Origin of the sequence: Fibrobacter sp. UWS1, assembly GCF_002300445.1 — a bacterium.
GTDB classification, from domain to species: Bacteria; Fibrobacterota; Fibrobacteria; order Fibrobacterales; family Fibrobacteraceae; genus Hallerella; species Hallerella intestinalis.
The window spans coordinates 1,268,772-1,326,442 of sequence record NZ_NSGW01000001.1 but is presented as its reverse complement, the minus strand read 5'-3'; the positions used below and the strand labels follow the sequence as shown (position 1 = coordinate 1,326,442).

The 57,671-nt window shown below is 45.2% G+C and carries 46 protein-coding genes, 2 tRNA genes and 2 pseudogenes (1 of these 50 only partly in view); 44 read left to right on the top strand and 6 right to left on the bottom strand.

What is annotated here, in order from left to right:
- Window positions 1-108, top strand: a pseudogene (locus BGX14_RS16035) (GIY-YIG nuclease family protein); its annotated part reaches 183 nt to the left of the window's first position; the annotation flags it as partial.
- A 117-nt stretch (window positions 109-225) separates the two neighbouring features.
- Window positions 226-858, top strand: a pseudogene (locus BGX14_RS16030) (transposase); the annotation flags it as partial.
- A 138-nt stretch (window positions 859-996) separates the two neighbouring features.
- Here BGX14_RS16030 and BGX14_RS05420 read toward each other — a convergent pair.
- Window positions 997-2,949, bottom strand: a complete 1,953-nt coding sequence (locus BGX14_RS05420; protein WP_095879297.1) for an LTA synthase family protein — start codon at window positions 2,947-2,949, stop codon at window positions 997-999.
- Between the two features lie 143 nt (window positions 2,950-3,092).
- On the opposite strand from BGX14_RS05420, the gene argA reads away from it, so the two are divergent.
- Window positions 3,093-4,469, top strand: coding sequence for an amino-acid N-acetyltransferase (gene argA, locus BGX14_RS05415; RefSeq protein WP_073305036.1), 1,377 nt, complete (start codon window positions 3,093-3,095; stop codon window positions 4,467-4,469).
- 286 nt (window positions 4,470-4,755) lie between these two features.
- Here the strand turns inward: argA and BGX14_RS05410 are convergent, their stop codons facing one another.
- Complete coding sequence (locus tag BGX14_RS05410; protein ID WP_095879296.1) at window positions 4,756-5,877, bottom strand: SAM-dependent methyltransferase; 1,122 nt, start codon at window positions 5,875-5,877, stop codon at window positions 4,756-4,758.
- Between the two features lie 194 nt (window positions 5,878-6,071).
- Between BGX14_RS05410 and BGX14_RS05405 the strand changes: the two genes are divergently transcribed.
- From BGX14_RS05405 to BGX14_RS05270, 28 genes are all read left to right on the top strand, one after another.
- Window positions 6,072-6,347 (top strand): hypothetical protein, encoded by a 276-nt coding sequence (locus BGX14_RS05405; protein ID WP_073305021.1) that lies wholly within the window; start codon window positions 6,072-6,074, stop codon window positions 6,345-6,347.
- A 10-nt stretch (window positions 6,348-6,357) separates the two neighbouring features.
- Window positions 6,358-6,927 (top strand): GTP cyclohydrolase I FolE, encoded by a 570-nt coding sequence (folE, locus tag BGX14_RS05400; RefSeq protein WP_073305020.1) that lies wholly within the window; start codon window positions 6,358-6,360, stop codon window positions 6,925-6,927.
- Window positions 6,928-7,312: 385 nt separating this feature from the next.
- Window positions 7,313-11,782 carry a glutamate synthase large subunit gene (gltB, locus tag BGX14_RS05395; protein WP_233126423.1) on the top strand — a complete coding sequence of 1,490 codons (4,470 nt, stop codon included), beginning with the start codon at window positions 7,313-7,315 and terminating at the stop codon, window positions 11,780-11,782.
- A 13-nt stretch (window positions 11,783-11,795) separates the two neighbouring features.
- Window positions 11,796-13,217, top strand: coding sequence for a glutamate synthase subunit beta (locus tag BGX14_RS05390; protein ID WP_095879784.1), 1,422 nt, complete (start codon window positions 11,796-11,798; stop codon window positions 13,215-13,217).
- Window positions 13,218-13,232: 15 nt separating this feature from the next.
- Window positions 13,233-14,762 (top strand): nif-specific transcriptional activator NifA, encoded by a 1,530-nt coding sequence (nifA, locus tag BGX14_RS05385; protein ID WP_073305017.1) that lies wholly within the window; start codon window positions 13,233-13,235, stop codon window positions 14,760-14,762.
- A 115-nt stretch (window positions 14,763-14,877) separates the two neighbouring features.
- Entirely contained in the window at window positions 14,878-15,990 is a 1,113-nt protein-coding gene (locus BGX14_RS05380; protein ID WP_095879295.1) for an 8-amino-7-oxononanoate synthase, read from the top strand.
- Complete coding sequence (locus BGX14_RS05375; protein ID WP_073305015.1) at window positions 15,962-16,594, top strand: pimeloyl-ACP methyl esterase BioG family protein; 633 nt, start codon at window positions 15,962-15,964, stop codon at window positions 16,592-16,594. Before BGX14_RS05380 ends, BGX14_RS05375 begins: the two co-directional genes overlap by 29 nt.
- Window positions 16,584-17,267, top strand: coding sequence for a methyltransferase domain-containing protein (locus BGX14_RS05370; protein WP_158223238.1), 684 nt, complete (start codon window positions 16,584-16,586; stop codon window positions 17,265-17,267). The genes BGX14_RS05375 and BGX14_RS05370 overlap by 11 nt, the downstream gene beginning before the upstream one ends.
- A 165-nt stretch (window positions 17,268-17,432) precedes the next feature.
- Window positions 17,433-18,650 (top strand): tyrosine--tRNA ligase, encoded by a 1,218-nt coding sequence (gene tyrS / locus BGX14_RS05365; protein WP_095879293.1) that lies wholly within the window; start codon window positions 17,433-17,435, stop codon window positions 18,648-18,650.
- Entirely contained in the window at window positions 18,650-19,609 is a 960-nt protein-coding gene (locus BGX14_RS05360; protein ID WP_078775976.1) for a 1-phosphofructokinase family hexose kinase, read from the top strand. Before tyrS ends, BGX14_RS05360 begins: the two co-directional genes overlap by 1 nt.
- Before the next feature lies 1 nt (window position 19,610).
- Window positions 19,611-20,267, top strand: coding sequence for a hypothetical protein (locus BGX14_RS05355; RefSeq protein WP_095879292.1), 657 nt, complete (start codon window positions 19,611-19,613; stop codon window positions 20,265-20,267).
- Window positions 20,268-20,357: 90 nt separating this feature from the next.
- On the top strand, window positions 20,358-21,158 hold the full coding sequence (locus BGX14_RS05350; protein WP_095879291.1) for a 1,4-dihydroxy-6-naphthoate synthase: 801 nt from the start codon (window positions 20,358-20,360) through the stop codon (window positions 21,156-21,158).
- 126 nt (window positions 21,159-21,284) lie between these two features.
- Entirely contained in the window at window positions 21,285-21,494 is a 210-nt protein-coding gene (locus tag BGX14_RS05345) for a hypothetical protein (RefSeq protein WP_073305009.1), read from the top strand.
- Window positions 21,495-21,689: 195 nt separating this feature from the next.
- Window positions 21,690-23,210 carry an OmpA family protein gene (locus BGX14_RS05340; RefSeq protein ID WP_233126422.1) on the top strand — a complete coding sequence of 507 codons (1,521 nt, stop codon included), beginning with the start codon at window positions 21,690-21,692 and terminating at the stop codon, window positions 23,208-23,210.
- A 15-nt stretch (window positions 23,211-23,225) separates the two neighbouring features.
- Entirely contained in the window at window positions 23,226-25,469 is a 2,244-nt protein-coding gene (locus BGX14_RS05335) for a tetratricopeptide repeat protein (RefSeq protein ID WP_073305006.1), read from the top strand.
- Between the two features lie 75 nt (window positions 25,470-25,544).
- A complete protein-coding gene (locus tag BGX14_RS05330) occupies window positions 25,545-29,294 on the top strand; it encodes a tetratricopeptide repeat protein (protein ID WP_095879289.1) in 3,750 nt (1,249 codons plus the stop codon).
- Between the two features lie 61 nt (window positions 29,295-29,355).
- Window positions 29,356-30,081 carry a MotA/TolQ/ExbB proton channel family protein gene (locus tag BGX14_RS05325; RefSeq protein WP_233126421.1) on the top strand — a complete coding sequence of 242 codons (726 nt, stop codon included), beginning with the start codon at window positions 29,356-29,358 and terminating at the stop codon, window positions 30,079-30,081.
- Between the two features lie 37 nt (window positions 30,082-30,118).
- Window positions 30,119-31,006: a biopolymer transporter ExbD gene (locus BGX14_RS05320; RefSeq protein ID WP_073305003.1), complete on the top strand. Its 888-nt coding sequence runs from the start codon at window positions 30,119-30,121 to the stop codon at window positions 31,004-31,006.
- 2 nt (window positions 31,007-31,008) lie between these two features.
- A complete protein-coding gene (locus BGX14_RS05315) occupies window positions 31,009-31,503 on the top strand; it encodes a biopolymer transporter ExbD (protein ID WP_078775982.1) in 495 nt (164 codons plus the stop codon).
- A 1-nt stretch (window position 31,504) separates the two neighbouring features.
- Window positions 31,505-32,446 carry an AgmX/PglI C-terminal domain-containing protein gene (locus tag BGX14_RS16275; protein WP_233134282.1) on the top strand — a complete coding sequence of 314 codons (942 nt, stop codon included), beginning with the start codon at window positions 31,505-31,507 and terminating at the stop codon, window positions 32,444-32,446.
- Window positions 32,447-32,724: 278 nt separating this feature from the next.
- Complete coding sequence (locus BGX14_RS05305; protein WP_073304999.1) at window positions 32,725-34,011, top strand: hypothetical protein; 1,287 nt, start codon at window positions 32,725-32,727, stop codon at window positions 34,009-34,011.
- A 100-nt stretch (window positions 34,012-34,111) separates the two neighbouring features.
- On the top strand, window positions 34,112-34,480 hold the full coding sequence (locus BGX14_RS05300) for a hypothetical protein (protein ID WP_073304997.1): 369 nt from the start codon (window positions 34,112-34,114) through the stop codon (window positions 34,478-34,480).
- A gap of 56 nt (window positions 34,481-34,536) precedes the next feature.
- On the top strand, window positions 34,537-35,559 hold the full coding sequence (locus tag BGX14_RS05295) for a rod shape-determining protein (protein WP_073304995.1): 1,023 nt from the start codon (window positions 34,537-34,539) through the stop codon (window positions 35,557-35,559).
- Window positions 35,560-35,648: 89 nt separating this feature from the next.
- Window positions 35,649-36,413 carry a rod shape-determining protein MreC gene (gene mreC, locus BGX14_RS05290; RefSeq protein WP_233126419.1) on the top strand — a complete coding sequence of 255 codons (765 nt, stop codon included), beginning with the start codon at window positions 35,649-35,651 and terminating at the stop codon, window positions 36,411-36,413.
- On the top strand, window positions 36,397-36,888 hold the full coding sequence (gene mreD / locus BGX14_RS05285) for a rod shape-determining protein MreD (RefSeq protein WP_095879288.1): 492 nt from the start codon (window positions 36,397-36,399) through the stop codon (window positions 36,886-36,888). Before mreC ends, mreD begins: the two co-directional genes overlap by 17 nt.
- The gene (mrdA, locus tag BGX14_RS05280) at window positions 36,881-38,740 is read left to right on the top strand and encodes a penicillin-binding protein 2 (protein WP_095879287.1); all 1,860 of its coding nucleotides are present in this window, start codon (window positions 36,881-36,883) and stop codon (window positions 38,738-38,740) included. Before mreD ends, mrdA begins: the two co-directional genes overlap by 8 nt.
- A 29-nt stretch (window positions 38,741-38,769) precedes the next feature.
- Entirely contained in the window at window positions 38,770-40,008 is a 1,239-nt protein-coding gene (gene rodA, locus BGX14_RS05275; RefSeq protein WP_233126418.1) for a rod shape-determining protein RodA, read from the top strand.
- A gap of 187 nt (window positions 40,009-40,195) precedes the next feature.
- Window positions 40,196-40,906, top strand: coding sequence for a ComF family protein (locus BGX14_RS05270; protein ID WP_078775985.1), 711 nt, complete (start codon window positions 40,196-40,198; stop codon window positions 40,904-40,906).
- On the opposite strand, the gene BGX14_RS05265 is transcribed toward BGX14_RS05270, so the two are convergent.
- Both BGX14_RS05265 and BGX14_RS05260 read right to left on the bottom strand, forming a co-directional pair.
- A tRNA-Ser gene (locus tag BGX14_RS05265) sits at window positions 40,907-40,987 on the bottom strand.
- 39 nt (window positions 40,988-41,026) lie between these two features.
- A tRNA-Phe gene (locus BGX14_RS05260) sits at window positions 41,027-41,099 on the bottom strand.
- A 134-nt stretch (window positions 41,100-41,233) separates the two neighbouring features.
- Here BGX14_RS05260 and BGX14_RS05255 point away from each other — a divergent pair.
- The 11 genes from BGX14_RS05255 to BGX14_RS05210 all read left to right on the top strand — a co-directional run bounded on the left by BGX14_RS05255 (window position 41,234) and on the right by BGX14_RS05210 (window position 52,468).
- Complete coding sequence (locus BGX14_RS05255; protein ID WP_095879285.1) at window positions 41,234-43,699, top strand: CotH kinase family protein; 2,466 nt, start codon at window positions 41,234-41,236, stop codon at window positions 43,697-43,699.
- Window positions 43,700-43,923: 224 nt separating this feature from the next.
- The gene (locus BGX14_RS05250; RefSeq protein ID WP_095879783.1) at window positions 43,924-44,604 is read left to right on the top strand and encodes a ubiquinone/menaquinone biosynthesis methyltransferase; all 681 of its coding nucleotides are present in this window, start codon (window positions 43,924-43,926) and stop codon (window positions 44,602-44,604) included.
- 2 nt (window positions 44,605-44,606) lie between these two features.
- Window positions 44,607-45,161, top strand: a complete 555-nt coding sequence (locus BGX14_RS05245) for a UbiX family flavin prenyltransferase (RefSeq protein WP_073304981.1) — start codon at window positions 44,607-44,609, stop codon at window positions 45,159-45,161.
- On the top strand, window positions 45,158-46,057 hold the full coding sequence (locus BGX14_RS05240; protein WP_095879284.1) for a 4-hydroxybenzoate octaprenyltransferase: 900 nt from the start codon (window positions 45,158-45,160) through the stop codon (window positions 46,055-46,057). Before BGX14_RS05245 ends, BGX14_RS05240 begins: the two co-directional genes overlap by 4 nt.
- Entirely contained in the window at window positions 46,044-46,238 is a 195-nt protein-coding gene (locus tag BGX14_RS05235; protein WP_095879283.1) for a hypothetical protein, read from the top strand. The genes BGX14_RS05240 and BGX14_RS05235 overlap by 14 nt, the downstream gene beginning before the upstream one ends.
- A 73-nt stretch (window positions 46,239-46,311) precedes the next feature.
- Window positions 46,312-46,854 (top strand): hypothetical protein, encoded by a 543-nt coding sequence (locus tag BGX14_RS05230; RefSeq protein ID WP_095879282.1) that lies wholly within the window; start codon window positions 46,312-46,314, stop codon window positions 46,852-46,854.
- Window positions 46,855-46,969: 115 nt separating this feature from the next.
- Entirely contained in the window at window positions 46,970-47,398 is a 429-nt protein-coding gene (locus tag BGX14_RS15255) for a hypothetical protein (RefSeq protein WP_143394146.1), read from the top strand.
- Window positions 47,399-47,412: 14 nt separating this feature from the next.
- Window positions 47,413-50,658 carry a S8 family serine peptidase gene (locus BGX14_RS05225; RefSeq protein WP_095879281.1) on the top strand — a complete coding sequence of 1,082 codons (3,246 nt, stop codon included), beginning with the start codon at window positions 47,413-47,415 and terminating at the stop codon, window positions 50,656-50,658.
- On the top strand, window positions 50,651-51,424 hold the full coding sequence (locus BGX14_RS05220; RefSeq protein ID WP_095879280.1) for a hypothetical protein: 774 nt from the start codon (window positions 50,651-50,653) through the stop codon (window positions 51,422-51,424). The genes BGX14_RS05225 and BGX14_RS05220 overlap by 8 nt, the downstream gene beginning before the upstream one ends.
- Window position 51,425: 1 nt before the next feature.
- Window positions 51,426-51,863 (top strand): hypothetical protein, encoded by a 438-nt coding sequence (locus BGX14_RS05215; protein WP_143159450.1) that lies wholly within the window; start codon window positions 51,426-51,428, stop codon window positions 51,861-51,863.
- A 170-nt stretch (window positions 51,864-52,033) separates the two neighbouring features.
- The gene (locus BGX14_RS05210; protein WP_095879278.1) at window positions 52,034-52,468 is read left to right on the top strand and encodes a hypothetical protein; all 435 of its coding nucleotides are present in this window, start codon (window positions 52,034-52,036) and stop codon (window positions 52,466-52,468) included.
- Between the two features lie 114 nt (window positions 52,469-52,582).
- Here the strand turns inward: BGX14_RS05210 and BGX14_RS05205 are convergent, their stop codons facing one another.
- Window positions 52,583-53,365 (bottom strand): biotin--[acetyl-CoA-carboxylase] ligase, encoded by a 783-nt coding sequence (locus tag BGX14_RS05205; RefSeq protein ID WP_073305287.1) that lies wholly within the window; start codon window positions 53,363-53,365, stop codon window positions 52,583-52,585.
- Window positions 53,366-53,556: 191 nt separating this feature from the next.
- On the opposite strand from BGX14_RS05205, the gene BGX14_RS05200 reads away from it, so the two are divergent.
- Window positions 53,557-54,825: a M18 family aminopeptidase gene (locus BGX14_RS05200; protein WP_073305285.1), complete on the top strand. Its 1,269-nt coding sequence runs from the start codon at window positions 53,557-53,559 to the stop codon at window positions 54,823-54,825.
- Window positions 54,826-55,035: 210 nt separating this feature from the next.
- Window positions 55,036-56,151, top strand: coding sequence for a hypothetical protein (locus tag BGX14_RS05195; RefSeq protein ID WP_073305303.1), 1,116 nt, complete (start codon window positions 55,036-55,038; stop codon window positions 56,149-56,151).
- 169 nt (window positions 56,152-56,320) lie between these two features.
- Here BGX14_RS05195 and BGX14_RS05190 read toward each other — a convergent pair whose 3' ends face one another.
- Window positions 56,321-57,529 carry an IS4 family transposase gene (locus tag BGX14_RS05190; protein ID WP_095878730.1) on the bottom strand — a complete coding sequence of 403 codons (1,209 nt, stop codon included), beginning with the start codon at window positions 57,527-57,529 and terminating at the stop codon, window positions 56,321-56,323.
- Between the last annotated feature and the right edge of the window lie 142 nt (window positions 57,530-57,671).

Below are 57,671 nucleotides of genomic sequence, written 5' to 3'. Positions count from 1 at the left end.
GCAAAAGATCCTGATAAGTTAGTTCATAATCTCATTCAGTTGCTTAATCCCAGTTTAAGGATTTCTTCAAACAGGGAATTTTTTGAAATAGACCCTTGGGACGCCTATGATATGCTTTCTGCTATAGCCCAAATGCATGGCAGAAGTGATAAACTAAAGTTTTATGGTGTAAATGAACCTGATAAACCTGAACTCATCGATGAAGAATATTCTGTTGAATCTTTGTTTCCGCCAAAAATCGAGCTTTTCAAAAAAGTTTTGGAGCAGAAGAGGTGCGACAAGGATAAGGTCTATTCGCTACACGAACCCGAAGTAAAATGCATCGGCAAGGGCAAGGAACACAAGAAATACGAGTTCGGCAACAAGGTGTCAATCGCCCGGAGCTACAGCGGCATCATTGTCGGCGCGGTCTCGTTCCGGGACGAGTATGACGGCCATATGATAGACGATACGCTTGACCATGTTGAACAAATGCTTGGATTCAGGCCGAGCCGGGCAGCATGCGACCGAGGCTACCGCGGACAAAAGGAATCCGGAACGACAAAGATCGTGATACCCGACGTCCCGAAGAAAAACGCGACTTACTACCAGAAGAAAAAGGCTCACAAGCTTTTTTGCAAGAGGGCTGGCATCGAGCCTATCAACGGCCATCTGAAAAGCGATCACCGTATGGGCAGAAATTTCTACAAGGGAATCTTTGGAGATATGCTCAACGCAAAGCTTGCAGCAGCGGCGTTCAACTTCAAGAGGGCCATGAGGCGCTTTTTTGTCCTGTTGGAATGGCTATACTGTTTTTGCCTTCTGTGGAACGGAATGAACAAAAAATGCGAACGTCCTTATCTTGCGTTCGCAAAGTGACTTTTTAAGGGCTGACTAAATAGTCAAAATGGTTTCGCCGAAATGAAGCGAGAGAGTTTTTTTGGTGCGAATTCCGATTTTCAAAAATGTATTTCGATACAAGGGAAAATGAATGAAAGGAATTTTGACTTCTGGAATTTAAAATCCCGTTTCTAACGTGTAATCTGAAATGCGGATTAGCGTGTCGAGAATGGCTTCAAGTTCTTGGACGATTTCCGTTTTTTGAGAAGCGAGATTTTGTTTTTGGTGCGTGTCGCTTTCGGCAAAAAGACCATCGACATCGCCCGAATTGAGCGGATAGCGGGCAATCAAACGGTATCCTTTGAATCCGATGTCGGCGACTTTAGAGTAAGCTCCGAGGGAAAGCCCGCTGCCATATCCACGCAACAAGTTGTGCCCCATAAAAATGTTGGGGACAGCGATGCCGGCGAGTTCCAAAATCGTGGGGGCGATATCGATTTGCGCTGCGGTGGCCGTGTCTTGGGCAGGAACAATGCCATTTCCATGGATGATGAAGGGAATCCATGTCGCATTGGAAAAAGCGCTGCCGTTCATGGTGGAAACGTCGTTCTCTCCAAGGGGAAATCCATGGTCGGCCAAAATGACGAGGTATGTATTTTTATACCAAGGTTCGTTTTGTATGGATCGAATGAAGCGTGCCAGTTGCCTGTCTGTATAATTCATGGTGATTTGAATTCTTTCGGTCAAGGGCTTTTGTTTATCGGCATCGGACATTCCCGCTGCAAAATTAAACGGGTAATGATTTGAACGGCTCATGATTGTAGCGAGGAAAGGCTTTTCACGATGGGCTAGACTGTCGAGAATAAAGGATGCCGTGTAGTCAAAGAACGTGGAATCGTCTTCGCGGGAACGATCATAATGTTCCGCATTGTACCATTTTGCCATCCATACGCCTAGATTGTCCCAAGCAGGATCTGCTGCGGAAAAATAATGGGTCGCATAACCGGAATCGCTCAAGACAGAGGCGAAACTGGGAAGATTGACGTGGGCAAGGTCTGTTGCTTCGGCGAGTTGGGAATGGTGAGGAAGCCCCAAATGGGATGTGAGAACTCCTCCCGTTGTCGGTAAACCGCTTGTGTGCATCCGAAACCAGGCGCGGGAATAGGCGGCAAGGGAATCGAGAAATGGGGTCGGCGAGGGCTTTCCCGGATTGAGGTATCCCACATTCATGCCGCGGTGAGATTCCAAAAAGAATACGATGAAATTTGGTTTTTGATGGCGCTTTGCTTGTAGCTCTTCGTTGCTTGTAAGTGCTTCGCTTGGAATGCGATAAAGCGGCAATTTTTTTCCTGTTTCATTTTGCGGAAAAATCCACAGCGAATCTCCTTCCACTTGCTGCCATAAATTTTGGTAGGCGGAGCCGAGAATGGCCAGTTCGTTGGAGCTTAAACGGTCGATTCGTTTTGCGTCAAAAAGTTCATTGTAAACCAGAGAAACAACTGGCCGGAGCTTTGTCATGCGGGCGTTTCCCGTCCAAATCACATAGACAAAAAGGTAAGAAGCGACGTAGAAAATCGCCATCGCTATCAGGGGAATTTTCAACGATTTTCCCGCGAGAAATTTTTGAATTAGACGGAAGCATACATAGGTTGCGGGTAAAATCAACGCCAGCACAAAGAACTGCAAAAAGGGAACGGAATAATCGTTGGCAACGTAATCCCAGAACATGACGATGGAAGAAGTGTCCTTGTAAGTATCGACGAGACCAAAAGAAAGATGGCTTCCTAAAAAACGTTGAACTTCATGATCGAGAAGGGTGAACAGCAGGATGACGGAATGAAATAAGGCAAAGAGAATTGCCGAGATGTTGCCGTAAATGGGATAAGTTTTTTTTGAAATTTTCTGTTGGACGAAAGAAATTAAAGCGGTTAAAAGGCTAAAAGCGATAAGGGAATTGAAAATCCACAAAAAGTCTAGGCAAACAGCGTGGAAAATGTACCAGTCCGGTTTACTGACAAAGGCGAATCCGTAAGGATTGCTGCGGAATAGGAGAAGGCTTCGCAAAAAAATATGCGCAATCCAAAAAGCGAGAGCGATAAAAATCAATCGAGAGGGAATAAATTTTTTCATTGCCTAAAAATATAAAAGACGCGCTTTGAATGCAACAAAGGTGCTGTGAAAGAGGATTCACGGAATAGGAAATCATTTCATTCTTTGTCGCATTTCTGAATGCTAGGAATAAAAATTTGTCGGACGAAAGTTATATTATGGACATGAATAACGGTTTTGACCATTTGAATGTGCAAAAGATTGAAGTCGCGGGATTTATTCGTGAAGTCTTCGGATATATAACGCGTTTTAAAGGACAGCTTTTTGTGCTGAAAATAGAGGATAGCCTGATGGAGCATCCTCTGTTTCCCGTTTTAATTCGGGACATTACGCTTTTGCATAAAATCGGCGTCAAAATTTTAATTGTCCCTGGGACGCGGAAAAGTATTGATCGCCAACTCAAGGCGTGGGAAATCAATTCCGAATTTCACGGCGGTGTTCGGCTGACCAGCGAAGAGGCTCTTCCGCTGATAGAACAAGCTTCCCTTGGTGCTGCTCAACGCATTATGAGTCATTTGACTGCTGGCGGCTGCCATGGCATGCAGGGGAATTGGGTCGCCGCTCGTAGCATGGGAATTATCGATGGCATAGATTATATGCGGACAGGACGCATTGAACGGATTGAAAAAAATATTCTGGAACATCTGCTTTCCGAGGATTACATTCCGATCATTCCGCCCATCGGATGGAATAAAATCGGCCATGCGTACAACATTTCCAGTACAGAACTCGCAATGGAACTCTGCAAGTATTTGACAGTCAGCAAGTTGTTCTTTATCGGCAGCGAAAACGGCATCCGGGCAGAAGGATTGAATTCGGGAATGAATACCAAATATCTGGATGTGACGGATAGCGGAGTCATTTCGGCATTGGACATTGAACAGGCTCAAGAAATTCTGGATTTAAATCCTGACAAGTTGAATTTTGCACAAGTGGATTATTTAAAAAATGCCATTAGTGCTTGCAAAGCGGGAGCGAAACGCGTTCACTTGATTAGCGGTGAAACGCAGGGCAGTGTTTTGCAAGAAGTCTTTTCCAGCCGCGGCGATGGAACCATGGTTTATGCGAACCAGTATTCGTGCATCCGTTCGGCAACAACGGACGATATTCCGGATATTTTGCGGATGATGCAGGATTATATTGCGAAAGGCTATTTGATTCCGAGAACGCAGGAATCCATTTCGGAAAAATTGTCGGATTATGTCGTTTATGCAATAGACAATGCGATTCACGGTTGCGGAGCACTTCATGCGTTTGAAGATAATACGGCGGAAATCGCAGCGATTGCGGTAGCGGCGAATTATCGCAAGTCGGGAGTCGGCGCGGCAATTGTGCGCCACTTGATTGCAACCGCTCGGATGCGTGGCTACCGGATGGCATTCTTGCTTACAACGCAAGCGCTCGACTGGTTCTATCAACTGGGATTCCGGGACGGTGCGCTGGAAGATTTGCCTCAATCTAAACGTGAACATTACAATCGCAAAAGAAATTCGCGAATTTTGGTAATGGATTTGCAAAAGCCGTCTTCTAGCAAAGAATAAGTAATTTTGGAAAATCATGCTGAAATTTTGAAATACGCACGACCGGCAACGGATTACGAAATCGCCGAATTTCAGAGGATTCAAAAATGGGACATGAGCTTCCCAGCGTTGTGAACAGAACATTGGGAAAAATGCTTTCGCCTGTTGGTTGGATGGCGTAAAAATTGCCGATTAAAAAAAAGAGTTCCGTTGCTTTGCTCGAATTTTTCCCGTAGGTTGTGTTAAAGGCAAACGCACGGAAAGCGATTTTATTTGTGCATGGAGTAGAACTTCTTTCGTGTCTTTTTCACTGTTCCAACAATTTTTGGATATACTCTTTCATCCGGGTTTCTGCGGTGGTATTTTGCGGGGCTGTGCCGAACACTTCCGGGTGGTAAAACGCGGAAACGGCGACGGCCTCGTTTGCGATCGAAGGGAAGGTTTTGCTATCGAACGGAATGTCGAAATTTCCCAAGTAATAGGGGAGATCGGCAAATCGCTTAAAACAATCGATGTAGCAATAATAGGGCAATTTTTCTGGATTGACATCGACTGCGTTAGCGCATCGCTCTGCAAGGAAAGTCCGGCTCCGTTTTAAGGCGTTGATGTCCCGCAGCGTATAAAAGAGGATTTCTTTTGCGTAGCGTTTTTTGTGCGGGTACTTCTCGATGAAATCAGAGACGTAATCCCAACTGGATAGGGAAAATTCGTCCCCCTCCACGGTGCGGAATTTCATGTCGCAAACATCGTCGTAACGCAGCCCCTCGCCGGGCGTTCTCTTGTATAGCCCGACAAGGACGGGAAAGCCGTTCATTTTGGATGTATTTGCAAATTCCTGACTGTTGAAAACGATATGCTCCAGCAGCTGATAATTTCCGAAGAATTTTTTTGTCGCCGAAAAATTCGATCGCTTGATCAAATACGATAGCGGGTGCAGAATCGCCACATAATCCGCTTGAAGTTTATTATAGGAAAGCAGAAAGGAAATTCCCAAATCGCGGGTTTTGATGTCCGAATCGATTTCGAATTCGCTCTTTTTGATATGCTGGTTGATTTGCGAAGTCACGTCATTGTAGGGCGGATTTCCGACGACGACAAGGCTTTGCTTTTCATCGATATGATATTGGCTTCGGCTGACATGGGACAACGCGTTGACATTGAATGTTTGAACAGATGGAAAAATCTTGGAGACTTCTCGGACGGCAAAAGAATCTACGTCATTTCCGATATATTGATTATTGGGCAGGAATTGCTCCAGTTCAAAAAAAGCGCCGTAGCCACATGAGCTATCTAAAACGATATTTCCGGAGTCGATTTTGTGTTTTATCAGCCAATCCTTGATCAAGAGAACATACCGAAATGGTGTGTAAAAGCTGCCGAGATTCACTCGACCTTTATCGTTTAAGTGCGATTGGATATGTAAATCCATTTTGAATGTCTCCAAAAGAAAAATAATAAAGTTTCTAAATTTTGAAGTTTGAATTCCGAATTTCAAAAGAGCGATACGGAGCTTTATAGCAATTATCCTATCGGGAATTTCATTTTAATGCGACTCTCTCTTCCTTGCTCTTTTCGGTGTTCTGTTCTATATTTGGTGGGCTTGCACAAACAAGGGAGAGGAAAATGGCTCGCAAGAAAAATCAAGAGACTCGATTGAAACATTCGACAGCTCTAAGCAAAGAACCCGAAGTCCTCCGCAATCTGCGCATTCGGGAATCTCAAAATGGAGCGACGCTTCGAACGAGAATCATCGACAATAAAAAACAATACAACAGAAAACAGAAACACAAGAAATCCTTCGCCTCTGCGGAGGATTTCGCTTTTCAAATGCCTTTGGGTCTTACGATTTCAAGAACAAAAGGCCGAGAAACGAGATACGTTTATTTTGGAAAATGCTAAATTTACCGGCATGGATTTGAATAAAATGGAAAACGGATTTCGTATGATTCTTGAAGGAATGGGCGAAGATCCAAGTCGCGAAGGCCTGCTTGACACGCCGAAACGCGTGGCGAAAATGTATGCGGAACTCATGACCAGTCTGCGGAGTGAAAGCAATCCGTCTGAAATTTTGAAAACCCGCTTTCATGAAAAATATGATGAAATGATTGTGGTCCCCAATATCGAGTTTGCCAGTATGTGCGAACATCATTTTTTGCCGTTTACAGGTCGCGCTTTTGTCGCCTATATTCCTGGAGATTGCGTGGTGGGACTGTCAAAAATTCCTCGCGTGGTCGAGTATTTTGCCCGCATGCCGCAAATCCAGGAACGCATGACCCGCCAGATTGCGGAACTGATTCAGAAGGAGCTGAATCCCAGAGGCGTTGCCGTCTTATTGGAAGCGAGCCACATGTGTATGACAATGCGGGGAGTCAAAAAACCTGGGGCAACCATGGTAACGACGCAGCTTTTGGGGCGTTTTAAAACCGATGAAAAGACCCGTGCTGAATTTATGACTTATATCCACCGGGAAGGTTGCTGAAATTGAATTTGCTGGAATCGGGCAAAGAGCAGAATTTTAAGAAAGATTTTTGCCCTCACTCCTCGCCATGACTTTCGCATGGCTTGCTGAGCCTGCCGAACCATGGTTAGTGCACTTCGGCAAGCTCGGTAACCGCTTGTCGAACTAGTCGGAGCACTTTACCGAGGCCATTTTTTTAGAAGTGACCTATTGAGAAAACGACAAAAACGGCAAGATTTTGAATAACAAAAATGTAAAATTCAGCAAAGCGTGTTACATTTTTGTAGGTTGAAAATTTCAAAACCCCTTTACTTCGCTGGCGAGCTCTAGTAATTTTTCATACCGAAAACGGCAAAGAAGATGGATTCTTTGCGATGACGATAGGAGATATATGAAGGCTCAAGGCTTGTACAATCCGCAGAACGAACACGATGCTTGCGGTGTCGGCTTCGTTCTCAACATGAATGGCAATCGGGAACACACTATTGTTGAAAAAGGCGTAAAGGTTCTCTGCAATCTTCTTCACCGGGGGGCGACGGGCGCAGATGTCAATACGGGCGACGGCGCTGGTTTGCTTGTCCAGATTCCGGATAATTTTTTCAAGAAAACGCTGAAAATGAAATTGCCCGCTTTGGGGCATTATGCGGTCGGGATGCTTTTTTTGCCGCAGAATCAAGAGAAACGCGAATCCGTGCTGGATTTGCTGGAAAAAATTGCCGTCGAGGAAAATTTTAAGGTCTTGGCTTGTCGGGATGTTCCTGTTGTCGCTTCGGCGGTAGGGGATTCCGCTCGTGCGGAAATGCCTTTTATTGCACAAGTATTTTTGCAGCCGAATCAAAATTTAACCGGCGAAGATTTGGAACGAGCCTTGCTTGTTTTGCGGAAGCGAGCCGAACACGAATCGGGTCTTTCTGCAGAAGGGAGCGACGGATTTTACATTGCCAGTTTGTCGGCTCGGACGATTGTTTACAAAGGTATGATGACGGCTCCTCAAGTTCCCGTGTTCTATCCGGATTTGAATGACTCGAATTTTGAAAGCGCTGTAGCGGTAGTGCATCAGCGTTATTCCACAAACACGTTTCCCAGTTGGCCTTTGGCTCAGCCTTTTCGTTTTATGGCGCACAATGGAGAAATCAATACGATTCGTGGAAACCGTAATTGGATGGCCGCACGGGAAAAGAATTTGGCGTCGCCGCTTTTTGGCGAAAATATCCAGAAGTTGACTCCTATTTTGGAAACGGGTTCGAGCGATTCGGGAAACTTGGACAATGTGCTGGAACTTTTGACTCTTGGCGGTCGGGAAGTCGGGCATTCCATGATGATGCTCATGCCGCAGGCCTGGGGAAAAAAGCATGCGATGGGTCCGGATCTTCGCGGATTTTTTGAATTTCATGCAGGGATTATGGAACCGTGGGATGGCCCTGCCGCTGTGGCGTTTACCGATGGCGAATGGGTTGGCGCAACTTTGGACAGAAACGGTCTTCGTCCGGCGCGCTATACGATTACAAAAAACGGGTTTATGGTTTTTGCTTCGGAAGCGGGCGTTCTCGATATTCCGGCGGAAGACGTTGCCGAAAAGGGTTCGCTCCGTCCGGGACAAATGCTTCTGGTGAATTTGGAAACGGGACGTTTTTATAAAGATCGCGAAGTGAAGACTCGCTTTGCCCGCAAGGAACCGTATCGCCGCTGGGTCAAGGAAAATCACATTGATATTCACGGCTTTTTTAATGCGGTTGGCGAAGTCGCTGTAGATGAAAGTTCTCTTTTAAAACGCCAAATGCTTTTCGGCTACACGCGAGAAGATTTGGACATTATTTTGAATGCGATGGCCTCTACCGGTGTGGAACCGATTGGTTCGATGGGTTCAGATCAGCCGCTTGCTGTGCTTTCCGAAAAACCAAAACTTCTTTACTGGTATTTCAAACAGCTTTTTGCGCAGGTGACAAATCCGCCGATTGATCCGATTCGCGAAGAATTGGTGATGAGCTTGATGACTTATCTGGGCATTCACGACAACATTCTTGCAGAAGAGCCATCTCAGGCACGTCTGGTAAAATTCCGCTATCCGGTGCTTTCTAATGAAGATTTGGGTCGTTTGCGCACGTTGAATCAAGATGATTTCAAATGCGTGACGGTGCAGATGGGATTTCCGGTTCTTTCCGATACCCTTTCTGCCGGAAAGCTTTTGGAAATGGCCCTGAACGAACTTTGCAAAAAAGTGGAAGCGTTTGTTCGCAGTGGCCATAAGATCATCATCTTGAGCGATAAGGATCTCCCCGATGAACTGTCTCCGATTCCGGCGATTCTTGCTGTGTCCGCAGTAAACCAGCATCTGTCTCGAATTGGGATTCGCACGAGTTGTGGCTTGATTTTGGAAACGGGTGAAGCTCGGGAAGTCATGCACGTGGCAAGCCTTTTGGGATTTGGCGCGACGGCGATCAACCCTTATCTCGCCTTTGAAACGATTGCGGATCTTAGTCGCACGCACCAGTTGGACAAGCAGGTCGGTGTTACTGAGGCTATCGAGCATTACATTGATGCGATGAACAAGGGATTGAAAAAAGTGATGAGTCGCATGGGAATTTCGACTCTCCGGAGTTACCGCAATGCGCAGGTCTTTGAAATTGTAGGCCTTTCCCGCGAAGTCGTCGATAAATTCTTTACGGGAACGGCAAGCCGCGTGGGAGGAATCGGTCTGGAAGAAATTGCCAAGGAAGCTTTGATGCGCTGGCGCTCGGCGATAGAAAGCAAAAGTCCGCTGCTTCCGTCTGGTGGGGAATATCGTTATCGTAAAGACGGGGAACGACATTTGTGGACTCCCGAAGCGATTTCGAATTTACAACGCGCCGTTCGCACGGGAGACCAGAAACGGTATGATACTTATGCGGAACTCATCAACGACCAGACCGTGCACCAGAGCACTTTGCGCGGACTTTTCGCATTCAAAAAGACGAATCCGATTCCTTTGGACGAGGTGGAACCCGCTTCGGAAATCATGAAGCGTTTTGTCACGGGCGCAATGAGTTACGGCGCTATTTCCAACGAAGCGCACGAGGCGATAGCCATTGCGATGAACCGGATTGGCGCAAAGAGCAACTGCGGCGAAGGCGGCGAAGACCCGGAACGCTATATCCCTCTTTCTAACGGGGATTCGCTTTCGAGTGCCATCAAGCAAGTGGCGAGCGGGCGTTTTGGCGTAACGGACGAATATCTGGTGAACGCCAAGGAATTGCAGATTAAAATTGCACAGGGCGCAAAACCGGGAGAAGGTGGTCAGTTGCCCGGACATAAGGTCAGCGAGCAGATTGCGAAAGTGCGCCATTCGACTCCGGGTGTTACCTTAATCAGTCCGCCGCCGCATCACGATATTTATTCGATTGAAGATATCGCGCAATTGATTTTTGATTTGAGAAATGCCAACGACAAGGCTCGTATTTCGGTAAAGCTCGTTTCGGAAGTTGGGGTCGGAACGGTCGCGGCAGGAGTTGCCAAAGCCAGAGCGGATGTGATTCTGATTTCTGGTTATGATGGAGGTACTGGAGCTTCTCCGTTGTCGTCCGTAAAGCACGTTGGTGCGCCTTGGGAATTAGGACTTTCTGAAGCCCAGACGACGCTTGTGCTGAATAAATTACGCAACCGTGTTCGCCTTCAGGTGGACGGTCAGATGAAAACGGGTCGGGATGTGGTTATAGGAGCTCTTCTCGGTGCAGAAGAATTTGGCTTTGCAACTACGATTCTGGTGGTGCTGGGCTGTGTGATGATGCGGCATTGCCATTCGAATACTTGTCCGGTCGGCGTTGCTACGCAGGACCCGGAACTTCGCAAACGGTTCAAGGGAAAGCCCGAACACATTATTCAGTATTTGCATTTTGTCGCCGAAGAAGTTCGTCATTATATGGCTCAACTCGGTTTCCGCACATTTGACGAAATGGTTGGACGCAGCGACTTGCTGGAAATGAACCGGGCTATCGATTTTTGGAAGGCCAAAGGTTTGGACTATTCCGGCATTCTTTATCAGGCATCGACCAAGCCAGAAGAAATTCGCTGCACGCACTCGCAAGAGACGGGACTGGACGGTGCCGCAGACTACGAAATTTTGAAGAAAGCGGAAACCGCCATTGAAACAAAGAAACCGGTTTCGTTGTCGTTCTCCATTCGCAATACCAATCGCACGTTTGGAACCATTGTTTCCAGTCGCATTGCGCAAAAGTATGGTTATGCGGGACTTCCCGATGATACGGTTTCCATTCATTTGCTGGGTTCTGCCGGTCAGAGTTTTGGTGCGTTTGGAGCGCATGGTCTGACTTTGGAATTAGAAGGCGAAGCCAATGATTATGTAGGCAAAGGTCTTTCGGGCGCAAAGATTATTGTGCGTCCGCCAAAGAGAAGCTCTTTTGCTCCAGAAAATAACGTCATTGCGGGCAATGTGATTCTTTACGGGGCCACATCGGGCGAAGTCTATTTGAATGGTTGCGCAGGAGAACGCTTTGGCATTCGCAATAGTGGAGCGCTTGCCGTTGTGGAAGGTGTGGGCGATCATGCTTGCGAATACATGACTGGAGGGCGCATCGTTGTTCTGGGTCCGACGGGAATCAATTTTGGTGCGGGAATGAGCGGAGGCATCGCTTACGTCTATGATGAAGGCGGTCAATTTGACAGTCTTTGCAATACCGATATGATTGATTTGGATCCGTTGAATGCAGCCGACGAAAAGGAACTCAAAACACTGATTGAAAATCATGTGAAGTACACGGGAAGCCCAAAGGCCAAGAGAATTTTGGAAAACTGGGACAGGGAATGCGAATTTTTTGTCAAGGTTTTCCCGATGGAATATCGGCGGGCTTTGGAAATGATGAACCAGCGAGAACACGGCTAAAAGGAGGTTGGACATGAATGCGAATAAACCATTTATGACGATTCCTCGCCGGGAAGCAGAAGAACGTCCCGTACAGGAGAGAGTCCGCGATTACAAGAAAACCGCAAAAGAGATGACTCAGGAACAGATAATGGAGCAAGCTCTGCGCTGTATGAATTGCGGAGTTCCGTTCTGTCATTCTTATGGTTGTCCTTTGCTGAATGCCATTCCGGAAATCAACCGTTCCGTTAGTCGTGGCGAATGGCGCAAGGCTCTGGATTTATTGTTGGATACAAGTCCTTTTCCTGAATTTACCGGAATAGTCTGCCCGGCTCTTTGTGAAGGTTCTTGCGTCAATGGTCAGGATGGAGATGCGGTGACGAATCGGGAAATTGAGCATCGGGTGATTGAAACCGCTTATGAAAATGGCTGGGTTCAAGCGAATATTCCGCAAATCCGAAGTGATAAAAGGGTTGCCGTTATTGGTTCTGGACCTTCGGGACTTTCCTGCGCGGAATTTTTGAATCGCGTCGGCATTCAAGTGACGGTTTACGAAAGTGCAGAACACGCTGGCGGTTTTATGCGTTACGGCATTCCAGATTTTCGCTTGCCTAAATCGGTGATAGAACGCCGCATTGCGTTGATGCGCCAAGAAGGAATCCGCTTTGAAATGAACGTGTGCGTTGGCAAGGACGTGTCTCCGGAATATCTCCTTCGCCATCATAACGCGATTGTGCTTTGCTGCGGTTCGCGCAAGCCTCGGGATTTGAAAGTTCCGGGGCGGGACTTGTCCGGCATCCATTTTGCCGTGGACTATCTTACTCAGCAGAACCGTATTAACGGTGGAGAAATGTTCGAATACGACGAAACAAAAAATGCAAAAGGCAAGCATGTTGTTGTTGTAGGTGGCGGGGATACGGGCGCAAACTGCATTGGAACCGCTATTCGGCAAGGAGCTTTGGACGTAACTCAGATTGAAATTATGCCGAAAGCACCAGATACGCGTGCTTCGAACAATCCTTGGCCTGAATGGCCTCGCATATTCAAAGAAACTCCCGCTCATCAAGAAGGCTGCAAACGGCAGTGGAATGTCAATACGTTAGAAGCCATCGGCGAAAATGGAAAGGTCAAGGCTTTGCGTTGCACGGAAATCGAATGGAAACGCGGCGAAGATGGTCGAATGTTCAATGTGCCTAAACCGGATGGAAATTTTATTCTTCCCGCCGATTTGGTTCTGCTTGCCATGGGATTCGTCGGTCACGATATTCCAGATATTGTAAATGCATTTAAATTAAGAGCGGATGAACGCGGACGCATTTTTCGAGACGAATCGGGAATGACATCGGTAAAAGGTGTTTACATCGCTGGAGATTGCGCTACTGGGCAATCTTTGGTTGTGCGGGCGATTGCAGATGGAAAACGCGTGGCGAAAGGCATTGTTCAAGCTCTTCTATAAAAACGGAACGGATATATGGCGATAAAAGACGATCAAAAGATAAAGGAACTGGAACTGCTTTATCGGGTGGGCCAGATCCTTGATGAAAGCATGGATATGCGAAATGTCTTGCGACCGGTGATGAACACTCTCGGCGAACACATGGGTTTTAAACATGCTACGGTAACTCTTTACAATCGACAGACGGGTGAAATCTCCATTGAGCTTGCGACTGGGCTTTCTCCGCTGCAAACGAAAAAAGGACGTTACAAGGTTGGTGAAGGAATTACAGGAAAAGTCGTAGAATCTGGCAAGCCTATTGTTGTGCCGGATGTGACGAAGGATCCGAATTTTTTGGATCGCACGGGTCGCGGAAAAGTCTCGGGAAAGGCCTTCATCTGCGTGCCAATCGCCATTGAAAAGGAAGTTGTCGGCGCTTTGAGTGTCGATGAATTTAATTCTTCCGCAGACCAGCTAGATGATGATCTGCGTCTGTTGGAAATTATTGCGATGATGATTGCTTCTGCTGTCAAGTTGCGTCGTCAAGCAGAAGAAGAAACGGAAATTCTTCAGGCGGAAAATGAGCGGCTTCGTTCGGAATTGAAAGATCGTTTTCGTCCGTCGAATATTGTGGGCAATTCTCGGGAAATGCAAATTGTCTATGACCAGATCGCTCGAGTTGCCAAAAGCCCTTCGACGGTATTGATTCTCGGTGAAACAGGGACGGGTAAAGAGTTGGTCGCCCAGGCGATTCACTACAACTCCGATCGAGCCAACCGTCCTTTTGTCCGCGTTCATTGCGCAGCACTTCCAGAAAATATCATTGAAAGCGAATTGTTCGGACATGAAAAAGGGGCTTTTACCGGAGCGATTTCCGAGCATAAAGGCCGTTTTGAAATGGCGGATGGCGGAACGATTTTTCTCGATGAAATTGGGGAAATTTCGCCAACGCTTCAGGTGAAACTTCTCCGTGTATTGCAGGAACATGAATTTGAACGCGTCGGCGGAAATAAAACGATTCATGTGAATATCCGCGTGATTGCGGCGACCAACAAGGATTTGCTGCAAATGGTTCGCGATGGAAAATTCCGGGAAGACCTGTATTATCGTCTGCACATTTTCCCGATTTACGTCCCGCCTCTGCGCAAACGGAAAAGCGACATCGTTCTTCTAGCGGATCATTTCTTGGATCGTTATAATAAGATTCTGGGCAAGGAAATCCGTCGCCTTTCGACGGGAACGATTGATATGCTGATGAGCTACCACTGGGCGGGAAATGTTCGTGAATTGGAAAATTGCATTGAGCGAGCCGTTCTTGTTGCCGAAGGGAATGTGATATATCCGCATCATTTGCCTTCGACATTGCAGACAGCGGAATCCACGGGTGCTCCGATTCGTGGCGACTTGAAAAGCATGGTCGAGACGTATGAACGCGATATCATTTGCGACGCTCTCAAAAGTGCCAAAGGCAAGGTCGCACCGGCGGCAAGAGCTCTGGCGACGACGCAGCGTATTTTGGGCTATAAAATCAAAATGTTGGGCATCAACCCGAAAAGATTTGCCTGATTTTTGCTCAGCGGTTTTTGTGAAACTTGCTTTGTGAAAATCTGGGCAAAGCGGTACAATTCATATACGCCGATAATTTGTATATTTGCTCTGGTTTAGCGCAAATAGGAATTGTATGCTGGATTTGAAAAAGGCGAAGTCGGCAGGCTCTTATCGCGAGTTCAAACAGACCGCTTCATTTGAAAAATATATTCGATTTGAATCGCAAACGCTTTTGAATCTTGCGAGTAATGATTATTTGGGAATTGCGACAAGTCGAAATTTACGCGATGAATTTTTGGATACGGTCAAAGCGAAGGATGTTTTTTTTGGTTCGGGCGCAAGTCGTTTGGTTTACAATTCCAGCGAGGCCTTTTATAATCTTGAAAACTGGTTTGAATCTCGTTTCCAGAAAAAAGCTCTGATTTTTAATTCGGGTTATTCGGCAAATTTGGGAATCATTTCGGCATTGGCCGACCCTAAAACGCTTTTTATTGCCGACAAACTCATCCATGCCAGTATGATAGATGCGCTTCAGCTGTCGCGGGCCAATTTTAAACGGTTTGCGCACAATAATATAGAAGCTCTTTCCCGATTGTTGGAATTGCACCATTCGGAATACGAAACGATTATCGTGCTGACCGAAGCGGTTTTTAGCATGGATGGCGATTTTGCGGATTTGCCCGCGATGATTGCTTTGAAAAAGAAATATCCGAATGTTAAATTGTATGTAGATGAAGCGCATTCGTTTTTTGCTTTGCATGAGTTGGGACTTTCTCGCGCATTAAATCTCGATGCAGATGTGGATTTTATTCTTGTTACGCTTTCCAAGGCACTTGGCGGTTCTGGAGCGGTATTTCTTTGCAACGATGAAATTCGGCAGATTCTTATCAATTCGGCGCGAAGCCTCATCTTTTCGACGGCGATTCCCAGCATTGATGTCGCTTGGACACATTTTGTCCTTTCCAAAGATTTTTCTGCACGTCGGCAAATTTTACACGATTCGATTCGTTTTTTGGAATTGAGCGATTCGCAAATCTGTCCTTTCATTGTGGGCGAAAATGAAGATGCGCTCTTGCTTTCTCGAAAGTTGCTGCAACAAGGCTTTTTTGTTCCCGCGATTCGTCCTCCTACGGTTCCCTTGCACACTGCGCGTTTACGAATCAGTTTGCGTGGCGATATCACGCCAGAGGAGCTGGCTTCTTTAAAGGAAATTCTCGATGCGTATAAAGCAGCTCACGCCGGATAGAGAAAATCGTCCACTCGCCTTGATTTTTTTAGGCTACGCTTTTACTCCGGAATGTCTTTCCTCTGTGGATTTTGGAAATTATGATGTCTCTGTCGTTTATGATTATCAAACTTTAGAATTTGAAGATCTGATGGCGTGGGAAAAAATTCAGAATTCAAAAAGAGAAATTTTTTTGATCGCTTGGTCTATGGGTGTTTGGGCGGCAAATCGTTTTGCTTCTGGCTTGGAATTTCAAAAAGCGGTTGCGATCAACGGAACGCCTTTTGGCATTCATGAAAATTTTGGGATTCCGCCGGGGACATTTCAAAATTCCATCGAACATTTTGATTTTGAATTGTTTAAAAAGTGGTGTTTTTTGAATGATAGGGCGCAGGCCCATTTTGCGTTTTCTGATCATCCGAAAATCGAATTGCAAACTTTATTCAAAGCCTCCAAAAATGTGGCGCAAAATCGAATTCGCTGGACAAAAGCGATTGTTTCCAAAAAGGATGTCGTTTTTCCTCCCAAGGCAAGTTCCTGTTTTGAATGTCCTGTGCAGACCATTCTTGCACCGCATTTCCCATTTTTTAAAATGAATTCGCTGGAGGACATTTTTGCGATTTGAATCCGCAAAAAATTATGACGAGTTTGCGGTAGCGCAAAAACAAGCTGCTCGGGATTTGTATCATGCGCTTTTTCAATATGTAAAACGAGCTGACCGCATTTACGAAATTGGCTGTGGCTCGGGAATTTTTACTCATTACCTTCTTCGCCATTTCGCTTTTCGTCAATTGTTCCTGAACGACCTCTACCGCTGCCCTTTGATGGAGCGTTATCCCTCGCAGATCGGAGATGTTTGTGAACAGGAAATTCCCTCAAATTTGGATTTGGTCGTTTCCAGTTCTGTTTTCCAGTGGATTGTTCCTTTGGAAGAACTTTTTAAAAAAATCGCTGCCGCTTTGAAACAGAATGGATTTTTTGCTTTTTCAATGTTTGTCGCCGGGACGCTTTGGGAATTGGAATCGTTTACGCATCAAGGTTTGCCGTATAAAACGCCGCAGCAAATAAAAGAAATTTTGTTCCGCCATTTCGATATTGTTGAATGGAAAGAAAATTTTTGTACGCTCTCTTTTCCGGATTGTTTCGCTCTTCTCCATAGCTTGAAGCAAACCGGAGTGAATAATTTGCAAGGAGATTTTCGACTGACAAAAACTTCTTATCGAAAATTGGATGAATCATTTGATGGCAAATATGAACTGACATATCGCTATGGGGTATTTGTTGCTCGGAAAAAGTAAGGATTTGCGAAATAGACTTTGGCAATCGTTCAAAATGTCTGCACGAGAAATTTAAGGATTTTACTTCAAAAGAACGTTTCTTTTTGGATTGTCTATTTCACCCACTTCTGCCTTTTACTCAGATTTTGTATATTGTAGAGAACCATTTTATAAAAGGATTTTTTTATGCAATTCCGGCCTGTCAAAGAACAATTGGACATTCTACTTCGCGGTGTAGCCGAGATCATTCCGGCAGATGAACTGGAACAGAAACTTCAAAAATCTTATGACACGGGAATTCCTCTGCGTGTAAAACTCGGCGTGGATCCAACGGCTCCCGATGTGCATTTAGGGCATACGGTTGTGATGCGCAAATTGCGTCAATTTCAAGATTTAGGACATACGGTTGTTTTGATTGTCGGCGATTATACGGCGCAAATCGGAGATCCGTCCGGTCGCAATAAAGCACGTCCGCGCCTTTCTCACGAGCAGGTTTTAGAAAATGCCAAAGAATATCAGCAACAGTTTTTCCGCGTTGTGCGGGAAGATCGGGTGGAAATTCGTTATAATGGTGAATGGTTTAGCAAGTTGCCGTTCTCTAAAGTGACGGAATTGATGGGGCAGTTTACTGTTGCTCAAATGCTAGAACGGGAAGACTTTCACAATCGCTATGTCTCCAACAGTCCGATCAGTTTGCACGAGTTTATGTATCCGATGATGCAGGGCTATGATTCCGTCGCCATCCAAAGTGACATTGAACTTGGAGGAACGGACCAGAAGTTCAACGTTTGCCGCGGTCGCGATTTGCAAATGTTCGAGAAAATGCCTCTTCAAATCGGTATGTTCATGCCCATTCTTTTGGGAACGGATGGAAAAGCCAAGATGAGCAAGAGCCTTGGCAATTATGTGGGCGTGAACGAACCAGCCGACGTGATGTATCACAAGATATACAATTTGGCGGATTCCATTGTCGAAAATTGGTTTGAGCTTTTGACCGATGTTCCTCTGGCGGAAATCAAACAGATGATGGCGGAGGTGGCTTCCGGAAAATTGAATCCGAATGTGGCGAAAGATCGCCTGGCCAAGAATATCGTAGCCCAATATTACGGGGCTGAAGCCGCTGAAGCCGCTGCCGTCAAAGAAAAAGAAATTCACAGCGGTAACGCCATTCCGTCCGATGCAAAGGAATGCCGGTTGGATGCGGGCGAGTATAAAATTTTGGATCTTCTTGTGCAAGTGAAAGCGTTTTCGTCTAAAGGCGAAGCTCGCCGCATGGTGCAGAACGGCGGCGTCAAGTTGGCTGGAGAAAAAGTTTCCGATCCGATGATGGAAGTGAAAGTTTCCGGTTCAGACCAGCTTTTGGTTCAAGTTGGCAAACGCAACTTTTTCAAGGTCAATTTCTAATGAACGGCGACACTTTGATCTTGGGATTGAATCCGACCTGGCAGCGTCTGTTTCTGGTGGACGAGTTTCGACCGGGCGAAGTCAATCGTTTGTCCAAGGTAGAGGAATTTGCTTCGGGCAAAGGGATCAACTGTGCACGGATTTTGCGCAAACTGGGCGGTGATTTTATGCTTGCCCATTTTCTGGGCGGCGAACGCAGCGTTTCGATTTGTGATGAAATCGCCGCAGCGGGAATTCGTCAAGTTCCGATTTGGATAGGCGATTCCACTCGGCTTTGCACGACGATTATTTCCAAAGGCGATACGACGGAATTGATTGAGCCGTCCCCTCAAATTACAGAAGCTGAAAATAAGGATTTTTCGCAAACCATTGGCGAAGTCTGGAATGATGTCTTAAATATCGTGCTGTGTGGTTCTTTCCCTTCGGGATTTCAAAAGGAAATTTTGAGCCAACAGAATTTGACGGGCAAACGCCTGTTTATCGATGCTGTGGATGGCATTGATACGTGGCTGGAGCAGGGGGTGGAACTTCTGAAAATCAACTTGGACGAATACTGCAAACTCTTGCAGCGTTATGGAATTCCGCAAATTACTTCGAGTCCGCAGTTTTGGAAAATGACCGCTTCTACGCTTCTCGATCGTTTACCGATTCGTCATTTGGTCGTTACGGACGAGGATGCTCTGGTTCATGCTTTTTACCGTTTAGAAGGCAAGTTCATGGGGCTTGAACTCCAGCCTCCGCAAATCAAAGTGGTTAATGACATTGGTGCCGGTGATGCTTTTCTTGCCGGTTGGCTTTCCGCTGATTTTTTAAATCTGCCGATCAACCATTGCCTCGCCAAGGCCACGGCGGTTTCGGTGGCTCGCTGTGAAGTCGATCGCCCATGGAATCTGGATATTTCTCGGGTGTCCGCTTTGGAAACGGAATTGCTTTCTCGGATTGTCAAAATGACGGATTGATATGCGGACTCTTCAAAAGACTCTGCTAGCGATTCCTTCTTCCGTGGAATGGGATGTCCTCTTTCCAAAAGTTCCGTATGAAAATAGTGTCCAAAAGCCGTTTGTTTTGAGTTCGTCATTGGAGGCGGCTTGTGTCGGGGTCGGGCTGGTCGGTTTTGCTTCGGGATTTACGCAACTACTCGGTTCTCGGCAATACACAAAGGCGATTCTTGTCGGGATTGCTGGTGCTCTTCCGTTCAGCGGGCTTTCATCGGGAACAATCGTTCGGGTAGATGCAGAATGTGTTGGCGATGTCGGCTATTGGAATGACGGTGTCTTTTCTCCATTTTCCAAACGCCCGTATTGTTTTAAAGCGACTTCATCAAAATGGGCTCCTCCGTCCATCGCCCAACTCTCCGGTGTTCGGGGCGTTTCGGTCAATACGATGACTTCCTGCGAGCAAGTTTTGGAATTTCGTGCTCGCTTTTACAAGGCCCAAGTGGAAGCCATGGAAGGCGCTTCGGCATTTGCCATTGCTAAAGCGTTGGGAATTCCTGTTTTTGAAGTCCGAGCCATTAGCAATTTTGCTGGCGACAGAGATGTTTCTGGCTGGAATATCAAACAGTCTCTTCAAAAAGTTCGGAAACAAATTATCGATCCGATGGTGGAGAAATTTTAATGAACTCTCAAAAACTTATTTTCAGAAATTGACACATCGCTCTATCTCATTGGATTTTTCTTTATCAAAATAGTCTTTAGAGGTTGCCTTATGCAAAAATTGCGCTTGGGAATTTCGACTTGCCCAAATGATACTTTTATTTATGAAGCTCTGGTTCAAGGCCTTATTCATTCCGAATTCGCGTGGGAAGTCACTTTTGCGGACGTCCAGACTTTGAATGAAATGGTTCTTGCCGGAAATCTCGACGTGGCGAAAGTCAGCTGCGGGGTTCTTCCGCAGATTCAATCGAATTATCGCTTGCTTTCTTGCGGCGGGGCTATGGGCTATGGTTGCGGTCCGCTTCTTTTGTCGTCTCGGAAAAGCGCTTCTTTTGATCCGGCAAGCAAAACTTTTCTTCCTGGAAAAAATACGACAGCAGCCGCTTTATTTTTCTTTTGGTTCGCGACGACGCAAGGTGGCCGACGGCCTATTGTTTCTTATGCTTTTTTTGATGAAATATATCAAAAGCTTCTTTCTGGCCAATGTTTTCAAGGGGTGGTTATTCACGAAAAACGATTCACTTGGGAACAGGATGGTTTAAAATCGCTGGTGGATTTGGGTGCTTTTTGGGAAGCAGAAACCCGTTCTCCGATTCCGTTGGGTTGTACGGTAGCCAAAAAAAATCTAGAATCGCCTGTGATTCTAGCGGTTGAAAACGAAATTCGCCGGAGCTTGGATTTTGCCTGGAAACGTCCGAATCTTGTTTCGAATTTTATCCGCAAAAAGGCGCAAATTCCGGACGATTCAGTAATAGAAAAGCATATTCGTATGTTTGTTACGGAATTTACCTGCGACATAGGCTCGGATGGAGAAAGATCTCTCGATTACTTAATGAAACATCTTACTGTGTAAAAAGAAATAAACAAACGAAAAGGGAGGGCGTAAAAAAAATCTTTTTTTTGAAAAATTTACATTGAACCGAAATTTTGACCAAAACTTTATTTATTTTCGAGAGAAATCTATTTAAGGGAGTTTCTTATGGATTTGGTTCAGCAACTAGAACAGGAGCTCGTGGCGTTGAAGCACGAGTACGAAAAGTTCATCAAAGGCAATAAATCCGCGGGAACACGCGCCCGTAAGGTTCTGCAGAATATCAAACGTACCTGTCAGGATCTTCGTGTTTCTATTCAAGGAGTGAAGAAGGAATCGGACGGAAAGAAACCGGAAGAAGAAGGAGATGCATCCTAATTTTTGGAAACAAAAGCGTGAAATGCTCTAAAAAAATGTTTTTTTTCAAAGATTTATCATTAAAACTATTTGACTAAAGCCATTTTTGAAGGTATATTCCACGTTGTGATTTGGTACACAGAGAGTGGTTCCCCTTGTATCCGGTCCGAATGGATGTGTAGAAATTATGTTTTATGATTGGAGAAATCTAGCAGTATGACCCTAAAGAAAGTATTCGTAGTTCTTGCCGGGACTATGCTCTTCGCGGGATACGCTTCGGCAAAGGCGATTAACGTGCCGGGCGATTACGCAAAGATCGCGGACGCACTGGGCAACGCAGACGCTGGCGATACCATTTTTGTCAAGCGTGGAACGTATAACGAAAACATCACCCTTATCATGGGCGTTGTTCTTAAAGGGGAAGACCCTTTGACGACGATTATTGATGGTGGGCGTCGCGGACCGACCGTGATGGGTACGTCCGGAGCGGAAATGTCGCACTTTACCATTCGGAATGGTATAGAAGGCATCCTCTGCGAAAATGCGGCTCCCTATATCCATCATTGCTATGTCATGGACAACAAGGCGACTGGCATCGCCGCGTTCATTTCTCTCCCTAATTTGCGCAACAATGTCGTGTACGGCAACCGCTGGTCCGGCATTCTTGCTTGGGGCGCAAAGTCGCTGGACGCTTATGTGGAACAGAACGTTGTTTTGCGGAATGGTTATTCGGGACTTACCCTCAAGGGACCGACAAATCTTGTTGCCCGGAACAACATTTTCATGGAAAACCATTATTATGGTGTCTTTGCCGATCCTGCTGCGGGTCAGACAAAGATTGAATACAATAACATCTATAAGAACTACTACCCGTTCAATCGCTTTATTAAGGTAAACCGGACGAATGTTTCGCTGGATCCGAAATTCGTTAATCCTTCGCTCGGCAAACCGAATTTTTACTGCAATTCCAAATCTCCGATGTTGAAACGTGGCAAGGGCAAACTGGATATCGGTTTGCTTGCTCATGACGTTCTCCCTGAAAAGGAAGAAGAAGTCAATGAAACGCGCAATCCGGATACCGATGGTGACGGAATGTGTGATCCATGGGTTTCGGAAGAAAATGTTTTGGATAAGTATGCGGCGGTTTGTTCCGGCATTGACCAATGCCCGGAAGACGCTGAAGATGTGGATGGCTTCCAAGATGATGACGGCTGCCCCGACCCGGACAATGATCGTGATGGCGTTTGCGATCCGTGGGTAGAAGCTAGTGGCCTGCTGGACAAGTATGCTCACACCTGTAAGGGGGCGGATGCTTGCCCGGATAATGCGGAATCCTTAAATGGTTATAAGGATGATGATGGCTGCCCGGATGAAGTTCCTGTTCCGCCGAAGAAAGTATTCATTCTTGAAGGTGTTAATTTTGAATCTGGCAAGGCTGTTATCACAAAGGACTCCGAAGTTTCTCTCCGTAAGGTTATAGACATTATGGAAGCTTTCCCGGAAATTTCCTTTGAAATCGTGGGCCACACCGATAATGTCGGTAGTGCAGAAAAGAACAAGAAGCTTTCTGCGGAACGTGCTGAAGCGGTGAAGACGTTCTTAGTGGAAAACGGAATTGCCGAAAATCGTATGGTGACCCGTGGTGCCGGCGATACACAGCCGAAAGCTTCCAACAAAACGCCGGAAGGCCGTGCCCAGAATCGTCGCATTGAATTCACTCGCACGGACATTAAGTAAGGAGAAAGTTAGACGATGACACGCTTTAGCTTCATCAAGACAACAGCTATTGGGCTTATCTGCACGAGTGCAGCGTTTGCTTCTCCCTCGTATGCACCCCATAAATATCAGCAGAACGACTGGTTTGGCGAATTTGGTAGCAACAATACTTCGATGTATGTAAACCCTGCTGGAATCGCTGAAACAGATCAAATAGAACTTTCTATCGGCTTTTTCAGCACGATAAGTGGCGAAGCTTCTCAGGAATACGGTTCGATTACGATTCCGTTCGGCTATGATCATACTTTAGGCATTTCGTTCTTTGAAAACGGTGCCGACGTGGATGGTGGCTATTCCTATGTGGAAAACGCCTATATGATTGGTTACGCTTATCGTCTGATGCATTGCTTGGCTTTGGGCGTTGACCTCTCTATCCTTCAGATCAACCAGTTCGATGCGAATAAGCAATTGACTTTGGGCGCTGATGTGGGTATCAGTTGGAATCCGATTTCCAACTCCCGTTTTGGTAGTCTGACTGTTGGTGTTGCTTTCCAGAACGCTGTAGCTCCGGCTATTAGTACGGAAGCGGACAATTCCTCTTATCATTTTGTATTCATGGGAGCCGATGAATCTTACAAGGTTCCGAGCAACTTGAACTTTACCCTGTTCTATCGCGGCTTTAACCGGATGCTGGAAGCCAAAGCGGAATTTTCCGTGATTGACGTCCTGCATGAAAGCTCTGAAGGTGGAGACGGAACAAGTTTGGAAACGAGCTTTACCTTGACGTATTATCTGAGTACTCATTTGGGTGTTCGTCTTCGCTTTACAAAGGAAGGCTATCCGGTTCTTGGTGCTACAGTCAATGTCAAAGACGTCACGATTTTCCGCTATCTGGCTCTGGATTTGGAAATGTCGCACGACGATATTGTTGAAAAGAAAAACCGTGGTTTTATCTGGGCTGTAAAGCTGACCTCTCGTTTTGGCAATACGCGTGAAGAAAACATCGGTGAAGATCGTTATCGTCGTTTGAAAATCGAACCGGAAAACGATTATCGTGCTGCCATGCGTTTATATTTGAACCGTCAATTCCTGGAAGCGGCTTATGCTTTTGGCAAGGTTCAGACGAAGTATCCGGCATTCCATTTGGTGGACCAAGCTGCTTTCTATAAAGGCAAGTCCTTTGAAAATATGCGTATGCACAAAGCTGCCAAAGCGGTTTATGAAGATGCCATCAAGCGTTATCCGCAGAGTGACCAACGCGCCAAGTATCATTTCCAGTTGATGAATATCGATTATAAGGAAGGCAAATTCAACGATGCAATGGTGAAGTACCAGTATATTGTTCAACATTTCAGCGAAAGCGATGTGAAAGCGGATGCGGACTATATCGCTGGCCAGATTAAGTTTGAACAAGGGCTTTATCAAGAATCCATCGACCTTCTTTCTGCGATTCTTCCGGGTAACGCTAACTATTTCTATGCGCGTTATACTATGGGCATTGCCAACAGCCGTATGGGCAAATGGGATGAAGCCGAAAACTGCTTCCGTGACATTATCGATCAGCCGGCTTCCAACCAATCCGAAATGGATTTGCAGGATGCGGCCAAGGTCAAACTGGGACATATCTATTTCTCGGGTGACAATCCCAACATTCCAGAAGCGGCTGGGCTTTATGGTCAGGTAAAACCGGGTTCTCCTGTTTACGATGAAGCGATGTTGGCTCTGGGATGGTCCTTCTTGAAGGTGAATAAACCGGATGAAGCGATTAAATTTGCTCAGTGGATCATCAAGAATATGCCGGATTCCTTCCTCCTGTCCGAAGCGTATCTTGTTGAAGGCTATTGCTACTACATGAAGAAGGATTTTGATCGGGCTGAAAAGTCTTTGAGCAATGCGGAAAAATTGACAGAACAGCCCGTGGTTTCTATGGCTGCTCGCGATAGTGCCCGCAAAGTTTATGAAGATAACGAAGCGCATTTTGACAGTGTACAAGCAAAAGCTTTGGATCTTTCCCGTCAGCTCCCGACTCCTCGTGTTCAGATGAAACGCGATCAGCTCCGTCCAGACTTTGACAAAGCGAATCAGGCGATTGACGATTACGCGAAATTTATGCAGCGTTCTCAACAGAGCGATCGTTTTGAATCGAACCGTAAGCGGGTTTTGGAAGACGCCGGATTCACGTTGGCGACGGTGAAGACCAAGAAAGCCGAAAGCGGGGGATCTGGATCGACAAATTCTCAAGAACTTCAGCAGTTGGAAGAATTGGAAGAATTGGAATAAATCAACTTATGGGATAGGCCTGGTATAATAACTTGGGTCTATCCTTATTTTAAAAGCCTATAGGTAGGATATTCAATGAAAAAACTCTTTTTAATCGCTTTATCCGTGTTTGTTTGCGCTGGCGTATCCTTTGCGGATCCGTGCAAAGACAAAACGAATGAAGCTAAAAATATGCTTGCCAAGTGCAAAGCAATGAAAAAAGGCTCGTCCGAATACAAGCAGTGTGCTAGTTCTTACAACTTGTTGAAGACAAAAGCGCAGCAAGCTTGCCGTTCTGGAGGCATGGACGAAAATGAAATGCAGGCCGCTATTAAACAGTGGCGTACGCAAGTGGATCGCTGCAAAGGAAAGCAAAGCTCTCGTTGTGCGAGTGCCCTTCAGCAATTAGGCAACTACCAGTATCGTCTGGAAGAAAAATACCAGATCGATAAAATGGTTCAGTATGAAGAAGATGTTGCTTGGTGCGAAGACCGCGACAACGAACCGGCTAAGTGTAAAAATTTAGGTTCAGGACCGAAAGTGGATCACTCCAAGTCCTTGGGCTATTTCTTGGAGTATATTGATAAGTATCCGAAAGAGACTAGAACTCCAAACGTGATGTATCAGGCTTCTTTTGTGTATGAAGCAAGCGGCGAAGAAGAAAAGGCTTATAAGCTGCGGATGCGTTTAGTGAAGGAGTTCCCGGATAATGGACTTGTGCCGAAAACGTGGCTACGTATTGCGGAATACCATTTCATGAATAGAAAATTCCGCGATGCTATCGATGCTTATAAGCGTGTGACTGGTTTTGAAAATTTGACGGGTAAAGAAGCCGCGCTGGCCATGTACCATTTGGCTGAATCCTATTACAATATCGCTGAATATGAAATTGCCGCAAAAACGTATTACATATACATTGTTGGTTCCGATGCGGGTAAATACCCGAACGATTTGCGCTTGGAAGCGATGGACTTTATGGCCGCTTCTTTCTCGGATATCGATGATGGTGTTCGTGTCGCCGCAAAATTTTTGAAAGACAAAAATGTGAAATTTAAAGACTCGCTCTATTATCGTATCGGTATGAAGAATAAGGATCATGACCGTAACGAAGAAGCGGTGCAGTCTTTCAAATATTTGTTGGACATCAATCCGGATTATGTTGATGCCCCGCTCGCCGATGTTGCAATGGTTGAAATTCTCATCATTCAGCAAAAATTCGACGAAGCCCAGGAACAGCGTAAACTCGTCGTGAAGCGTTATAGCAAGAATTCTTCTTGGTTTAAAAAGAACAAGCAGTATCCTAAGTCTGTGGAAAATGCGGAAAAAGCTATTCGTGCTGCAATGCTTGATATCCCGCAGTATGATCATTCTCAAGCTGCAAAATTGATGAAAGAAGGCGATACAGAGGCTGCTAAAAAACGTTATGCGGTTGCTATCAAGGGATATAATGATTTCTTGAACCAATACAAGAACGAACCTTCTTGGGATGAATATAAAGTGTATGCGAATTTGGCTCTTGTTTATCAGGAAATGGATCAGTTTGCCAAAGCCGCCGAAATGTTCAATAAAATTGTGGACGCGGATACAAATCGCTATGGTCGTCGGGCTTTGGGTTCTGCTGCTCCCTACAAGAAGGAAGACGCAGGCTATAATGCCGTCTTGATGATGGACAAGGCTCGTGTTACCGCGCAGCAGAGCAAGGTTCAGGACGATCCGGTTAAGGCTTACGAGCTTCCGGAAACCAAAGCGTATTTCGCTCAGGTTGATAAGTATATGGCCAAGTTTGCTTCACAGAAAGAAGCGGTTGAATTGGCCTATAACGCCGCTATTGTTCGCTATCAAGCTAAACAATACAAGCAGGCTGTCGTTGATTTCCGCAATCTAAAAACGAATTATCCGAACAACCAATATATTCTTCTTATCAGTCGTATGCTGGCGCAATCGCTTTTGGAATCGGATCAGCTGGATGAATCCCAAAAGGAATTTGAATGGCTGTTGAAACAGTACACCGAAGTCAAGGCGACTCGCAACGATTCGATGGCAAAGATTATCCGCACTTCGATTGCCGCCGTCCTTTTCCAGAAAGCGGATCGTGCGGTGAAAGCAGGGCAATTTGAACAGGGCGCTGCCGCTTATTTGGATCTGGTTAAGCACTATCCCAAAGAAGCTTTTGCGGACAAGGCTGTGTTTGAAGCGGCTACTGCTTATGAAAAGGCCAATAATTACGACAAGGCCGCCCAGACCTTTATGATGCTTCCGATGAATTACGGCTCCTCGCCACTTACCATTAGGGGTATCCTTCGTGCTGCTTTGGCTTACAAGAAAGCGGGCAAGCCAGAACAAGCCGCCCAGACATTCCTTTTCATTACGAATAATTTTGAAAAAGATTCGATGGCCTTTGCGGCGATTGGATTTGCCGCTACGACTTATGATTCGATTCCGAATAAGAAGATGGCGGCGCAGACCTATGAAATCGCTTATAAGAAATATCCCAATCACGAAAAAACTCCGGGAATGCTTTATAGCGCTTGCTTGACTTACGATGAAGCAAAACTTCCTGAAGAAGCTATTCGCTGTTCGAAGGATCTCGTTCGCGATTATCCGAAGAGTTCCTACGCTCTCGATGCGGCCTTTAGCATTCCTATCGCTTATCAGAACGCCAAGCGTTGGAACGAAGCCGTGGAAGCTTATATTTTCTTTGCCAAGACTTATACGACGGATAAGGAAAAGCTGATTGCCGCTTATATTGGAACCGCTCGCGCTTATCGTGAATTGAAGGACGATAAGAATGCTGCCGTTTATTATAAGAAGACGATTGAAGCTTATGACAAGTATGGTCTGCAAATTAAGAATGCGGATCCGGGAGTGCCGGCGGAAGCGGCTTTCTATCTGGGCGAAATGGAATTTGCCAAGATGGACAACGTTCAGGTTTCTGGCAAACAGAAACAAAAGGATGCTGCGGTCAAGCAGTTGACGGAGATTTTGAAGAATGCGGTCAGTCATTACTCGAAATCGGCGACTTATGCTTCGGAACAGTGGACTTTCCGTGCGACGAACAAGATTGGCTTCCTTTTTGTGACCATGGCAGCCAAGATTCGTGAACAGGAACTGAACGGAAAAACAGATGAAGAACAGTTTGCCGAACGAATTGGCATTGTTCAGCAGTTGCCGGGTTATTATGATCAAGCGCAGCCGATTTTCCAGAAGAATATCGATTTGGCGCGCGATCAGGGCTTCTATAACGCCGACGTCATTGCTGCAGAAGAAGGTTATATCGAAATGTATTACCAGGGCTGCGCCGTGTTTGTCGAAGTTGGAGACGCTTTTGCCAAGTCGCCGCTGCCGGATAGCGTGGAAATAGTTACGCAATATGTGGAATATGAAGGCATGACCAAAGAAGACGCTGAAATGGCTGCAGGCGAAGATTTGCAGGCGTATCGCGAAGAATTGGAAAGCCGGTCGAATGCGGCTCGCGAAGCTGCGGTTCCCCGTTGTGCTACAGGCATCCGCGCTTCGGAACATTATGGCATTGACAACCAATGGACTCAAAAGCTGTATGACCTCCTTCGTGAATTAGACGATCAGAACGAAGCTCTTCAGATCAAGATCACCAAATTTGATGCTTCGAAGTTGTTCCAAGACCCGAGCTACTTTAAGACAAAGGCTCGCTTGGATCAGGTTCGTTCTTCCAAGGTCATGACTCAGCAGGAACAGCTGGCTACGTATCAAGAAATTTTGAAGGATGCTCAGGCTGAAAATGAAAAGCTGCGTGCAGAACTCAAAGAACTCCAGGCTCGGCTTGCTCCGCCGCCATCAGCGGCTCCCGCTGCTCCAGTAGCTCCATAAAATCTCTTTTGAACAAGGAAAATCCCGCGAACGCGGGATTTTCTGTTTGTTTTTTGGGGTAATGAAAATTTTACAGCTCAAAAACTTCCCAAAGAGCAAAAAAAAAAATAAATATGCCTTTACAGGAAACAAAACAACAAATCACTCGTATAAAAGGAGTATTCTAATGTCTAAAATGCTTGAATCCTTCAACCCGTCTTCTGATGGTTGGCAGTTCATGTGGATCATCCTGGTGGTCGGTCTGATTGGTCTCGGCTTCTCGGTTGAACGTTTTATTTATATCGTCGTGAAGAGCGCTAAGGGGCGTGCCAAGTTCTTGAATCAGTTTGGTCAGCTCATCAGTGCCAAGCAATACGAACAGGCCTTTGATTTGGCGAATCGTTCTAAGCTCCCCATTGCGAAGGTTGTCGCCGCTATCGTCAGCAATCGTGATGCAGGTCGTGAAGCGATGCAGAATGCTTCTGATGCAGTCTTCCTTACCGAAGCTCCTCGTCTTACTCGTTATATTTCGGTTATTTCCGTGATGGCTTCTATCTCCACTCTTCTTGGACTGATGGGTACGATTTACGGTCTGATCTTTACGTTCGATGCTGTGGCTAACAAACCGGCTGCTGAACGTCCGAAGGCTCTTGCTGATGGTATTGCTATCGCTATGGGAACGACTCTCCTCGGCCTTATCTGCGCTGTTCCGCTGCTCGTTCTTGTTGGCATCCTGAATATGAATAGCGAACGTCTGATTCAGGAAATGGAAGAAAAAGGTCTCAAGATCATTAACGCCCTGTCGTAATTGTTGATAAAAGACAATTATTTAGATAGGAGATAAAATGGCAAAAGAATTCAAGAAACCTGGAAAGCCTGAAGAACCGGATTTGCTTCCGGCGATGGGCTTGTTTACTATTCTGATTCCGATGCTGCTCTCCATGACATCGTTCCAGAAGTTGGCTGTTGTAGAAGTCAATTTGCCTGAACGCAGTATGATGCAGATGGATGACCAGACTCCTCCACCTCCGGATGAGCAAGCATTGAATCTGTCCTTGGCCATTACGAATGAGTATCTCGTTATCGGTGCGCGCGGCGGTTTTCAACCCAATGTCTATTTTAAGGAATTTTGGGTTTTCCGTTGCAAATCCGATGGACAGCTCGTCAAGTATGCCGCCGAGGATGTAAAAACCCTTGTCAATTCCGGCTCTGCGCCTAAATGCAAAGACGGAACTGAAATGGATAAAGAAAAGTACACCTATTTGATCGAAAGAATCGAATTGGATATGATTGAGAAAACATCCGAAGAAGATGCTGGTCGTCTGATGTGGGGTGTTTATACTTCTCAGGAAGAAGCGCAGCCGGATAGCGTGCTTGTAGATGGCAACAACAACTTCCTCGCTATCGTTGGTGAAGGCGAGGGTGGATTGACTCCTCCTCCGGCTCTTAAAAAACCGGGTGCGGGTGCTGGTGTTGCTACCCTGGCTCAGAACTCCGCACGCAAGCTGAAACCTGAAGATGCTGCGAAGTTGATTATCTATCCGCTCTCGGCGTATGATGAAATCGCAAAGCAGCTGATTGCTATTCATACGGCCTTTATCGATCTAGAAGATGTGGACAACATCATTATCGTTGCGAATGACGATGTCCAATTTGATAAGATTATCGCCCTGATGGACCGCGCAAAATCCGCTGGTTTTGTCAAGGTTAACCTTGCAAAGTTGGGAGGCTGATAATGGCTCGTAGAATGCGTAAATATAGCGAGGACGTTCCGTTCTCCCTGACTTCGATGATGGATATGATGACCATCATTCTGGTGTTCCTTATCAAGAACATGGATGCTGAAGGTCAGTTGATTACTCAGGCGGAAAACCTTATCCTGCCGATTTCTACTTCGAAAGTGCAACCGAAAGAAGTTTCGCTTTCTGTAGTGGTCGATGCTGGCTATGTGGTGGTGGATAATCAGAAAATTATCCCTACGCCTGATGTCATGGCTCAAGAAGACCTCTTGATTACCAAGGTGGACTCTGTGCTGAAGGAACGGCGCGAGACTGAACGTGAACATGCTTTGAAAGCTGGGCTTCCGGCGGACGAAGCGGGAAACATCATTATCCAGATCGACAAAAACATCCCTTATGATGTGATGTACAAAGTGATGGCGACGTGTGGTTTTTCGGGCTACACGAATATCTCCTTTGCTGTGATGATGAAGAACGGTGGAGAGGAATAATATGGCAAAGATGACAAAGAAGAAGGTTCAAGATCCTTTTGTAGCGTCCTTGATGCCGGAATCCGACAAGCGTTTCGCTGGTGTCGCGGTTATTTCTTTCATTGTTGCAATTTCGTTCTCCCTTTGGGCTTCCATGTATGAAGCTGTCGTGGACGACGTCATTTTCGAAGAAACCGGTGCGGAAGAATTGACGACAACCATGAAGATTGAAGACAAGAAGGAAGAGAAGAAGGAAGAGAAGAAGAAAGAAGAACCGAAAAAGCCTCGTAAGAAGGCCGGCGGTGGCGGAAAACCTCGTGGAAAGGGACAGCCCAATGCTCCTCAAACCCGTGGTGTTTTGAAGCTCCTGACGGCTCAGACGACAAAATCCAATTATGCAGCTTATGATTTGATGAGAGACCAAAAGTTCTCTAAGGATATCAATAAGGTGCTGAAGGATGTCGCGGGTCTCCAGACTACGGGTAAAACCGTTCTTGGCGGTCGTCGCGGCAAGGCTGACGGTGGATTTAACGAAGGTTACGCTGAAGGCGGTTCCGGTGGTATCGGAGATGGCCTCGGTGGACTTCTCGGCGGTGGCGGCGGTGGCATTGCTACACGTGCCAAGGGCAATATCAAGACGCCGTCGGCTCGTGATATTGACATGGGCGCTGGTGGTGGCTCTCGTTCTGCGGCGGATATTATGAAAGTTGTCCGTCAGCGTACGCCGGGTCTTCGTCACATCTACAACAAGTACTTGAAAAAACAGCCGGGTTTCTCGGGCAAGGTAACTCTCCGTTTCACGATTGCTCCGGGCGGCGACATTATCAGTATCTCTGTAGCCTCTTCGTCGACAGGCTTTGCCGAATTCGACAATGCGGTGAAGAATACGGTAAAGCGCTGGACCTTTAGCAAGGTCAAGTCGGGAAATACGACGGTAACGATTCCGTTTACGTTCTCGGAATAATTCTAGAACAGATGGAACTGAATGAGCTGGAAGCATCGCTTTCGGCTCATTTTTTTATGCTCCCAAATTTTGACGGAGCTTCTTCAATTTTTGTTTTGGACGGAGTTTTAAAATAGTAGAGGTGATCTGAGGGAAGAAAATTTAGGATTTGTTTTGAAAAAGTCAGGCATTATACGCTGTTGGAATCCAAGGGACTTTTGAACAAAGGACTTTTTGTTTATTTTTGCTTGCGAATTTATAAAACATGAATTAGTTTTATGAAAAAATAGGAGTTGACAATGAAATTGAAAACAGCTGCGGCTTTAGGTCTAACTGTTGGTATCTTTGGCGTGGGGTCGGCTTTTGCGACTTTTGCCCGTGTGGAATCTATGGGCAAGAATACGACGTATATTATGGATGACGTCAGTATTTTTGATAATCCGGCAAATATCAATTTGTATCCGAATTATTTGATTGGCGGTTTTGGACCGTATCTGGATGATGTGGAAACGGGTACGAACAAGGATCCGCAGAATCCTACTTTTGGAGGAATTTTTTCGCTCAGTTTGGGCAGCGGCGATTCACCTGATCCCCGGATTTCTATCGGCGGTCTTTTTGGACGTAAGGATGCGACTCTTTTCGGATTTTTGCCGGATTACTATATCGATGAAAATGGCAACAAACATAAAGTTCCTAATACGGTAACAAATTTTGATGGCTTTTTGGGCGGGACTCTTTCGAATGGCAATGCGATGGGCTTGCACATTTACATAGCACATCAGGATGGCGGAGACGAAACGAAAAGTGGGGAATATCAGGTTGATCAGAATGCCTATGCTTCCATTATTCGGGCGGATGCCGGTATAAATCTCCAGCTTTCCAACACGATTGATTTTGAATTGTCTGGAGGCCTTGCACGAGTTCAGTATGGACCGGAGCATAAAAATTTCTTTGATGACGGAGACTTCTCGTATTTGGTAAATTCTCGTGCGTTTTTTGCTTTGGACAAAATCGACGGCGAGATTGTGCCTGCAATGAATGCTCATTTTATTAAGGCTCCGGGGATGAAGGATACTCATGCCCAGGTCGGCCTTGGGATCAATGTCGGTTTAGATCGGGGATTTTTCTGGTTAGGCGGTGATTTCGTCTGGAATAAGAAGAAAGCCCGTGATTGGATTGTGGACTACGATAACGGCCTGACGACTTATGATGCTCAGGATGAAAACGGATATTGGGACGAACGGAAGGACATTGGAGGAATTGTCAGTTTTGGTATTGAACGCAATATCTGGTTTGATTGGTTTGTCATTCGTGTCGGTGGGCAAAAGGCGATTCTTTACACGGAATGCGATCAGGATTCGCGTAATCAGGGACGGTCTGGCATTTGCACGGAAGACGGCACCTTTTTCTCGACAAACCCGGTGGGTAACGGTAAAATGGATGACCACGTCGGCTGGGGTTTTGGAATCAATATCGAAGAAAAGCTGAAAATTGACGTGACAATTGCAGAGGACTTCTTGTTCCGTAATCCGTTCCAAGGAGAAGGCCGTTGGTTCTCTCGTTTGGATGCCACATATTCCTTCTGATTTTGTAGGGAGCTTGTTTTTTTTCGGAATCTTTTGCTTTCAAATCCCTGCAGTAAAAGACGGTTGAGTTTTGCTCGCCCGTCTTTTTTATATTTGAAATATGCGTTTACCCATATTTTTATCGTTTGCTTTTTTGCTTTTGGCGGCTTGTGCTGAACCACGGGAAAATATCGAAGAAAAATTGTCCACCTATTTACAGGACGACTTGAAGTTTATGGTTGCTCAGACATTAAAGGCTAGCCAAGACAAAAGTGCTTTGCTGGATTCCCCCTATTATAAAATTCGGGAACTGAAATTTTTTGATGAAGCCCATTCTAAAATGTATTCAGCTTATGCCAATGTTGATTTTTATATCTATCGGGATATTAAAATGTATGAACAGCGAAAATATCGTTATGACAACCACTATTTGCAGTGGGATCGGTATTTGAAAGTGTGGCATTTTGGAAATGATACCGATGAAAAATGAAAATAGGGCGTCATTTTGTTTTTATATTTTAAATAAAATTTAGAAGGAACTTTACTTTGTTCGGACTCTTTTCTTGTGATATTGGTGTTGATCTTGGTACGGCAAACACCCTGGTTCATGTTGCGGGACAGGGAATTGTCATCAACGAACCCACGGTCGTGGCGATGGACCGCAAAAATGACCGCGTGACGGTAATCGGTGGCGAAGCGAAAAAAATGCTTGGACGCACACCCGGCAACTTGGCAGCCATTCGTCCGATGAAAGACGGCGTAATTGCAGACTTTCAGTTGGTGGAAATCCTGCTTTCTACATTCATCAAGCGGGTTCAGAAATATCCGCTCTTTTTGGTAAAACCCCGGGTCGTCATCGGCGTTCCTTCGGGAATTACGGAAGTGGAAAAGCGAGCCGTGATCGATGCCGCTCGTATGGCTGGAGCTAAGGAAGTGCACTTGGTTCATGAACCGATGGCAGCGGCAATCGGCATGGGAATTCCGGTAGATGGTCCTGTCGGCAATATGATTGTGGATATTGGTGGCGGAACGTCGGATATTGCGGTGATCGCGCTGAATGGAATCGCTTGCAACGCATCGGTGCGTGTGGGCGGCGACGAAATGGACGAAGCCGTGGTGAACTATTTGCGCAAGACTTACAATTTGGCTGTAGATGAAAATACTGCAGAACAGATAAAATGGCAAATCGGCTCGGCATCTCCTTTGGAAGAAGAATTGACGATGGACGTAAAAGGCCGCGACGTAATGGCCGATCTCCCTCGTACGATGACAATTACAAGCCAGGAAATTCGCGAAGCATTGAATGAACCGGTTACGGCGATAGTAGATGCGGTGAAGCAGGCTTTGGCTTCGACACCTCCGGCTCTTTCTGCAGACATTTTGGATTGCGGAATTATCATGTCTGGCGGGGGCTCCAAATTGCGTGGACTGGATGCTCGTATCAGCAAAGAAACGGGCCTTTCGGTAAATGTGATCGACGATCCACTGCTTTGTGTGTGCAAAGGCGCTGCTCGCATTCTGGAAGATTTGGACAAGTACCGTCCTGTTTTGATTGCCTCCACCGTGTAAGGGAATTGCTTTAGAAAATGCAGCTGTTCCACTTGTTAGGAAGTGTCTTAATCAAGGGACACGGATTAGTTCTTTTCTTCATTCTGCTTTTGGTCGGTTTTGGAATCCGCCATTTGGAAAAAGATGGAAAAGAAACGCTTGTGGCAGGTGCGCTATCTTCCCTTTATTATCCGGCACAGCTGGTCGTTTCTTCGGTGAATCGGATTCATTCGGTCTCTTATGAAAATGATTGTTTGAAGCGTGAAAACGCGAAACTGAAGATGGAAAGGGACAATTTGCGTGAAGGTTTGGAAGAGGCCAACCGACTGCGGGTGCTCGTTCATTTTGACAATGTGTGGGATTATCCGATTGTCACTGCTCGGGTTATTGGACAAAATCCGGGACGCTTTTTGACAACTTTTGTCGTCAATCGAGGGACGGATCAGGGGATTGAATTGGACTTGCCTGTATTTACGACGCAAGGGCTTGTGGGTCGTGTTTCTGCAGTATCGAAAAACCATGCCAAAGTTCAGCTGTTGCCAGACCCCTCGTTGCATGTTTCTATTCTGGTGCAGAGAACTCGTGTTGTCGGATTTTTGAACGGAGGATCGGCAAATTATTTGCAAGCGTTTGTTCCGTCTTATACCGGAGTGCGGGAAGGTGACACGTTGGTGACTTCGGGACTTGGCGGCATTTATCCGAAGGGAATTGGAATCGGTGTTGTGCGGTCTTTGGAAAAAGGCGATATTGACGTGGTGACGAATATCGAAGTCGAACCGTTCCAAAAATTTACTCGTCTGGAAGAAGTTTTTATTATGCAGAAAAAACCGGACTGGATTGTACAGGAGATGTTGAAGAGTGCTAACGTTCATTAAACATTTCGTGTGCTTTATCTTGGCGGTTGTTTTGCAGACGACGGTTGCTTCTTGGATAGGTATTAGCGGGCAGGAACCGGATTTTATTTTGATTTTTATCGTTGTGATGGCGTTGTCGAGAGGACCTGTTGCGGGTATGCTGTGGGGATTTTTTGCGGGATTTTCTGCGGATGTATTTTCTTCGGTAGATTGGCTGGGTGCTCAGACAATCGCTTTTACCTGTGTAGGATTTGCTGTGGGACAATTGGAAGAGAGGTTTCTACGCTTGAATCTAGTCACTAAGGTGACTTTGCTGGGGCTTGCTTTTATGTTAAACGATGTAATTTTTTACTGCATTGTGGGAATTGAACAGGAAAAAGTGCTGACTTTCTTTTTGACGAATACGCTTCCGGAATGCCTTTACACAATGGTATTTGGTGTTTTTTGCTTTTTATTGCTGAACCGCATTGACCGAGCAACCCGTCGTAATGTCTAAAAGAACGCTGACCGAATTGCAAAATCGCAATGTAAAAACTTTTGTTTTTATGGCTCTGGTCGCTGTGGTTTTCTTTTGCCTTTCGATCCGGCTTTTTTATTTGCAATCGGTTCGCTACGAACAGAATCTCCAAAGTGCAGATGAAAATCGCTTGCGTCGTGTGGTGTTAAAAGCTGAACGCGGACTGATTTATGACAGGAATGGAACGCTTTTGGTCGGAAATAGGCCCTCTTACCAAATTGTGGTCTTGCCTGCAGAAATTCGCAAAATGCCGCAAAGCCAAAAGGATTCTTTATTTAAACGTTTGATTCACCTGAAAGATTCGCAGGGTGAAAATCTTTTTGATTCGGCGGTAGTGGATACGATGTTTCAGCGAAGTGCGTGGAAATCCCATGGAACGCTTCGGATTTTAGAAGACGCTTCGGAGGAACAGGTTTCGATTGTTCAGGAACGCTCCGGTGAATTCCCCGGTGTGACGACAGTTGTGGAATCGCGGCGCTCTTATCCCTATGGCTCTTTGGCTGCGCATTTATTGGGCTATACGGGGGAAATTTCGGACGAACAATTGGAATTGCCGGAATATGCAGGCTATTCTTCGGGGGATCGCGTTGGACAGAAAGGGCTTGAAAAACAATACGACGGCGAATTTCGCGGAGAGGACGGCGTTAAATTTGTGGAAGTGGATGCGTACGGACGCCATGTGAGAAACATAGAGGGAATGCAGAACGTTCCTTCTGTTCCTGGATATGGAATGGTCACGACAATCGATTTGGATATCCAAAAAGCGGCGGAAGAAGCAATGCCGGATTCCGTGCGGGGGGCAATTGTCGCATTGGATCCTCGGAATGGGGAAATTTTGGCGATGGTTTCTTCGCCTAGGCTGGATCCGAATATCTTTTCCCTAAAACGTCGGGAACGCAACAAGGGTTGGGCAAAAGTCGCATTGGATTCGACTCGTCCATTGATGAACCGGGCGATTGCAGGCGTCTATCCTCCAGCGTCTGTTTTTAAATTGGTGACGTCCGGGGCGGGCTTGGAAAATCGATTGGTAACGGGTGTTACCCATTTGCAAAAATCCTGCACGGGCGGTTTTACTTTTGGTTCTCGATATCAAAAGTGTTGGGGAGCTCACGGCAATTTGGATTTAGTGAATGCGCTGCGCCTTTCTTGCGACGTGTATTTTTATCAGCTGGGATTGATGTTGGGAATGGAACGAATTAATGAATTTGGATATCGTTTTGGATTGGGGCATCAGTTGGGCATTGATATTCCCGGCGAAAAACAAGGTTGGCTTCCCGATTCGGTGTCGTTTAATCAGCGAAATCAACGGAATGGTTGGCGTTGGGCGAAAGGGCTGATTTTGAATTTGGCGATAGGCCAAGGGCAACTGGTGACGCCGCTTCAGGAAGCGGTGCTGGCGGGTTCTATTGCGACGGGGAAAGGCGTTTTTCGGCCTCATCTGATGAAGGAACTTCGCGATGTCGATGGAAAGCTGGTTGGCCGATATATTCCTGAAAAAATCTTTGAAGGGAATATGAACGATTTTACCCATAAGACCCTTTTGGCAGGAATGGATTCTGTGGTGAATCATCCGGGTGGAACGGGCAAACGGGCGGCGATTCCCGGCATTCGGGTCGGGGGCAAGTCCGGTTCCGGCGAATGGAAAAAGGGCGAAAAGACGCACGCTTGGTTTGTTGCCGTAGCACCGCTCTATGATCCCGAAATAGCGGTCGCCGTTATTCAAGAAGCTCAGGGCGGCGGGGGTGCAAAGTCCGCTCCCGTTTGTCGCAAGGTGATGGAAGCCTATTTTGCAAAGGTTCATGGAAAAGATTCGACGGGGGTAAAAAAATGAGGGGCTCCGGGCGTTTTCTAAACAACAAGATGAAAATCGACTGGCTCTTTTTGACGCTGGTTTTTATACTGACTAGCATCGGAATACTTCTTGTCTATTCGGCGACGGCGAATGCGGAAACGGTTTGGTATGCTTCTCGATGGTTTCGTCAAATTGTTTATTTTGTTTGTGGTTGCTTGCTGGCTGCGGCTTTGGCGTGTGTTCGGATTGACTATTGGCAGCGTTTAGCTTATCCCTTGTTGTTTTTAACGGTTCTTGCTCTAGCATTTGTCGCTTTGGGAGGAGGCGATGCGGCGAAGGGAGCCGGTCGCTGGATTGATTTGGGCTTCGTTAAAATTCAGCCGTCTGAATTTGCCAAGATTACGTTCCTTTTGGCCATGTCCAAATGGCTTTCGACTCACCATGTGGATGTTTTGCAGCCGAAAACTTTCGTTGTTCCTGGGTTGATATTCCTGGTTCCATTCGCATTGGTGTTGAAGCAACCCGATTTAAGTACGGCTTTGGTTTTTACAGCCGTGACGATTGTTGGATTTTATTGGGCAGGAGTTTCGTTATTGGACTTGTGCCTGCTATTGAGTCCGGTGGCGTCGGTCATTTTATCGTATCCGCACATCCCTTATTCGCAAATTTTATGGGGAGTTCTTTTGTGCGCCGTCTTTTTGCTTTTGTTTTTCCGCAAGATGCCTAAAAAATTTGTGATTTTCATTCTTTTGCTCAATATCGTTTGCGGTTACGCCAGTACGATGGCTTGGAATTCCTTGGAACATCACCAGCGGGAACGGGTAATGACATTTGTGGATCCGATGCGCGACCCGCGAGGTGCCGGTTATCAGGTTATCCAATCGGAAGTGGCGATAGGCAGCGGAGGAATTTTTGGTAAGGGATTTGGCGAAGGTTCGCAAACCAATCTGGCCTTTTTGCCCGAAGAACACACGGATTTTATTTTCAGCGTTTTGGGGGAGCAGTTCGGCTTTGTGGGATGTATGATGGTTCTCGCTCTCTATTTCTTGTTTCTGTGGCGAGCGATTGCCGTCTGCCGTTTGCATTTAGATCCGTTTGTCAATCATGTCGTTTCTGGAGCTTGCACCATTTTCTTTTTCCACATGACGGTGAATATTTCGATGACGTTGGGATTGATGCCGGTGACAGGTCTTCCTTTGCCGTTTCTTTCTTACGGGGGCTCGTTTATGTGGATGTGCATGATGCTGGTGGGAATTCTGGTCAATATGCGTTATCAGGGTAGCCAGCTGGAAAGCAATTACAATTAGGCTCTATCCATATTCAAAAATCGGTGGAGATTATCGCGCCGTTTCCATTTCTGCCATGGTTCGATTTCACCGCTTAAGTCATTAAGCGGCCTTTGCGAAAAAAGCGGATTTTTTTCCTTTTTTTCTGAGTGGAAACGTTATTCTCTGTAGTACAGGGGAAACCCCGTGCTTATGAATGGAGAATTTTATGAAATTAAAAAATGATTTTGCCTCTTTTATATTTGGGAATGGCTGCATGGCTTGCCACCGGAGCGGATTGCCTTTAGACCCGTGGCTTTGTCCGGATTGCCAAAAGGAGTTGATTCGCCTTGCGCAAGCACCTCGCCGCCCTAGGCCGGATGTCTTTTGCCTGTATGCGATGACACCTTTGACAAAAGAACTGGTACACGGATTAAAATACGGGAATATGTCGGGATTAGCCCGTTATTTGGTTGAAATGGCATTTTCGGAAACGGAGTCTCGGGAGATATTTCGGGAATGGGGACGGCGTTTGGCGTTTATTCCGGTACCGCTTCATCCCGCCAGAATGCGGGAGCGAGGCTATAATCAGGCAGAAAAATTGGCGCAGGCGTTGGCTGCTTGTGTTGGAGGCGTTGTCGTGCCGGCTTTAGAACGAAAAACTTTTCGGGTTTCGCAAACTAAACTATCCAAGTCGGGACGAGCGGATAATGTAGCGGGAGCATTTGTTTGGAACAGGCGTTGCCGATTTCCAAATTTCCATATCCCTGTCATCGTAGATGATGTCTTTACAACGGGAGCGACCACGTCGGCGTGCCTCTATGCGCTGGAAAAGAAAAATTTGGCGGGATTCGCCAAGGTTTGCACGCTGATGAACGAAGAAAGCACTACGGCGAAAGCCGATTTTGCCGCAGATTCCGCCATGGAGTGGAATTTTTAGCGGAGGAAGAGGGACTCGAACCCCCAAGCCTGACGGCGGCGGTTTTCAAGACCGCTGACTTACCAATTAGCCTATTCCTCCGAAAATTAAAAGCCCCAGAAAACTAGGGCTTTTAAAAAGTGGCTCCGACAGGATTTGAACCAGTGACACGAGGATTTTCAGTCCTCTGCTCTACCAACTGAGCTACAGAGCCATTTCTTGCCCCAAATTTAGTCTTAAACGGAAAAGTTGTCAAGGGCTTTTTGTTGTAAACCAAAATTTTAGTGTAAATGGGGAAGCTTTCGTATAAATTTGAGCTAAGGGATTGTGTTGGTGCGTTTTGGAGATATGATGAAGCTGTCTATTTACGCTATTTGGGCAATTTTTGCAGCATTCCTGATTGCTTGTTCGGACGATGCCAGCTTGGTTGATGATGAGCAATCCTTGGACAATCCATCAGGAGAACTTTCTTCTAGCGGGGAATTTGCCTCTTCGGGCAGCGTCGTTACGGACTCGTCTAGTTCGGGGGGACTGATATCTTCATCTTCTTTGCAGTCTAGTTCCAGTAGCGAGCAACTTTGTCTGGCGACCTGGGTTGGCAATTCTAAAATATCCATCAATGAAATTATGCCGGGGAATCTGGATTGGTATGACGATTTGGGCAAAGATCCGGGTTGGGTGGAATTGCATAATTCCAGCGATCAGCCGGTGGCTTTAGATGGTTATGCTTTGGTGGAAAACACGATTCGTCCGAGAAAATGGGTTATCGGATCCGACACGATTCCGCCCAAAGGTTTTCGCATTATTTTTGCTTCGAAAAGAGATGTCGCCACTTTGATTGAAGGGGAGGATTCTGAACTGACGCATTATCGGTTGCATACGAACTGGAAGCTAGAAGATGAAGGAGGAAACATTTATTTAATCCAGTCGGATTGTGGAATTGCGGATTCGGCGAGTTACCCGAAGCTGGAAGCGGGAATTAGCTGGGGAAAAACTTCGAGCGGTTGGCTCTACTTTAAGAATCCGACTCCGGAAAGCGACAATTCGGCGAGTCAGGGGTCTTCGGGCTTTGTCGCCTTGCCTGCTTTTTCTCAAAACGCGGGATTCTATAAGGATTCTGTTGTGGTATCTCCTCCGAAAACGGATGATGGATCGACGGTCCGCTGTACATTTGATGGCTCCATTCCTACATCGGCTTCTTTAGAAATGCTCTCGCCGAAAACATTGACTGCCAACACGGTTGTGCGTTGCGCGGCGTTTAAAGACGGCCTCATTACGAACAAAGTTGTGACGAACTCTTATTTTATCAACGAAGAAATTCGAAATATGCCGGTTGTTTCGATTAGCGTGGATTCTCAATTTTTCCAAAAACATTACCTTTATGTGAAAGCGGGAAGTACCAATGGACAGAGTCCATCGAGTGCGGATCCGAACAATACGACCCTTTATGCAGATGTGGAATTTCCTGTTCACGTTGAATATTTTGCCAATGGAAGTGGCAGCACCGGTAAGGATTGGGAAATCGATGCGGGGATTTCTTTGATGGGCGGTTACAGCCGTTTGGAAAAGAAGAAATCTGTAGCTATTAAAATGGGCGAAGAATACCAGGAAGGCTGGCTCCGTTATCCTCTATTTGAAACGCGGAAAGCGACAAACAGCAAATTTAAAGCGTTCAATCTGCGCAACAATGGCAACCGTTTTGTGAGCGATTATATAGAAGATGCGATGGGCGGTGCTATTTTGGAAGGTTCCGGAGTGGACTATCAGCGCAGTCGCCAAGTGATCGTTTTTTACGATGGCGTTTACTGGGGAATTCACGATATGCGGGAACGCTACAACAAGAATTATGTAGAAACGAACTACGGCATTGACGCTTCGGAAGCGACGATTATTAAGCATATCAACAAAAAAATCGAAGCGAGTAACGGGACGACTGCAGAATACGAAGCATTGCTGAATTTTGTTTACGACAGTGATTTTAGCGGCGAGAAGAATGCGAATTACGAAACCGTGAAGCAGCTGATGGATGTGGAAAATTTTGCGGCTTATATGGCTGCGGAAATATATATGCACAACGGAGACTGGCCGAATAATAACGTACGCGCTTGGAAAAGTCCGAATACCAAATGGAAATTTATGGTTTACGATTTGGATCATGGTTTTGATTGGACGTGGAGCGTTTCGGGATTTTATCAATCCACAAATATGTTTGACTGGGTTAAGCAGGGCGGCTATTCTTCTGGAAAATGCTATGGTGGCAAGTCGCCTTCTTGCTTTCACACTTTCTATGTCCAGTTGATCAAAAACCCGGATTTTAAGCGGATGTTTATCAATCGTGCGGCCATGCTTTTCCAGAATAATGTCAATGCGGAAAATATTACGAGTACGATCGAAAAAATCGTGGCGACTATCGATGCCGACCAAATGTCTCGCGATATGGCGACATTCTTGCAAACCGAACGCTGGTATTCTAATTCCTGCGCCGGCGGCTTTAGCAAGAGCGGTTCGTGTATGAAGGAATGGGCGGCGGAACGTGACGCAACGATGCAGAAAGAATTTCGTGAAGAATTCGGATTGTCGGAAAATATCGAAGTGACGATTGCGGCTTCGGGCAACGGCTATGTGACTCTTGACGATATGCTGCTTCCGAATTTGAAAAGTTGGACGGGGACGTTCTTTGGCGGAAATTCCATGCTGCTGACGGCAAAACCTTCTGGAACGGGAAAATTCGTGAAATGGGAAGACGGCTCTACGGAAAATCCGCGTCTGGTTTTGCCCGCAAATGGGGACAGCTTTGTCGCCGTTTTTGAATAATTTGTGATTCTGTGTCGGCAGTGAGCTTTTGGCGTGAAGCGTTGTTTTCAAAACGGATGCCGTTTTGTAAAATGAAATTTTTGCCTCCAAAGGGAATGTGTTTTTTGTTGAAATTTTTCAGGAGTTTTCGCCGCCGCTGAAATGTTTGCAATCCGTTAAAGGTTTTCGGTTTGCTGTACTTTTTGGGAAAATCGGATTTTTTTTCTGTTTTCTACATTTACACTATGATTTCTCCTGTGCGAAAAATGTTTGACGAGATAGCAAAAAACTACGACTTGTTGAATCATACTCTGAGTTGCTTTCAAGATATTCTATGGCGCAAAGCGTGTTGTCGGGAACTCAAAAAAAGAGAAGCGGGCGGGCGGCTACTGGATTTGTGCGGTGGCACGGGAGATTTTGCTGTTGAATTTGAACGAATTGTCGGAAAGCCTTCGCTGGCGATTCTTGGCGATTTTTCTTTTGGGATGCTGGAATATTCTCGCGGGAAAAAAATGACGGCAAAGCCAATTCAACTCGATGCTATGCAGTTGCCTTTTTTAGACTCTTCTTTCGATGTGATTTTGAATGGTTTTGGAATGCGCAATTTGCCGGATGCGGCAGGCGGCCTAGAGGAATCTTTTCGGGTGCTTTCTTCTGGCGGTTATCTCATGGTCTTGGAATTTTTTTCTCCTCGAAATTTTTTCAACAGGTTCTTTTATAAACGTCTTGCTCCGCTTTTCATTCCGCTTTTGGGATCGATTTTTAGCGGGAAACGTTCCGCTTATGAATATCTTGTTCAATCGGTTTTGCGCTTTTTGCCCGTGGCGGATTTTGCGTCTTTAGCAGAAACAAAAGGATTTCGTGTCGTCTCCATAAAGCCCTGCTTTTGGGGTGTGGCATTTCGCGTTTTACTTCAAAAGGTGTAGAAATGAGTCATTTTGTGCTAGGTGTTACGGGAGCTTCGGGCGCCATTTATGCCGCGAGAACTTTATGGCATTTGCAAAAAATGGGACATTCCGTCGCGCTGATTCAGACGGCGGCGGGAAAATCTGTCGCCGCTTATGAGGAAGAAGCCGAGGCGTTGCAAAAGGCGGATTCCGTTTTGAACATCGATGATTTTTTTGCGGAATGCGCCAGCGGCAATTCGTGTTTTTCGGGCATGGCGGTTGTGCCTTGCAGCATGGGCTCTCTTGGAAAAATAGCGAACGGAATTGCGGACAATCTTTTGACTCGAACGGCGGATGTTTGTTTAAAGGAAAGGCGCCCGTTGGTTGTTGTCCCCCGCGAGATGCCGTATAATTTGATTCACATTAAAAATATGGAACGTTTGACGCTGGCTGGTGCTGTGGTGATTCCGGCGAACCCGAGTTTCTATTCGAAACCGAAAACGGTTGTGGATGTTGTCGATACGGTTGTCTCTAAAATTTTGCGACATCTGAATGTTCCCAATCAAATTGTTCCGGAATGGGGTTCTGCAAAATGAGCTTTTTTTCAAAGATAGTTGAGTATGGGCACTTGGTCCGCTTTAGCCATTCTCTTTTTGCGATGCCCTTTGCGCTGGGTTCCATGTGGGTTGCTGCGAACGGATTTCGAGGAATGTCGCCGGGAGAAATTTTTCGGCTGGTGATTTTAATCGTTCTTTGTATGGTAACGGCTCGCAATACGTCCATGTCTTTTAATCGACTTGTCGATGCCAAAATGGATGCAGAAAATCCTCGAACAGCCAAGCGCCATTTGGTGACGGGAAAACTTTCCAAACGTTCCGTAGCGGGATTTGTTGCGGTGAATGCGATTCTTTTTTGCGCCTTGGCGTGGATGCTGAATCCGCTGGCGGGAATTTGCTCGTTGCCTGTGATAGCAGCACTTTGCTTTTATTCTTATTGGAAACGTTTTTCGTGGCTTTGTCATTGGTATTTGGGATTGGCGATTGGGATGAGTCCGCTAGGCGCTTGGATTGCCGTTCGCGGAGAATTTGCGGCGTTTCCGATTTTTTTGATGTTCATTTTGATGCTTTGGATGGGCGGTTTTGACATTATTTATGCAACGCAGGACGAAGAGATTGACCGCAAGATGGGACTCCATTCCGTTCCCGCCCGCTTCGGTCGTCGCAAGGCTTTGCAAATTGCGCTGGCGAGCCATCTGATGATGCTTGCGTTGAGTTTTGCCTTTGGACTTTATTGGAAAATGGGAATCGCCTGGTGGAGTGTTTTTGGGCTTATGACCGCGGCGATTGCCTATATTCATTTGTTCCGAAAGTCCGATGATTTGGATGCGATGAATCGGGATTTTTTTCTGGCGAATATTGGAATTAGTTTGTTGGTAATGCTTGGACTTTTGGCATGGATTTTTTTAGGAGGCGATGCGGATGCGTTACGATGATAAGTTGAAAGTTTGCCGAAGAACCGCAATATGGATTGCCGTGCTTTCGCTTGCCGATGTCTTGGGAATGGAATGGGGAATAATTCCAAAAGAATCGGGAGATAGGGTTCTTACGGTTTTTATCGTTTTGCTTGCCGTGGCACTAGGGGTGAATTTTGTATTGAAATGGCGGGACAAGTAGCGAGATGTTTTTTAATTTAAAAACCAAACACGGCGGGATTCTTCGGTTGGAGAAAACTTTGAAATGATGCGAAATGGATGTCTCCTGTTTTTTTTTACTGCTGAATCTGCTTTTGGGGTATGCTGTTGCTATGCCGTTGGCGGAAAATCCGTTGGAACAAAATGAAAAAACTTCCGTTGAATGGAATGGCGACAGCGTTCAAATTTACAACAATTTAATTGCTGACGAAAATTTGGAATCCCATTATGGTCCAAACGTAGCAGGCATGGTTATCGGTGGTCTTTTGGTGGGAGGCGGAACATTTTTCCTTGTTGGGGGAATATATGGAGTGTGCTATTCTTCAGACGAAGGTGGGTTTGATGTCGCTCTTACGCACGTTGCAGGAGTACTTTTTTTAGCGGCTTCTATCCCTTTTCATTTAATCGGAATACCGCTTTTTTCATACAACACGTATAAATTTGCCGTTCGCAAAGGCCATGCGAATCGCCGTGACGAATACATTGATGCACTCAAGCGTTACAAGGAACGGCGTGAAAATTCCGTGCAATGGACAATCGTTCCTTCGGTGGATTTGGCAAATGCGGGCGGCGGGCTGAATTTGCTCGTGACGTTTTGAGAAACGCAATGTATATTTTTGACAATAGCTGAATTATTTTTTTTCTGTCTTTGAATAGGGATGAAATTTTGAAAAGATACGTGCTGCTTGTTTTTTTTGTTCCTTTGCTTCGGCAATGGATTCTCTTTCCGTTAGGTTGGTAAGTGAACGCCACCGTACAGAATGGAATTGGGTGGAGTATAGGATCTCTTTAGTAAATAAGTCTAATATTCCAATTTTAAATCCAGAAATTCGCTATTTTGCAGAAAATTCTTGGATCCAATTTTGCGAAAGAAATAAAATAAATTCTCGTTGTAAGGAATCTAATGGTGGCTTATATTTGAAAGATTCTTTGTTAACTCTTTCTGTTGATTACGTAACTTGGCCATTTTCTGTATCTCCCTCGATATTTTCTGATGGTAAGTGGAGCACTATTAAATTGAAAATGAAAGGAATGTTTTATCCAGGAAGTAATGTAGACATCTATTTTCGAATTTATAGAAATGATTGGGGGCTTGGGACTGTTCTAGGGATTTTTCTTACCAGAAAAACTCGAATTTTATAGAAGAAAATTATCAGATGGCGGTTTATGACGCTTCATCCCAGTTATTGTGGGGCTATGATCCTACGAGTGGCCGTTATTCTATTAAAGATGTTTTGTGGCAGGATCGCAGAGAAAATTTTTTGGTTCAAAAATTCGACGGAAACTCAAACGAGGTGATTCCCGCTGGACGTTTTTGGTTATTGAAGGATGTTCCTCTTTTGTCAAAAGAACGAATTCTTTTAAAAGAGAGAGGTTTAAAACCACTTGAAGCAGGTCGTATCCAGAATAAAAATCTCTATTTATTTCGTTCAGAAATTCCGATAAAAAAGTTTACCCTAGATTCACTTTTGACAAATTTTTACAATGCTATAGTTGCTGATGATACGACTAGATTGTCCATTGATTTTTTTCGAACAGAATTTTCTTATGAAAAAAAAGATTCCTGTGAATCTATAGGAGTATGCAAAGATGACAGCCTTTCTCGAACTGAGTTTGATTTGTTTATTTCATGTTGGCCAGATGTTACGATGGGTGATTGTAAAAATATTGCGATAGGTTGTGGAGGATTGCGTGCAGAAATAGATAGAAATCTTGTTGTTTCTACGCATACAAAGGAGACCCTATCTTGCCTTGAAATAAATCAAAATATTCGTCATATTGATGTTTCTCGAGAAAGTAAACCTGTAAATGACAAGGGACGTAAGGCGATAAATATTGATGTCTTGCAGAATAATGAAGCTTGGAAAAATGCATTACTAATGCAACAACCTACTACAAATTGGCTTTCCGATGCAGATTACACAGGAGAAGGAATCGTTGTTGGCGTATATGATTCTGGAATCTTATACAATCATTCAACTTTTAATGAAGTGGCGGCTACTGGAGAACTTGTACAAAGAAAACTTGCAGGAGAATCTAAAATTGAATGTAAATTTAATGATTGTGAACATGGAAGTCATGTAGCGGGCATTATTGGAGGGAATGGATGGAAATCTGGAAGTGCTGCTAATGGACGAGACAATTTTCTCTATAGAGGTGTCGCTCCTAAAGTGAATTTTTATGCAAATAGAATGTTTGTTTTGCATCAGAAAGGAAATGTTGTAAATCACTCCCATATAAATGATTTTAGTGGATTATACGAATTTAATTCGTACACAATGGATTATAATTTATTCTATGATTGGAAAAATTGTGAAGATGAATGCGATAGTATTTCCAAAGCATCAATTTATGCCGCAGCTAATAATGGTGGACTAACCCCTCAATATGGGAATCTGCTAAGTTATCATTCCATATTGGCAAATACAAAAAATTCAACTGTGGTCGGAAATATGTCTAGTGTAACAAGCGTGAGAAATAGTACTTCTAGTATGGGGCGTACTTGGGATGGTCGAATTAAACCAGATTTGATGGCTCCTGGTTCGGGGGCGGAATTTCGCTTTGATGAAAATGCTCCTCTAGTTCTGCTGATTGATTATTTTCGGATGTACCACAAGAATGCAGAAACTCCTTTTTTTGAATTAAATTTTGGTACAAATGATAGTTTATTGAATCCCGATTTGCGAAGGAAGAATTGTATATATTTGTCGGAATCTCCGGAGCAATTGATTAAATGTAATCTTTTTCGAGAAAAATTTGTTGGAAAATTAGAGTATTTGGATGATGCTCTAGCAAGTAATGGAAAAGCTCTTAAATGGACGGAAAATCGACTTTCGGCTCAAGAAAGTTACGTAAATTGGAGATATGAACTTTTTTCGGCAACCCCCTTTGAGGTGCAACAAGATGATGAAATTGAAATTCGTTTTCGTAGAATAAGTGGGAAGATAGATTATCCAATAATTAATGGGAGCGTATATTTTTCATCTGAAGATGATTTTTATGACGGCTATGAGACGACTTCTGTTCGCTGGATTCTTGGAAAAATTGGTGATGATTACCAAACAACGCGTTTTCCGTGGAATGGAAAATCTTTGGTTTCTAATTTCTTAAGATTTGGGTTTAACTATGATTATGGGATTGTTTCAAGTGTTCCTTGCAAACAGTTTGAAGACGAAATGTCTTGTTATGGAGAATCTTCTGGAACTTCGATGGCAGCTCCGTTTGTTTCGGGAATTGCTGCTTTGATGTATCAAAAATTCCGAACAAAGACCGGTCTTTCTTTGGATAAATTTTCTATGCGAAATTCAACGGTAAAAGCAATCCTGATACATACATCTATAGATATGGAAGACTCTCAGCAAGCTCATGTTGCTTATAATTCGGACATTTCTGCTGCGGAGCACGATGGCAATCTTTATTATACCCCTTATGGCAAGGGACCAGATTTTGCTACTGGTTGGGGGCGGGTTGATGCGGAATCTGCTTTAGGATACATAGAGGATTATGATGAGACTTCTAAATCTTTTAGCCGATTTCGAGAATTTGACATTTCTAATGGTCAGGAGAAAAATTGGAGCATCTATGTACCGGAAGGCGTACATTCTCTCCGAGCTACTCTAGTTTGGGATGATGCCCCTGGTATGCGTGATGACGGTAATGTGCCTGTAGTTTCTTCGTTAGATTCTAAATTGATAAATGATTTAGATATGTATTTTATTTCTCCTTCAGGGAAATTCTATTTTCCTTGGCGGTTACGACCGTTGCCGACAAATAAAATTGATTTTAATGGGAATCTGATTCAGGAAACCTTTGGATTAGAAAATATTCATAAATCAGATATTCAAGAGGCGGAACGTTTTTGTGGGAAAAATGATAAATTAAGTGGTGAATGTTTTGATCATTTGAATAATGTTGAAGTTGTGGATGTGGATTTTCCAGAAAAGGGGAAATGGCAAATTGTGGTTCGCGGGACTCGAATTGTGCAGGGAAATGATTCTTCTGGTAATGCTCAAGTGGCGTCTATTGTTAGTGATCTTCGCCTTTGGAATTCTACCTGTCAGATAGTTCATCCTTATCTTTCGCAGAATCGGCTAGTTTGTGAATATGCTTTAGGAGACAACTTGGAATCGTTTGTGACATTTAACAAACAAACTTATGTGGGGAAGGGGGATTCTATTTTCCTTTATGATGACAAAAATCACTTGCTCGGTACTTATACTGGGACGGGTCTTTCTGGCAAGAGGATTAAAGTTAGGGGGAAAAAGTTAAAAGTGATCCTTGACAGTGATAATGATGATTCTCAAGGTTACGGTTTTGAAATATCACGCATAGAAAAAGTACCTTATTCTATTTTGCCTATGCTATTTGAAACATCCAAAAAAAGGAAGATGATCAATGAATAAAACGCTTCTGTTTATTTTATGCGTTTTTTTTGCGCATCTAGCTGCTCGTACATGGGATGAACGAACCATTTTAACTGAAGCAAATTGTTTTGGTAAAAATGGACTTCTGCATCTTGATGATGACTCTTTGGGCCAATGTAAGATGTATTTTGAAGCCTGGGCTCCTGATTATATTTGTAAAGAGGGAACGACTCTTGTGGAAAAAAGGAATGTGTATGTTCGAAATGACTCGCTTTCTTTCGACGATTCAATTTGGGTGTCAAAGTATTATTTAGACGACAGTCTTCTTCATGAACCAATACTACAAAATCCGACTGCATTTTTGGAAGATTTCCGTTTGTTGGAATTTGCCTCTTCTCAAAGGGGGTATTATTTAGCGGATTTATTTGATAAAAGACTGGAGTCAAATATGGATGGCTCCTTTTTGATTCTGTATAAAAAAGATTCTTCATATTATTCTCTATGCTTGTTGGAATACGGCTATTGTGATGTTGCTATATCTTGTCAGTTTCAGGATGATGGAACGACAGTTTTTGAAAAATTTCCAGAAAGACAAGAACAGTTTATCTGTCCGGCATATTATTTTATTCCTCGTCCCCCTCAATGTACAGAAGCTATTGACAAGCAGAGCCCTCGTGCTATTTCAGAACATAAATTGAAATTTGCGCCTTGTTTAGTGAATGGCTCTCATGCTGTAGGGAAGTCTTCTTCAGTAGTCATTGAGAGTGGTCGATCTAAAGTTCAACTCAAAAGAAATGGAGAATAGGATGAATAAATTTTTGGTATTTCTATTGATAATTTCCTCTGTAGTTTTTTCAGAAGAAGTCTGTAATTTCAACGGTTCCAACGAGATGATTCCGAATTCGTCTTGTAGCCAAATTGGATATGTTTGCCATTTGGCTGTTGATGTGAATAATGCGCAGAACGTTATGGCATTTTTTCTGGGAACAGATCAAAATTGTACGACATGGATTCAAACACAATTTGAAACAACGGATTTTAATGGTACTAAGACAAACTCCTTAAAAGTTTTTTTGATTGAAAGTGAAGAATACAATACAGATGCGCTTGCCATGACTCTTGCAGGGGCACTGGCTCTTTCTGCTTCTAATAATAAGATACCGGTGCGGATTATTTATCATCAGGTTAAGGAGCAAAATTATGGAGGAATACTATTGCAAAGTATTTCTTTGGTTGGAAATTGAATATGTTTTTTAATTTAAAAACCAAACACGGCGGGATTCTTCGGTTGGAGAAAACTTTGAAATGACGCGAAATGGATGTCTCCTGTTCTTTTTGTTGCTGAATTTACTTTTGGGACATGCTAGTGCGGCGGAAAATAAGATTTTCTTGGCGGAAAGTCCGTTGGAACAAAATGAAAAAAACTTCCGTTGAATGGAATGGCGACAGCGTTCAAATTTACAACAATTTAATTGCCGAAGAAAATGATGATTCCCATTATGGTCCAAACGCAGCAGGCATGGTTATCGGTGGGCTTTTGGTGGGAGGCGGAACATTTTTTAGTGTGGTCGCAGTAAATGCCGCTTCAGATGCCGATTGGCTGTCGGCGGTAGGTGCCGGCTTATTTACGGCAGCTTCCGTTCCTTTTTATCTGGTCGGCCTTCCCATTTTCCTATACAATACATATAAATTTGCTGTTCGCAAAGGCCATGCGAATCGCCGAGACGAGTATATCGATGCGCTCAAGCGTTACAAGGAACGGCGTGAAAATTCCGTACAATGGACAATCGTGCCGTCGGTGGATTTGGCGAATGCGGGCGGCGGGCTGAATTTGCTCGTGGCGTTTTGAAATGAACTCCCTATCGCGCGCTACGTCAATTTCGAGAATCTTCGGTGATTTTTAACGATTACGAAAAGTTTGTCGAGAAAGTTTGCCACGCCATTTTATCGATATAGTGTCCCGTTAAATTTCCAAATCCCCGGTGTAGCGGGAAAGAATTTCTCCTGATTTTGTACAAAATAATAGGCTTCCGTCGTCGTTGATGTCGAGAATCGTGCCTTCGATTGTGGTTTCGCCTTCGACGATGCGCGCTGGGCTGCCGATGAACTGGTCCATCTTTCGCCATTCTTCAATCCAGGGGCGAATTCCCTGAACACGCGTTGTTTCCAAAGCGGATTTTAATTTTTGGAGAATTTCCTGGAGGAGAATTTCCCGATTGATTTTTTCCCCTAGAAGCAGCATAAGGCTGGTGACGGGGCGTTCGATTTCTTTGAAATCCATTTCGCTTGCATTGACGTCGATGCCAATGCCGATATTCAATAGAGACTCTCCGTTTTTGTACAGGCATTCGGAAATCATTCCGCAAAATTTTTTCCTGTCGCAGAGAATGTCGTTGGGCCATTTGACGCTGGCTTGGATGCCGATGTGGCGGAGCAGTTGGGCGATGGAAATCGCCGTGATTTGCATGAGCTGTGTGTATTCCTTGGGGGCAAATCCTTGTAGCGGGTACAGGATGTTGAAATAGAGATTTTTCCCGGCGGGAGAAAGCCAGGTGCGCTCGTGCCTGCCGCGTCCGTTCTGTTGTGAATCGGCAACGATGACATCGCCCGCGTTCAATTCGCGCAAATGGTCTTTTGTGTAGCGGTGCGTGCTGCTCAAAGAAGAAAAAAGTTTCGCCGGCTTGTCATGAAGACCTTGAATTTGCCAAGAGGAAAAAGGTTTTTCTGTAGAAAAGAAATCTTTCATATTGTAATAGTAGTTAATTGCACTTGGAGGTTTAGAGGAGTCGGGAATGTTTTTTACGCATCGATTCTTTTTGTAAATCTTTTACTTCTTGCGACTCGATTTGTGTTTTTGAACGGAAAATTTTTACTGAAAAAAGTAATTTTGCATTGATTTTTTCCGTTTTGTGGCGACGGTATTTATTGGAGGTTTTTATGGATTTGTTGAAATTTTTAGATGAAGCGGTAACGCCGTGGCACACGTCTTCGGCGATTTCAAATGAACTTCTTCAAGCGGGATTTCAGGAATTGCCAGAAACGGAAATGTGGAATTTGCAAAGGGGAAAATCTTATTTCGTAAATAGAGGTGCGGCCTTGTTTGCGTTCCGTATTCCTTCTGTATTATCTTCAGAAACGCGTTTTCGTTTGGCGGCCTCTCATACGGATTTTCCGACGATGAAAATCACTCCGAATCCGGATTTGGAAACTGCGGGCATTCACTTGCTGCATCCAGAAGTTTACGGAGGCGCACTGCTTTCCAGTTGGTTCGATCGGGATTTAGGCATTGCGGGAATGGTTGTAGTTCGAGAAGAAAATCGTTTGGTGCAAAAAAGAATTCGGATGAATGCTTTGTGCCGAATCCCGGAATTGGCTATCCATTTGAACCGAAATGTCAATGAAGAAGGCTTTCGAATCAATCCGCAGACGCAGTTGAACGTATGCTTTTCTGCTGGAAAAACAAAAAATTTTATCTCCGCTTTAGAAGACTTTGTTGGCTCTCGTGTTGTGGATTTTGATTTGCAATTTTTTGATGCGCAGCCTGCGGCTTTAGGCGGTTTTCATCAAGAGTGGATTTATTCGGGGCGGTTGGATAATTTGCTTTCGTGCGATTCGATTTTATCTGGAATGGTTGAATCGGGAGAGCCGGAAAATGTTTGCGGAGCGTTGTTTTTGAATAGCGAAGAGGTGGGTTCGGAAACGCGGGATGGTGCTGCCGGGAATTTTGCACTCGTTGTTTTGAATAGAATCGCAGATTCAATACAAATGAAGCAAGGAGAATTGTTTGGCATTCTTTCGGATTCCTTGCTGTTCTCTTTAGATGTCGCCCATGCGACGCATCCCGCTTATGGAGACAAGATGGAACCGAATCATTCTCCGTTGATGGGTCAAGGCGTTGTGCTCAAGGAAAATGCCAAAAAGCGTTACGCCAGCGAAGCGATTGCTTGTGCGCAATGCAAAGCACTTTGCGAAGACTTGCAAATGCCATATCAGATATTCGTTTCAAGGAATGATATGCCTTGCGGAAGTACGGTGGGCCCATGCCTTTCGGCGGCTTTGGGAATTCCGGCGGTGGATTTGGGTGAAGCGATTTTGGGAATGCACAGCATTCGGGAAATGGGTTCGGTAATCGATCACAAACGAATGTGCCAATTGATGCAATCCTTTTTTAGAAAAAAGGCGATGCATTTAGGGCAAATGGAGTAGAGCGGAATGGCTTGCGTTTTTTGGTCATAACGACAAAGGGCGTTTTGTGTGACGATAAAATGTTTGTTTTGACTTTTTTGTAAAAAGGAAAGACTAAATTGTTCTAATTTGCGAAAAAAGCATAAATTTTACCCTCTTTTTGGAAAGAAAAGGGGGGGCATGATTTTTGCAATGTTTATGGTGCGGAATAATTCAACCAAAGGATACGCTATGAGAAACAAAATCCTCCTCTGCCTTTCTACTTCGCTTGCAGCATCTTTTCTGTTTGCGCAGGACGCTAAAAGCGATGGCCCTAGTTTTGCCGTTTCGGGCTCTGTCGAGTTTGAAGCGAATACGCATTACAAGCAGGTGGATCCACGCGGCGAAATCGACAATAATGCCGAGGACAACAAATGGTTCCACGATTATTCATCGACTTTCGATCTGCTCTTTCAGGTGAAATTCAATGATAAGTGGTCTGCGGAAGCTGCCATCTCCGCTGATGATGACAATACAGCTCCAGGCTTTGCTTATGATGGTGCTTTTATCCAATACCAGCTCAACGACAAAATCGCCATTAAAGCGGGCGATATGACCTATTCGGAAGGGGCTTTTCGGTATTACGATTACGACGATCCGGGTGATGCTGCCGCCGGTATGATGGAACGCAGCATTCGCGGTATTGAAGTGGACGCTTACGGCTTGGTCGTTGGTTTGGGCTTTGGTACCGATGATGACGATTGCGATGCTTCGGGTGCGGGCTGCACGACTTACGATGCGCACGTTGCTTACGAGTTGGCTTTGGGCGATCATACAATTCGTCCTTATGTGAATTACAAAAGTTATCAGGTGGAAAACGCCAATAGCTTGCGCGCTGGTGTGACGGCAAACCTGGTGTTTGGGACAATGGCAAATGTGCAGCTTGTTTACGGGCTTTATTCCGATGCGCTTTCCGAAGATTCTCCCAAGATGAGCCATGCGTTTACGGTGGAACCGGAAGTGAACTTGGGAAAATTTTCAATCAAGGGTACGGCTTACTATGCATTGCTGGACGATGATGATCCGACTCTTGTCGATGCTCCGGAATACATGTTTGCTTACGTGGAACCCCTCTTTGCCATCAACGATTTACTCTCTGTCGGCGTTCAAGGGGAATATCACACGATGACTTTGGATTCCGATGCGGAGCTGGCGCAGGCATTTATCGGCCCGAAGGCATATTTCTCTCCGGTGGAAAAACTTTCGATGGATGGATATTTCCGCGCTTGCATTCCATTAGGAGACGACTATGGCGATTCGGATGACGTTTATTTTGGTGCAGGCGCATCCGTGAGCTTTGAATTCTAAAACAAAGAAATCCCTTCCTATGGGTTCCGTCTCGCCGTTGGCTTTATGCAGGGCGGGGCGGTTTTCTATTTTTTATTGTTATCCGCTAAACTTTAATTCATGAATTCATAATCCCCAAAACGTCCCGTTTTCAAGGAAAACGGGACTTATTTCAAAATACGAGCCCCCCTCAGTTCAGTTGGGACAGGAATGACTGCTGTGATTGCGGTGGAGCGAGTCCACCGACGTATGCATCCCTTACAGCCTTTATTGGAGATTCCAGGAGTTTGTACAGGTCTACGTAGTAGGTTGCACACTGGCGTATCAGCAGAACCGTGCTGGAGAAACTCAGCTTCCTTTTTGTCTGCGCACGAACAATGGCTGTCAGCAGGTTAGCTATCATTACTATCCAGATCTGTATCCGGATCGCATTCTCGCTGTCTCCGTAAAAGAAATGAAGCGGAAAATTCTGCTTGAGACTGCGGTAGAAGGTTTCTATCTGCCAGCGTCTTCGATAAATTTCGACTATTTCCTTGGCAGGAAGTTCATTGTTGTTCGTAAGCAGCCGCCATGTCTTTCCCGTCTCCTCGACATAATGTTCGACTATGCGGGCCCTGTGAACTCGCTCCTTCTTGCGGGAGACAAAATGAAATTGGACATTCTCGTCCCGAAGTATGTTGTCTGAAACGGGGTTGTCCGACACATGGTCGTACTTGAGGTTCTTCTTCATCCTGGTCACGTAGGTCGTTTTCTTTTTGGAGAAGCTCTCGAACAACTTGTAGTCGATGTATGCCCTGTCTATAGCAAGAAATGATTCCGAGGGAAGCTTGACTTTCTTGAGTTCAGTGCTGTCATGTTTCGCTGCCGGGGTCACGATGACGAACTCCGGCGCTCCAGACGAATCCTTCATCACGGTGTGCGCCTTGACTCCGCCCTTCTTCTTGCCCAGCTTCGGGTTCCTGCCGGCACCCTTCATCACGTCGGTGAAGAGGGAGACAGTCGTCGAGTCCATGACATAAAGCCTTTTGGACCAAAAATAGTCCCGGCTGTCCGCTAAACAGTGCTCGTACTTCTTGTGCAACTCATGGTAGAGCCGTTCGAATATCGCGGCCGGTCTCCGTCCGTTCGCGTCAGCGAATGTGCTTCTTTTGGGGATCTCCGTAAGTCCGGCGTGGACTAGCCGTCTCGATTCCGCTTCGAGCCCCAGCAAGATTTGATTGATGGACTTGTACTGCTCCATGACGGAAAACAAGAGCACAAGCAAATGCTGGTACGCATCGAACTTCTTGACATAGCGTTCCCCGCCGTTCTGTCTAGATAGGGACAGGACAAGGTTCTTGGGAATAAGCTTCATTATCTGGGAAAATACCGGCTGTCCGCTAAAGTTGCTATCTTTCATACTGCTTTTGGTTCCTTTTATTTGTGGTTATTTAAAACGATACCAAAAGTGACGGCTCTCGATTATCGGGAACCGTCTTTTTTTATAACTTTTCTACGAAATTGATTAACTTTTAGCGGACACTATTATCTATTTTTAAACC

Excerpts from the sequence above, each read along its gene's own strand:
- BGX14_RS16275 (WP_233134282.1), top strand. The coding sequence starts at position 31,505 with ATGGCAAAGATGACAAAGAAGAAGGTTCAAGATCCTTTTGTAGCGTCC.
- BGX14_RS05240 (WP_095879284.1), top strand. The coding sequence starts at position 45,158 with ATGAGCTTTTTTTCAAAGATAGTTGAGTATGGGCACTTGGTCCGCTTT.
- BGX14_RS05315 (WP_078775982.1), top strand. The coding sequence starts at position 31,009 with ATGGCTCGTAGAATGCGTAAATATAGCGAGGACGTTCCGTTCTCCCTG.
- BGX14_RS05350 (WP_095879291.1), top strand. The coding sequence starts at position 20,358 with ATGCAAAAATTGCGCTTGGGAATTTCGACTTGCCCAAATGATACTTTT.
- BGX14_RS15255 (WP_143394146.1), top strand. The coding sequence starts at position 46,970 with ATGGATTCTCTTTCCGTTAGGTTGGTAAGTGAACGCCACCGTACAGAA.
- BGX14_RS05210 (WP_095879278.1), top strand. The coding sequence starts at position 52,034 with ATGAAAAAAACTTCCGTTGAATGGAATGGCGACAGCGTTCAAATTTAC.
- BGX14_RS05420 (WP_095879297.1), bottom strand. The coding sequence starts at position 2,949 with ATGAAAAAATTTATTCCCTCTCGATTGATTTTTATCGCTCTCGCTTTT.
- BGX14_RS05335 (WP_073305006.1), top strand. The coding sequence starts at position 23,226 with ATGACACGCTTTAGCTTCATCAAGACAACAGCTATTGGGCTTATCTGC.
- BGX14_RS05255 (WP_095879285.1), top strand. The coding sequence starts at position 41,234 with ATGATGAAGCTGTCTATTTACGCTATTTGGGCAATTTTTGCAGCATTC.
- BGX14_RS05355 (WP_095879292.1), top strand. The coding sequence starts at position 19,611 with ATGCGGACTCTTCAAAAGACTCTGCTAGCGATTCCTTCTTCCGTGGAA.
- BGX14_RS05325 (WP_233126421.1), top strand. The coding sequence starts at position 29,356 with ATGAAAATTTTACAGCTCAAAAACTTCCCAAAGAGCAAAAAAAAAAAT.
- BGX14_RS05190 (WP_095878730.1), bottom strand. The coding sequence starts at position 57,529 with ATGAAAGATAGCAACTTTAGCGGACAGCCGGTATTTTCCCAGATAATG.
- BGX14_RS05340 (WP_233126422.1), top strand. The coding sequence starts at position 21,690 with ATGACCCTAAAGAAAGTATTCGTAGTTCTTGCCGGGACTATGCTCTTC.
- BGX14_RS05390 (WP_095879784.1), top strand. The coding sequence starts at position 11,796 with ATGAATGCGAATAAACCATTTATGACGATTCCTCGCCGGGAAGCAGAA.
- BGX14_RS05300 (WP_073304997.1), top strand. The coding sequence starts at position 34,112 with ATGCGTTTACCCATATTTTTATCGTTTGCTTTTTTGCTTTTGGCGGCT.
- rodA (WP_233126418.1), top strand. The coding sequence starts at position 38,770 with ATGAAAATCGACTGGCTCTTTTTGACGCTGGTTTTTATACTGACTAGC.
- BGX14_RS05250 (WP_095879783.1), top strand. The coding sequence starts at position 43,924 with ATGATTTCTCCTGTGCGAAAAATGTTTGACGAGATAGCAAAAAACTAC.
- BGX14_RS05220 (WP_095879280.1), top strand. The coding sequence starts at position 50,651 with ATGAATAAAACGCTTCTGTTTATTTTATGCGTTTTTTTTGCGCATCTA.
- tyrS (WP_095879293.1), top strand. The coding sequence starts at position 17,433 with ATGCAATTCCGGCCTGTCAAAGAACAATTGGACATTCTACTTCGCGGT.
- BGX14_RS05205 (WP_073305287.1), bottom strand. The coding sequence starts at position 53,365 with ATGAAAGATTTCTTTTCTACAGAAAAACCTTTTTCCTCTTGGCAAATT.
- nifA (WP_073305017.1), top strand. The coding sequence starts at position 13,233 with ATGGCGATAAAAGACGATCAAAAGATAAAGGAACTGGAACTGCTTTAT.
- BGX14_RS05345 (WP_073305009.1), top strand. The coding sequence starts at position 21,285 with ATGGATTTGGTTCAGCAACTAGAACAGGAGCTCGTGGCGTTGAAGCAC.
- BGX14_RS05360 (WP_078775976.1), top strand. The coding sequence starts at position 18,650 with ATGAACGGCGACACTTTGATCTTGGGATTGAATCCGACCTGGCAGCGT.
- BGX14_RS05410 (WP_095879296.1), bottom strand. The coding sequence starts at position 5,877 with ATGGATTTACATATCCAATCGCACTTAAACGATAAAGGTCGAGTGAAT.
- BGX14_RS05320 (WP_073305003.1), top strand. The coding sequence starts at position 30,119 with ATGGCAAAAGAATTCAAGAAACCTGGAAAGCCTGAAGAACCGGATTTG.
- BGX14_RS05215 (WP_143159450.1), top strand. The coding sequence starts at position 51,426 with ATGAATAAATTTTTGGTATTTCTATTGATAATTTCCTCTGTAGTTTTT.
- BGX14_RS05195 (WP_073305303.1), top strand. The coding sequence starts at position 55,036 with ATGAGAAACAAAATCCTCCTCTGCCTTTCTACTTCGCTTGCAGCATCT.
- BGX14_RS05305 (WP_073304999.1), top strand. The coding sequence starts at position 32,725 with ATGAAATTGAAAACAGCTGCGGCTTTAGGTCTAACTGTTGGTATCTTT.
- BGX14_RS05380 (WP_095879295.1), top strand. The coding sequence starts at position 14,878 with ATGCTGGATTTGAAAAAGGCGAAGTCGGCAGGCTCTTATCGCGAGTTC.
- BGX14_RS05405 (WP_073305021.1), top strand. The coding sequence starts at position 6,072 with ATGGCTCGCAAGAAAAATCAAGAGACTCGATTGAAACATTCGACAGCT.
- argA (WP_073305036.1), top strand. The coding sequence starts at position 3,093 with ATGAATAACGGTTTTGACCATTTGAATGTGCAAAAGATTGAAGTCGCG.
- BGX14_RS05270 (WP_078775985.1), top strand. The coding sequence starts at position 40,196 with ATGAAATTAAAAAATGATTTTGCCTCTTTTATATTTGGGAATGGCTGC.
- BGX14_RS05330 (WP_095879289.1), top strand. The coding sequence starts at position 25,545 with ATGAAAAAACTCTTTTTAATCGCTTTATCCGTGTTTGTTTGCGCTGGC.
- BGX14_RS05200 (WP_073305285.1), top strand. The coding sequence starts at position 53,557 with ATGGATTTGTTGAAATTTTTAGATGAAGCGGTAACGCCGTGGCACACG.
- BGX14_RS05225 (WP_095879281.1), top strand. The coding sequence starts at position 47,413 with ATGGCGGTTTATGACGCTTCATCCCAGTTATTGTGGGGCTATGATCCT.
- folE (WP_073305020.1), top strand. The coding sequence starts at position 6,358 with ATGGATTTGAATAAAATGGAAAACGGATTTCGTATGATTCTTGAAGGA.
- BGX14_RS05375 (WP_073305015.1), top strand. The coding sequence starts at position 15,962 with ATGCGTATAAAGCAGCTCACGCCGGATAGAGAAAATCGTCCACTCGCC.
- mrdA (WP_095879287.1), top strand. The coding sequence starts at position 36,881 with ATGTCTAAAAGAACGCTGACCGAATTGCAAAATCGCAATGTAAAAACT.
- BGX14_RS05235 (WP_095879283.1), top strand. The coding sequence starts at position 46,044 with ATGCGTTACGATGATAAGTTGAAAGTTTGCCGAAGAACCGCAATATGG.
- BGX14_RS05245 (WP_073304981.1), top strand. The coding sequence starts at position 44,607 with ATGAGTCATTTTGTGCTAGGTGTTACGGGAGCTTCGGGCGCCATTTAT.
- BGX14_RS05230 (WP_095879282.1), top strand. The coding sequence starts at position 46,312 with ATGGATGTCTCCTGTTTTTTTTTACTGCTGAATCTGCTTTTGGGGTAT.